Origin of the sequence: Marinomonas piezotolerans, assembly GCF_003362755.1 — a bacterium.
Taxonomy (GTDB): Bacteria; Pseudomonadota; Gammaproteobacteria; order Pseudomonadales; family Marinomonadaceae; genus Marinomonas; species Marinomonas piezotolerans.
This window is the reverse complement of the sequence record NZ_QKRA01000011.1, coordinates 1-57,671: the sequence shown is the minus strand read 5'-3', so window position 1 is coordinate 57,671 and position 57,671 is coordinate 1. Positions and strand designations below refer to the sequence as shown.

General features: G+C 45.5%; 56 protein-coding genes and 1 other RNA gene (1 of these 57 running past the window's edge). 45 read left to right on the top strand and 12 right to left on the bottom strand.

Annotated features, from left to right (window positions below; genetic code table 11):
• Positions 1-119 carry the 5' portion of an HDOD domain-containing protein gene (locus DN730_RS16865; RefSeq protein WP_115469317.1) on the bottom strand. The gene continues 1,366 nt to the left of window position 1, outside the view, so 119 of the gene's 1,485 nt are visible here — the first part of the coding sequence; its start codon is at positions 117-119; its stop codon lies beyond the left edge, outside the window.
• 130 nt (positions 120-249) lie between these two features.
• Here DN730_RS16865 and motA point away from each other — a divergent pair, with 130 nt between their 5' ends.
• Positions 250-1,104, top strand: a complete 855-nt coding sequence (motA, locus tag DN730_RS16860) for a flagellar motor stator protein MotA (RefSeq protein WP_115469316.1) — start codon at positions 250-252, stop codon at positions 1,102-1,104.
• Positions 1,105-1,112: 8 nt separating this feature from the next.
• Positions 1,113-2,015 carry a flagellar motor protein MotB gene (locus DN730_RS16855; RefSeq protein WP_115469315.1) on the top strand — a complete coding sequence of 301 codons (903 nt, stop codon included), beginning with the start codon at positions 1,113-1,115 and terminating at the stop codon, positions 2,013-2,015.
• Here the strand turns inward: DN730_RS16855 and rsgA are convergent.
• Entirely contained in the window at positions 2,012-3,046 is a 1,035-nt protein-coding gene (rsgA, locus tag DN730_RS16850) for a small ribosomal subunit biogenesis GTPase RsgA (RefSeq protein WP_115469314.1), read from the bottom strand. The genes DN730_RS16855 and rsgA overlap by 4 nt on opposite strands.
• A gap of 72 nt (positions 3,047-3,118) precedes the next feature.
• Between rsgA and orn the strand changes: the two genes are divergently transcribed.
• Positions 3,119-3,664 carry an oligoribonuclease gene (gene orn / locus DN730_RS16845; protein WP_115469313.1) on the top strand — a complete coding sequence of 182 codons (546 nt, stop codon included), beginning with the start codon at positions 3,119-3,121 and terminating at the stop codon, positions 3,662-3,664.
• A gap of 15 nt (positions 3,665-3,679) precedes the next feature.
• On the opposite strand, the gene DN730_RS16840 is transcribed toward orn, so the two are convergent.
• A complete protein-coding gene (locus DN730_RS16840) occupies positions 3,680-4,429 on the bottom strand; it encodes a sulfite exporter TauE/SafE family protein (protein ID WP_115469312.1) in 750 nt (249 codons plus the stop codon).
• A gap of 29 nt (positions 4,430-4,458) precedes the next feature.
• On the opposite strand from DN730_RS16840, the gene DN730_RS16835 reads away from it, so the two are divergent.
• The 12 genes from DN730_RS16835 to DN730_RS16780 all read left to right on the top strand — a co-directional run bounded on the left by DN730_RS16835 (position 4,459) and on the right by DN730_RS16780 (position 17,424).
• Positions 4,459-5,940 carry an NAD(P)H-hydrate dehydratase gene (locus tag DN730_RS16835; protein WP_158541232.1) on the top strand — a complete coding sequence of 494 codons (1,482 nt, stop codon included), beginning with the start codon at positions 4,459-4,461 and terminating at the stop codon, positions 5,938-5,940.
• 39 nt (positions 5,941-5,979) lie between these two features.
• Positions 5,980-6,447, top strand: a complete 468-nt coding sequence (gene tsaE / locus DN730_RS16830) for a tRNA (adenosine(37)-N6)-threonylcarbamoyltransferase complex ATPase subunit type 1 TsaE (RefSeq protein WP_115469310.1) — start codon at positions 5,980-5,982, stop codon at positions 6,445-6,447.
• A gap of 106 nt (positions 6,448-6,553) precedes the next feature.
• The gene (locus DN730_RS16825; protein ID WP_115469309.1) at positions 6,554-7,879 is read left to right on the top strand and encodes an N-acetylmuramoyl-L-alanine amidase; all 1,326 of its coding nucleotides are present in this window, start codon (positions 6,554-6,556) and stop codon (positions 7,877-7,879) included.
• Between the two features lie 25 nt (positions 7,880-7,904).
• On the top strand, positions 7,905-9,842 hold the full coding sequence (gene mutL, locus DN730_RS16820) for a DNA mismatch repair endonuclease MutL (RefSeq protein ID WP_115469308.1): 1,938 nt from the start codon (positions 7,905-7,907) through the stop codon (positions 9,840-9,842).
• A 2-nt stretch (positions 9,843-9,844) separates the two neighbouring features.
• Complete coding sequence (gene miaA, locus DN730_RS16815; protein WP_158541233.1) at positions 9,845-10,777, top strand: tRNA (adenosine(37)-N6)-dimethylallyltransferase MiaA; 933 nt, start codon at positions 9,845-9,847, stop codon at positions 10,775-10,777.
• Positions 10,778-10,865: 88 nt separating this feature from the next.
• Entirely contained in the window at positions 10,866-11,111 is a 246-nt protein-coding gene (gene hfq / locus DN730_RS16810; RefSeq protein ID WP_067097470.1) for an RNA chaperone Hfq, read from the top strand.
• 38 nt (positions 11,112-11,149) lie between these two features.
• Positions 11,150-12,439 carry a ribosome rescue GTPase HflX gene (gene hflX / locus DN730_RS16805; RefSeq protein WP_115469306.1) on the top strand — a complete coding sequence of 430 codons (1,290 nt, stop codon included), beginning with the start codon at positions 11,150-11,152 and terminating at the stop codon, positions 12,437-12,439.
• 38 nt (positions 12,440-12,477) lie between these two features.
• A complete protein-coding gene (gene hflK / locus DN730_RS16800) occupies positions 12,478-13,713 on the top strand; it encodes an FtsH protease activity modulator HflK (RefSeq protein WP_115469305.1) in 1,236 nt (411 codons plus the stop codon).
• Positions 13,713-14,579 (top strand): protease modulator HflC, encoded by an 867-nt coding sequence (gene hflC / locus DN730_RS16795; RefSeq protein ID WP_115469304.1) that lies wholly within the window; start codon positions 13,713-13,715, stop codon positions 14,577-14,579. Before hflK ends, hflC begins: the two co-directional genes overlap by 1 nt.
• A 117-nt stretch (positions 14,580-14,696) precedes the next feature.
• Positions 14,697-14,894, top strand: a complete 198-nt coding sequence (locus tag DN730_RS16790) for a DUF2065 domain-containing protein (protein ID WP_115469303.1) — start codon at positions 14,697-14,699, stop codon at positions 14,892-14,894.
• A gap of 14 nt (positions 14,895-14,908) precedes the next feature.
• On the top strand, positions 14,909-16,081 hold the full coding sequence (locus DN730_RS16785) for an ATP phosphoribosyltransferase regulatory subunit (protein WP_115469302.1): 1,173 nt from the start codon (positions 14,909-14,911) through the stop codon (positions 16,079-16,081).
• 44 nt (positions 16,082-16,125) lie between these two features.
• On the top strand, positions 16,126-17,424 hold the full coding sequence (locus DN730_RS16780; protein WP_115469301.1) for an adenylosuccinate synthase: 1,299 nt from the start codon (positions 16,126-16,128) through the stop codon (positions 17,422-17,424).
• An 80-nt stretch (positions 17,425-17,504) separates the two neighbouring features.
• Here the strand turns inward: DN730_RS16780 and DN730_RS16775 are convergent, their stop codons facing one another.
• Positions 17,505-18,503, bottom strand: coding sequence for a GGDEF domain-containing protein (locus DN730_RS16775; protein ID WP_115469300.1), 999 nt, complete (start codon positions 18,501-18,503; stop codon positions 17,505-17,507).
• Between the two features lie 166 nt (positions 18,504-18,669).
• Here DN730_RS16775 and yegD point away from each other — a divergent pair, with 166 nt between their 5' ends.
• Positions 18,670-20,031 (top strand): molecular chaperone, encoded by a 1,362-nt coding sequence (gene yegD, locus DN730_RS16770; protein ID WP_115469329.1) that lies wholly within the window; start codon positions 18,670-18,672, stop codon positions 20,029-20,031.
• Here the strand turns inward: yegD and DN730_RS16765 are convergent.
• From DN730_RS16765 to DN730_RS16740, 6 genes are all read right to left on the bottom strand, one after another.
• On the bottom strand, positions 20,024-20,437 hold the full coding sequence (locus tag DN730_RS16765) for a DUF2069 domain-containing protein (RefSeq protein ID WP_115469299.1): 414 nt from the start codon (positions 20,435-20,437) through the stop codon (positions 20,024-20,026). The two genes, yegD and DN730_RS16765, sit on opposite strands and share 8 nt — an antisense overlap.
• Before the next feature lie 84 nt (positions 20,438-20,521).
• On the bottom strand, positions 20,522-21,121 hold the full coding sequence (gene wrbA, locus DN730_RS16760) for an NAD(P)H:quinone oxidoreductase (protein WP_115469298.1): 600 nt from the start codon (positions 21,119-21,121) through the stop codon (positions 20,522-20,524).
• Positions 21,121-21,465, bottom strand: coding sequence for an arsenate reductase (glutaredoxin) (gene arsC, locus DN730_RS16755; RefSeq protein WP_115469297.1), 345 nt, complete (start codon positions 21,463-21,465; stop codon positions 21,121-21,123). Before arsC ends, wrbA begins: the two co-directional genes overlap by 1 nt.
• Positions 21,466-21,474: 9 nt before the next feature.
• Positions 21,475-22,122 (bottom strand): acyloxyacyl hydrolase, encoded by a 648-nt coding sequence (locus DN730_RS16750; protein ID WP_115469296.1) that lies wholly within the window; start codon positions 22,120-22,122, stop codon positions 21,475-21,477.
• On the bottom strand, positions 22,073-23,800 hold the full coding sequence (locus DN730_RS16745; protein ID WP_115469295.1) for a proline--tRNA ligase: 1,728 nt from the start codon (positions 23,798-23,800) through the stop codon (positions 22,073-22,075). The genes DN730_RS16750 and DN730_RS16745 overlap by 50 nt, the downstream gene beginning before the upstream one ends.
• A 33-nt stretch (positions 23,801-23,833) precedes the next feature.
• A complete protein-coding gene (locus tag DN730_RS16740) occupies positions 23,834-24,703 on the bottom strand; it encodes an SMP-30/gluconolactonase/LRE family protein (RefSeq protein WP_115469294.1) in 870 nt (289 codons plus the stop codon).
• Between the two features lie 85 nt (positions 24,704-24,788).
• Between DN730_RS16740 and DN730_RS16735 the strand changes: the two genes are divergently transcribed.
• From DN730_RS16735 to mutT, 25 genes are all read left to right on the top strand, one after another.
• Positions 24,789-25,205, top strand: coding sequence for an HIT domain-containing protein (locus DN730_RS16735; protein WP_115469293.1), 417 nt, complete (start codon positions 24,789-24,791; stop codon positions 25,203-25,205).
• 90 nt (positions 25,206-25,295) lie between these two features.
• A complete protein-coding gene (locus DN730_RS16730) occupies positions 25,296-26,957 on the top strand; it encodes a DUF2786 domain-containing protein (protein WP_115469292.1) in 1,662 nt (553 codons plus the stop codon).
• Between the two features lie 175 nt (positions 26,958-27,132).
• The gene (locus tag DN730_RS16725) at positions 27,133-28,650 is read left to right on the top strand and encodes a fumarate hydratase (RefSeq protein WP_115469291.1); all 1,518 of its coding nucleotides are present in this window, start codon (positions 27,133-27,135) and stop codon (positions 28,648-28,650) included.
• Between the two features lie 185 nt (positions 28,651-28,835).
• Entirely contained in the window at positions 28,836-29,531 is a 696-nt protein-coding gene (locus DN730_RS16720) for a response regulator transcription factor (protein WP_115469290.1), read from the top strand.
• A gap of 24 nt (positions 29,532-29,555) precedes the next feature.
• The gene (locus DN730_RS16715) at positions 29,556-30,875 is read left to right on the top strand and encodes a HAMP domain-containing sensor histidine kinase (RefSeq protein WP_115469328.1); all 1,320 of its coding nucleotides are present in this window, start codon (positions 29,556-29,558) and stop codon (positions 30,873-30,875) included.
• Between the two features lie 55 nt (positions 30,876-30,930).
• Positions 30,931-31,278, top strand: an RNA gene (rnpB, locus tag DN730_RS16710) — RNase P RNA component class A.
• 182 nt (positions 31,279-31,460) lie between these two features.
• A complete protein-coding gene (mraZ, locus tag DN730_RS16705) occupies positions 31,461-31,916 on the top strand; it encodes a division/cell wall cluster transcriptional repressor MraZ (protein WP_115469327.1) in 456 nt (151 codons plus the stop codon).
• On the top strand, positions 31,913-32,851 hold the full coding sequence (gene rsmH / locus DN730_RS16700) for a 16S rRNA (cytosine(1402)-N(4))-methyltransferase RsmH (RefSeq protein ID WP_115469289.1): 939 nt from the start codon (positions 31,913-31,915) through the stop codon (positions 32,849-32,851). The genes mraZ and rsmH overlap by 4 nt, the downstream gene beginning before the upstream one ends.
• Positions 32,844-33,122, top strand: coding sequence for a cell division protein FtsL (gene ftsL, locus DN730_RS16695; RefSeq protein ID WP_245958002.1), 279 nt, complete (start codon positions 32,844-32,846; stop codon positions 33,120-33,122). The genes rsmH and ftsL overlap by 8 nt, the downstream gene beginning before the upstream one ends.
• Before the next feature lie 2 nt (positions 33,123-33,124).
• A complete protein-coding gene (locus DN730_RS16690; protein WP_425452780.1) occupies positions 33,125-34,900 on the top strand; it encodes a peptidoglycan D,D-transpeptidase FtsI family protein in 1,776 nt (591 codons plus the stop codon).
• Positions 34,901-34,903: 3 nt separating this feature from the next.
• A complete protein-coding gene (locus tag DN730_RS16685; RefSeq protein WP_115469286.1) occupies positions 34,904-36,361 on the top strand; it encodes a UDP-N-acetylmuramoyl-L-alanyl-D-glutamate--2,6-diaminopimelate ligase in 1,458 nt (485 codons plus the stop codon).
• Complete coding sequence (locus DN730_RS16680; protein WP_115469285.1) at positions 36,351-37,715, top strand: UDP-N-acetylmuramoyl-tripeptide--D-alanyl-D-alanine ligase; 1,365 nt, start codon at positions 36,351-36,353, stop codon at positions 37,713-37,715. The genes DN730_RS16685 and DN730_RS16680 overlap by 11 nt, the downstream gene beginning before the upstream one ends.
• 14 nt (positions 37,716-37,729) lie before the next feature.
• Positions 37,730-38,812, top strand: a complete 1,083-nt coding sequence (mraY, locus tag DN730_RS16675; RefSeq protein ID WP_115469284.1) for a phospho-N-acetylmuramoyl-pentapeptide-transferase — start codon at positions 37,730-37,732, stop codon at positions 38,810-38,812.
• Between the two features lie 4 nt (positions 38,813-38,816).
• On the top strand, positions 38,817-40,166 hold the full coding sequence (murD, locus tag DN730_RS16670) for a UDP-N-acetylmuramoyl-L-alanine--D-glutamate ligase (protein ID WP_115469283.1): 1,350 nt from the start codon (positions 38,817-38,819) through the stop codon (positions 40,164-40,166).
• Positions 40,163-41,374 (top strand): putative lipid II flippase FtsW, encoded by a 1,212-nt coding sequence (gene ftsW / locus DN730_RS16665; protein WP_115469282.1) that lies wholly within the window; start codon positions 40,163-40,165, stop codon positions 41,372-41,374. Before murD ends, ftsW begins: the two co-directional genes overlap by 4 nt.
• A complete protein-coding gene (gene murG, locus DN730_RS16660; RefSeq protein WP_115469281.1) occupies positions 41,367-42,443 on the top strand; it encodes an undecaprenyldiphospho-muramoylpentapeptide beta-N-acetylglucosaminyltransferase in 1,077 nt (358 codons plus the stop codon). Before ftsW ends, murG begins: the two co-directional genes overlap by 8 nt.
• On the top strand, positions 42,436-43,857 hold the full coding sequence (murC, locus tag DN730_RS16655; RefSeq protein ID WP_115469280.1) for a UDP-N-acetylmuramate--L-alanine ligase: 1,422 nt from the start codon (positions 42,436-42,438) through the stop codon (positions 43,855-43,857). Before murG ends, murC begins: the two co-directional genes overlap by 8 nt.
• A gap of 1 nt (position 43,858) precedes the next feature.
• Entirely contained in the window at positions 43,859-44,812 is a 954-nt protein-coding gene (locus DN730_RS16650) for a D-alanine--D-alanine ligase (protein WP_115469279.1), read from the top strand.
• Positions 44,796-45,509, top strand: a complete 714-nt coding sequence (locus DN730_RS16645) for a cell division protein FtsQ/DivIB (protein ID WP_245958001.1) — start codon at positions 44,796-44,798, stop codon at positions 45,507-45,509. The genes DN730_RS16650 and DN730_RS16645 overlap by 17 nt, the downstream gene beginning before the upstream one ends.
• A gap of 66 nt (positions 45,510-45,575) precedes the next feature.
• The gene (ftsA, locus tag DN730_RS16640; protein ID WP_115469278.1) at positions 45,576-46,853 is read left to right on the top strand and encodes a cell division protein FtsA; all 1,278 of its coding nucleotides are present in this window, start codon (positions 45,576-45,578) and stop codon (positions 46,851-46,853) included.
• Positions 46,854-46,897: 44 nt separating this feature from the next.
• Positions 46,898-48,151: a cell division protein FtsZ gene (gene ftsZ / locus DN730_RS16635; RefSeq protein ID WP_115469325.1), complete on the top strand. Its 1,254-nt coding sequence runs from the start codon at positions 46,898-46,900 to the stop codon at positions 48,149-48,151.
• A gap of 103 nt (positions 48,152-48,254) precedes the next feature.
• Complete coding sequence (gene lpxC, locus DN730_RS16630; RefSeq protein WP_115469277.1) at positions 48,255-49,169, top strand: UDP-3-O-acyl-N-acetylglucosamine deacetylase; 915 nt, start codon at positions 48,255-48,257, stop codon at positions 49,167-49,169.
• A gap of 132 nt (positions 49,170-49,301) precedes the next feature.
• Positions 49,302-51,971: a preprotein translocase subunit SecA gene (gene secA / locus DN730_RS16625; protein WP_115469276.1), complete on the top strand. Its 2,670-nt coding sequence runs from the start codon at positions 49,302-49,304 to the stop codon at positions 51,969-51,971.
• Positions 51,972-51,988: 17 nt separating this feature from the next.
• Positions 51,989-53,215 (top strand): bifunctional glutamate N-acetyltransferase/amino-acid acetyltransferase ArgJ, encoded by a 1,227-nt coding sequence (gene argJ, locus DN730_RS16620; protein WP_115469275.1) that lies wholly within the window; start codon positions 51,989-51,991, stop codon positions 53,213-53,215.
• Positions 53,215-53,607: an 8-oxo-dGTP diphosphatase MutT gene (gene mutT / locus DN730_RS16615; protein ID WP_115469274.1), complete on the top strand. Its 393-nt coding sequence runs from the start codon at positions 53,215-53,217 to the stop codon at positions 53,605-53,607. Before argJ ends, mutT begins: the two co-directional genes overlap by 1 nt.
• Before the next feature lie 30 nt (positions 53,608-53,637).
• Here mutT and DN730_RS16610 read toward each other — a convergent pair whose 3' ends face one another.
• The gene (locus DN730_RS16610; protein ID WP_115469273.1) at positions 53,638-54,435 is read right to left on the bottom strand and encodes a response regulator transcription factor; all 798 of its coding nucleotides are present in this window, start codon (positions 54,433-54,435) and stop codon (positions 53,638-53,640) included.
• 91 nt (positions 54,436-54,526) lie between these two features.
• On the opposite strand from DN730_RS16610, the gene DN730_RS16605 reads away from it, so the two are divergent.
• From DN730_RS16605 to DN730_RS16590, 4 genes are all read left to right on the top strand, one after another.
• Complete coding sequence (locus DN730_RS16605; RefSeq protein WP_115469272.1) at positions 54,527-54,805, top strand: peptidylprolyl isomerase; 279 nt, start codon at positions 54,527-54,529, stop codon at positions 54,803-54,805.
• Positions 54,806-54,825: 20 nt separating this feature from the next.
• The gene (locus DN730_RS16600; RefSeq protein ID WP_115469271.1) at positions 54,826-55,248 is read left to right on the top strand and encodes a protein tyrosine phosphatase family protein; all 423 of its coding nucleotides are present in this window, start codon (positions 54,826-54,828) and stop codon (positions 55,246-55,248) included.
• 130 nt (positions 55,249-55,378) lie between these two features.
• Entirely contained in the window at positions 55,379-55,990 is a 612-nt protein-coding gene (locus tag DN730_RS16595) for a helix-turn-helix domain-containing protein (RefSeq protein WP_115469270.1), read from the top strand.
• A gap of 34 nt (positions 55,991-56,024) precedes the next feature.
• Complete coding sequence (locus tag DN730_RS16590; RefSeq protein ID WP_115469269.1) at positions 56,025-57,374, top strand: class II 3-deoxy-7-phosphoheptulonate synthase; 1,350 nt, start codon at positions 56,025-56,027, stop codon at positions 57,372-57,374.
• Between the two features lie 55 nt (positions 57,375-57,429).
• On the opposite strand, the gene DN730_RS16585 is transcribed toward DN730_RS16590, so the two are convergent.
• A partial coding sequence (locus DN730_RS16585; RefSeq protein ID WP_147290593.1) for an integrase core domain-containing protein occupies positions 57,430-57,671 on the bottom strand: 242 nt, incomplete at its 5' end.

Below are 57,671 nucleotides of genomic sequence, written 5' to 3'. Positions count from 1 at the left end.
TCATCAGGCGACTTTATCTGCTTCTTAAGCTTGGCTATGTTGTCAGAGCTAGCTGGAAGCTTCCGATCTTGCAGATAAAGTAGCCATTCGGTTAGGCCAGAGGGTGACTTGTTCTTCATAGCTCGTTACATTTAAGGCTCAGGCAATGTTAAGTTATTAATGCACATAAATTAATAAACGTGCATGATTGGTTTAATCATACTTTATATTATTGGGTGAGCATACACCGTCGAAAAATAGGATTGCATTATGTTTGTTTTAGCTGGAATGCTAGTCGTAATAGTCAGTGTGGTGACTGGCTATATTGCTTCCCACGGTGAAATGTTGGCGCTGTGGCAACCCTTTGAAGTTTTGATCATTGTTGGTTCGGCTTTAGGGGCATTTTTTATTGCCAATCCACTTTCTCTGCAAATACAAACTGCTAAGCTGTTACCCCAAATTATTGTAGGTAGTCGACACAACACTGCGTTTCAGGTGCAGTTGTTAGGATGTGTTTATTCTATCTTTCAGCGCAGCCGCCAAGAGGGGTTGTTGGCGATAGAACAGGATATTGAAGCACCTTTCGAAAGTGATTTATTTAGCCGGTTTCCCGATGTGTTAAGGGATCATGCTTTGGTAGAATTTTTTACTGACAACTACCGTGTATACACCATGACGGGGCTGCCCGTGCACGAATTTGAAGCCATGATGGATGCCGAATTAGAGCTGATACAGGAAGAGCTCGTGGCACCAAGCCACGCGGTCAATCGAGTCGCGGAAGGGTTGCCAGGCTTTGGTATCGTAGCCGCCGTGCTAGGGATTGTCATAACGATGGGAGCCATCGGAGGCCCTATGGATGAGATTGGAACGCATGTTGCCGCCGCACTCGTCGGAACCTTCCTAGGGATTTTCTTTGCATACGGGTTTGTAGGGCCAGTTTCGGCACATCTGGAGCGCTTGGGAGAACAAGAGTTTCAATCCTATTTGTGTCTCAAAGCCTGCCTTAATGCCATGGCGGCGGGGCACCCGCCGACGGTCTGCGCTGAGGCAGGACGTAAAATGTTACCTCTACACATGAGACCTAGCTTCATAGAGTTAAGTGAGCTTGTGAAGCAGTATCGCTAGGGGGCAATGTGAAGCAGAATGACCTAATTATTCGCCGAGTAAAGAAAGTTAAGAAGGGTGGTCATCATGGTGGCGCCTGGAAAATAGCGTTGGCTGATTTTGCGTTAGCGATGATGGCGTTTTTTTTGGTGTTGTGGATTATTAATGTCGCCTCCCCTGAAGAGTTAGCTGCGATTGAAGGCTATTTCAATGATCCGGCTGGCATGTCTACAGCGGGTTATAGCAATAAGCCCATAGATTTAGGCGGTAGTCCTGCTATGAGCGCTGAGCAAAAGTTGGATTTAGATTTGCCCGAGCCTGGTAGTACCCCAGATATGACGGATGAGCAGGAAAAGCGTGAAGGTAATAACGGTGAAGAGCTTGAGAAAATGAATGCGATGTTGGAGGAAGAACTCCAAAATATTGAGTTCTTCCAGTCTGAAGATAACAATATGCGTATCGAAATCACGCCGGAAGGCGTCAGGATCACATTGATTGATGACCCTGATAAGCCTATGTTCGAACTTGGTAGTTCACGGCTGGTCCCAGATATGGAGGCAACACTCCTATCAATGGCCTCGGTGTTTGGTAGAACTGATCGCCCTATTGTCATTACGGGTCATACGGATTCTGCCGCCTATGCTGGCGGCCTGTTTATAGATAATTGGGATTTGTCGAGTGCTCGAGCAAACTCAGCAAAAGATGCACTTTTAGAAGGCGGCCTAAGCGCGCGTAGAATAGCGCAAGTGATAGGGTTAGCTGATACTGTGCCATACAATCGGTGGGAGCCGACGAGCCCCGAGAACCGAAGAGTAACCATAACATTGTTAACCGATGAGGCGTACCGGCGCTTGCTGTCTCAGAATCGCCGTCGTTTCGGCGGAGAGCAAGCCGAGTTATCTCCCGATCTTGCGCCCAGTGATGTGTTTTAGAATGCGTCATTATCTCTTATAGATTGACGAATACGTAAGTAGCTTTCGAATCGGTGAGGTGTGATATCGCCATCTTCTAAAGCCGCTCTGATAGCGCATCCTGGCTCTTGTTCGTGCGAACAGTCTCGAAATTTGCAGTATCCTAGATGGGGGCGAAACTCGACAAAGCCTTCTAATAACTCATCTTCACTAATGTGCCATAAACCAAATTCTCGTATCCCTGGTGAGTCAATTAAGTCTCCCCCAATTGGCATATGGAATAAGCGAGCGGTTGTAGTGGTATGAGTGCCTTTTTTTCGTTTCTGAGACAGCTCCCCAACACTGATGTCGACGCCAGGAAGTAGTGTGCTGATAAGCGAAGATTTCCCCACACCCGATTGGCCAACGAAGACGCTGATTTTATCCTGAAGAAATTCATCCAACTCGGACATCATCTGTTCGTTTTTTGTCGAGGTGCGGATCACTCGGTAACCCAAGTCGCTATAAGTTTGCAATAGCGCGTTCAATTGAGCCTCATTTGATTGATCGATCAAATCGCATTTGTTAAGGAGAATGACCGGAGGTATATCTACGGTTTCAGCAGCGACTAAATAACGATCAATGAGGTTAGCATGAGGGACTGGCTCCGCAGCAATAACAACGACAATAGCATCGATATTGGCCGCGACAGGTTTTAAGCGACCGTGCATGTCCGGTCGCTGCAATAAGGTTTCACGGTCACCCCGAGCCACGACAACCCCGCCATCATTGTGTTTCGGGCGCCATACCACTTTATCCCCGGTAACAAGTTGCCCTAAGTTTGCCCGCATGTTACAGCGCGTATTCAAGCCCACAAAAGGCTCTTGCGTGCCTTCAACTTCTACTTGAGTGCCAAAATGAGAGATGATAATGCCTTCTGTCTCGGGGCCAAGATCTGATGACTGCAGCGTTTCTTCCGCTTTTTCAGCACGTTTATGGGTGCGTTCCATACGCTCTTTATGAATGCGCTCGATACGCCATGCTTGTTGTTTCGTAAGCTTTCGTTTAGACATGCTTCTTGGTGGGTCGTTAATTTAAACGCATAGAGTATAATGGCTAGCATATAAAATACAGGATAGAGTGTTATGAGTTACAGCGAAGACAATCTCATTTGGATTGACCTTGAAATGACGGGGCTTGAGCCAGATACCGATACGATCATTGAGATCGCTACCATCGTCACTGATAAAGACCTAAATGTCTTAGGGGAAGGTCCGAATTTAGCGATTCATCAAGAAAAAAATGTCATGGATGCGATGGATGAGTGGTGTACGCAGCATCATGGTGCCTCAGGCTTAACTGATCGTGTGATTAACTCTAATATTTCGATGTCCGAAGCAGAGCGGCAAACGATTGCTTTTCTAGAGCAATTTGTTCCTGCTGGTAAGTCGCCGATATGTGGTAACAGCGTTGGTCAGGATCGCCGCTTTTTGTACAAGTATATGCCAGCGCTTGAAGCTTATTTTCATTACCGCTATTTAGATGTGAGTACGATTAAAGAGCTGGCAAGACGTTGGAAGCCTGAGGCGATGGAAGGGTTTGAGAAAAAGGGCGCGCATTTAGCTTTGGATGATATTGTCGAGTCTATTGAAGAGCTAAAGCATTACCGTAAAACAATGTTTGGTCTATAGCTATTATAGCGGCGGTTAATATAGTGCGCTTCCGCCGTCCCAAATGAGTTTTGCTCCAGTGATGAACAAGAAAATATAAAGTATTTTGAAAAACAGCTTTGGATCAACTTTGTAGTGCATCCACGCACCCAGTTGAACGCCTATAAAAGCGACCGGAATAAATAGAAATGACTGCCAGAGTACGGCTGTATTGAATTGCCCTAGAAAAGCATAAGGAATGATTTTTACATAATTGATGGCGGTAAAAATAAAGGCTGCCGATGCAACATAGGCCGTTTTATCTAGGTTTAGGCGTAATAAGTAGACGCTGATCGGTGGACCGCCTGCGTGGGCGATGAAGCTGGTAAAGCCGCCTAATGCGCACCAAAAGTTTGAAGCTGCTACGCCTAGGGGATTGCTTTTTCGTTGTTTATATTTGGCATGCCATGCATTGAGTGTAAACCCAATGGCGACACTCCCGACTAATAGCTTGAGTAATGCTTCTGACACCCATGATGCGATGAGTGAAGCAATAACAACACCGACTATCGCAGCAGGGATGCTTGATTGAACGGCTTTTATGTCCCATTTCCGCCAAAATTTTTGGATGGTAAACAGATCCATTATACAGAGGATTGGTAGCATGATTGCAGCAGCAGTTATGGGTGAAGTTGTGAGTGATATTAGCGGGACAGCGATAATTCCAAATGCACCAGAAAAACCGCCTTTTGAAATACCTGTTATCAATACTGCGGCGCCTATGAGCAAGCTGTGTGACAGATCCATGATATATGCCTTTAGGGTCGGGAGACGCCATGATTAATTCAATTCCAACTAGGTATCTTACGCCTTTATTCGATATCGCTGCAATTCGACGAAGAGAGCAAGCAAGCTTTGCGGCTGAAGGGAATAGTTTCGCAATGATGCAGCGTGCAGGGGCTGCGTTGTATCAACATATATTACGTCGCTTCCCGAAGTTGACACATTTAGATGTCGTTATAGGTGGAGGAAATAATGGGGGAGATGGTTTTATCGTCGCAGCATTAGCCGCGCAAGATGGTTTGGTTGTCTCTATTTTCGATGTTTCTGAAACACCCAGATCAGGCGATGCAGCACGTGCAGAACAGGCCGCCCTTAATTATGACCAAGTCGCCCTATTAAAAGGGGTGGATGAGCTGAGTACGGTCAGCCGGACAGTGATTGTAGATGCTGTTACGGGGATAGGTTTTAAGCCTCCGTTGTCGGCAAAATATAAGCAAGCAGTCGATACAATGAATCACTGTCGCCATGAAGGGGCTTGGATTGTTAGTGTTGATACGCCTAGTGGACTGAATGCCTGCAGTGGAATAGGGAGTCCAGTTGTACACGCAGATTTGGTGGTCAGTTTTATCGCAGACAAAATAGGCCACTATTTACTGGACGGTAGTGTTGCTTGTCATGATATTGTCATCGAGACGCTGCAAGCTGTGGACGCGCCTGATCAGGCGCTGGCATACTTTGTTGATCCGTCCGCCCTTGAAAAGTATTTACCCTGCTCACGATTACCTAATTCTCATAAGGGAACTTATGGACACGTTGCGGTCATAGGTGGAGACGCAGGGTTTGGTGGGGCGGCGATTATGGCAAGTGAAGCCTCAGCCAAGTCTGGAGCTGGGACGGTAAGTCTATTCACTCATGAAAGGCATCTAAGTGCTTCGTTAGTACGTAACCCTAATGTAATGTGCTTGTGTGATAAGGATGGGGCGCTAACACAGGCACTTAGAGGGCAGCAACCTGTCGTTGTTATCGGGCCAGGGTTAGGTAAATCCGCTTGGTCAAGTGAAGCCTGGAATCAGTTTTCAAATCAGGATGTGTCTGCCGTTATCGATGCGGATGGTCTTTATTGGTTGATGAAAAAACCGATAAAGCGCTCTCGAATGGTGTTGACGCCACACCCTGGTGAAGCGGCTAGATTGATGGGGTGGACTGTATCGGAGGTTCTATCCGACCTTGTTTCTGCGGCAAAGAGGATTGCTGAGCGTTACTTGTCTGTAGTGATACTCAAAGGCGCAACAAGTGTTGTAGCTTCTCCGTCTGGTCAAGTGATGATCGTGGGTCAGCCATGCCCAGGGTTGGCGAAGGGGGGCTCAGGCGATATTTTGAGCGGCATAGTCGGTAGCTGTTTGGCGTATTATACCGACCCGTTCGAAGCGGCAGTGATAGCAGCCGCATGGCATAACAAAGCTGGCAAAGCTTGTGAAAAACAGGTGGGGGCCATTGCAATGCAGCCTTACCAATTATTGGATTATTTGGAATGATTTTGCGCACACCGGTGTGTGTAGAGAAGTGAGAAATTAATGATAGAGAAAGAGATATTCGGCGAAGAAGCGATGGAGCTTTTTGGGGAGAAATTAGCGGGGGCGCTTAAACAGGGCGGAGTCGTGTACTTGGACGGCAATTTAGGTATGGGTAAAACGACGCTCGTTCGTGGTCTGTTACGTGGTTTAGGCTATATTGGGCCTGTAAAAAGTCCAACCTATACGATAGTAGAGCCATACGAATTAGATGGCGGGGAAGTGTACCACTTTGATTTATATCGTATTAGTGATGCAGAAGAGCTTGAGTACATGGGGATTCGTGATTATTTCCGTGACGATGTGTTATGCCTCGTAGAATGGGCGGAAATGGGAAAAGGTGTTTTGCCTGAACCGGATATAATTGTCCATTTAGATCTTGTGCGTTCTGGCCGAGCTGTCAGCATAGAATCAAAAACGGCATATGGTGATGTTGCAATCAATGGCATTATTGAGCAGCTTGCGAGCTAAAATATAAAGGAGGTTTGCGCCTCCTTTTTTGCCTCTTATTACGGTTTCGTTGAGATCCCCCGCCCCAACAGTTATAGTGTGGTCATATACTAGCTAGCTGTCTGATATGTATAAAAAAATCTTTTCTGTTTATTGTTTGTTGCCTGTTCTTTTGTTGATCTTTAGCGCATTTGTTAATGCTGCTGAAGTGAAGGATATTCGTGTTGCTCAGCAATCAGGTGTTACGCGTTTAGTGTTTGAGCTGAATGCTGAAGCTCAGCATCGTATGTTTACGCTTAGCAAACCTGATCGTGTAGTGCTGGATATTAGCGATTCTGACATATCCCAAGCAATCGTGAATAACCTTGCGGCACTTTCCTCAAGTGTTCTGTTACGGGTGCGCTATGCAAAGCGAGATAACGGCGTACGTTTTGTCTTAGATCTCAATCAACAAGTAAAGGCAAAGACAACAGAGCTTTCTGCTGCGGGGGATTATGGCCCACGTATAATGGTTGAACTGGAGTATGGAAAGCCAAAAACTGCGACGGTGGTAAAAAGTCTTGCCTCTATTTCTAATGCAAAGCGAGATGTCGTCGTGGTTATCGATCCTGGCCATGGTGGCAAGGATCCGGGAGCGTTGGGGCAATACAATGTTCGAGAAAAAGATATTGTCTTATCAATCGGTAAAGAGTTGGCTCGACGTCTAAATGCTTTGCAAGGTGTGAAGGCTGTGTTAACCAGGTCAACCGATGAATATTTGCAGCTTCGCGATCGATCTCGAATTGCTCGGGAGGCCAATGCAGATTTGCTTATCTCGATTCATGCTGATGCGTTTACTAAAGCTTCGGCTCGTGGAGCCTCTGTTTGGGCGCTGTCTCTTGGCGGAAAAACATCAGAAATGGGGCGCTGGTTAGCTCAACAGGAACAATCTGCTGATTTAGTTGGGGGTATATCGCTGGACGATAAGGATCAACTGCTGGCAGAAGTTTTGTTGGATATGTCAATGAACTCGACGATTCAAATGAGTTTAGATATCGGGGCGCAAGTGCTTAGTGAGATGAAAGGGGTAGCTGTGTTGCACAAAGATACCGTGCAGCAGGCGGGTTTTGTGGTTCTTAAGTCTCCTGACATTCCTTCGATATTGATTGAAACGGGATTCGTATCTAATAAAACTGAGGCAAAAAATCTCTCTAGTGGTACATATCGAAGACGTCTAGCCAATTCGATTGCAAAAGGGGTGGAAGATTTCTTTACCAAGAACCCTCCAGATGATTCTTATATTGCGTGGCGACAGAAACAAAAAAGTGGCTATACCTATACTGTTTCCAAGGGAGACACTCTATCCGAAATCGCCCGTAAAAATGGCGTCTCTCTCGGAGCACTACGCGCAGCCAATACTCTAAAAAATGACGTGATATGGGTAGGCCAAAAACTCTCGATACCAGCGAGCTAGTTCCCCAATGTATTGAAGGAATTTCATGTCTAGAATTAATTTACTTTCTCCACGGCTAGCTAACCAGATCGCGGCTGGGGAAGTCGTTGAACGTCCTGCTTCTGTGGTGAAAGAGCTTTTGGAAAATAGTTTAGACGCCGGAGCAACGCAACTTGATATCGATGTTGAGCAGGGCGGTGTTCGCGGAATAAAAATACGTGACAATGGTACGGGCATTGAGAAAGAAGACTTATCTTTAGCGCTCAGTCGACATGCAACCAGTAAAATAGTAACCCTAGATGATTTAGAGTCTGTTTGCACTCTAGGTTTCCGAGGCGAAGCTCTGGCCAGTATTAGTTCAGTATCTCGTTTGCATCTCACCTCGTTAGCAGCTGGGCAGCAGGCTGCTTGGCGTGTTGAAGCGGAGGGGAAGGATATGGTTACCTCGGTTAAACCCGCTTCTCACCCTCAAGGGACGACAATAGAAGCTCGAGATTTATTCTTTAATACGCCTGCCCGTCGCAAGTTTCTACGCACAGAAAAGACCGAATTTAACCATCTCGAAGAAGTTGTGAAGCGGCTGGCACTTAGTCGTTACGATGTTGGGTTTCGCTTAAATCATAATGGTAAACAGATTTATGATCTTCGACCTGTCGCGGATCAAATGCATGCGGAGCATCGCTTGGCGACACTGCTAGGCCGAAAATTTATAGAAAATGCATTGACCATAGATGTTGAAGCTGCAGGATTGCGCCTTTGGGGATGGATCGGGTTACCGACTTTTTCCCGATCGCAGGCAGATCTACAGTATTTTTTTGTGAATGGTCGCGTTGTTCGCGATAAGTTGGTGGCACACGCTGTCCGCCAAGCATATAGAGATGTTCTATACAATGGGCGTCATCCTACGTTCGTGCTTTATTTAGAGCTCGACCCTGCAACCGTAGATGTTAATGTGCATCCGACTAAGCATGAAGTTCGCTTTCGTGATGGGCGATTGGTACATGATTTCTTGTTCAGCCGTATTCACAAAGTGTTAGCGGATGTACGCCCCGAAGCGGGAGCATCAGGTAGTGCTGAAAACCCTATTCAGAAGTCTGAGTCGCAAATTCACCAGCAAGATAATTTACGTCTTGGTCATCCTCGCCAAGTAGATAGAGAAACAGCTTGGATGACAGCTGGGGATAAAGCAGTATCCCCCAATGATGTTAGAAACCAGATGACGGCTGTCTCTCAAATGGCTGAATACGCACGTGGCTTTAGTCGAGAGGAAATTAACCCTGAGACTGGTGAAATTACGGTAGTGCCTGGTGGTGATGCGGTTAATCATGAAGAATATGGCCAAAAGCCAACTGAGACTCAAGGCGCATTAGCATCTGAACCGTCGCCGGCACATTCGACTACCCCTCCACTTGGTTATGCGGTGGCGCAGATTCACGGGATTTATATATTGTCTGAAACAGACCAAGGTATGATTATTGTGGATATGCATGCCGCGCACGAGCGCATTGTATATGAGCGAATGAAAGCGGCTTTCTATTCTAAGAGTGTTGCTGCTCAGCCACTACTCGTGCCAATTAACGTAGCGGTTTCTCAAGCAGAAGCGGATTTAATTGAAGATAATGTTGCTGTGTTTAGCCAGTTTGGGTTTACTTTGGAGAGATCAGGACCTGAAAGCGTGATGGTTCGGGAAGTGCCAGTCATTTTAATTGATGGAGACATCGAGAGCTTAGTGCGCGATGTTGTCAGTGATTTATCTGTGAATGGGGCGACTGATTTGCTGCAAGCTAGAGCAAACGAACTGATGGCAACAATGGCCTGTCACGGTGCGATAAGAGCAAACAGGAAGCTAACGATCACAGAAATGAATAGCTTGTTAAGGGATATGGAGATCACTGAGCGCAGTGGTCAATGTAACCATGGAAGGCCAACTTGGACGCAGCTCTCAATGTCCGATTTGGATAAATTATTTTTACGAGGCCGTTAATGATAAATAAGCCAAAAGTTGTGTGTTTAATGGGACCTACTGCTTCGGGCAAGACTGGGCTTGCTGTAGAAATGGCTGCTAATCATGACTTTGAAATAGTGAGTGTTGATTCCGCGCTGATCTATAAGGGCATGGATATTGGTACAGCTAAGCCTGAAGCCGATGTTTTAGCAAAAGCTCCGCATCGTCTTATCGACATCATTGACCCAATTGAAAGTTATTCAGCCGCAGATTTTTTGTCAGACGCCAAGCGCGAAATAAATGATATTCTGTCCAAAGGAAAGACTCCTTTGTTGGTGGGCGGAACCATGATGTATTTTAATGCGCTGCAGAAAGGACTTGCGGCTATGCCTTCTGCCGATATTGAAATGCGTGCTCAGCTAGATGAGCAGGTACGCCAGTATGGTTTGATTAGTTTGTATGATGAGCTAATGCGTGTTGACCCAGAGTCTGCTAAGCGCATAGGCGATAATGACCCTCAGCGTTTGCAAAGAGCTGTAGAGGTCTATCGATTAACGGGTAAGTCAATGACTCAATGGTGGGCCGAACAGACAGCCCAAGAGCTGCCGTATGATCTAGTGAATATTGCGGTGATGCCAGAAGACAGATCTACATTGCATAAACGTATAGAGCAGCGCTTCAATATTATGATGGATGAGGGGTTCCTTGCTGAAGTTGAAGCGCTTTATGCTCGTGGCGATTTAACGATCAATATGCCCTCAGTTCGGTGTGTAGGTTATCGACAGCTATGGCAGTATTTGGAAGGGTTGGACACGCTTGATGATGCTATTTATAAAGGCGTGGTAGCAACGCGTCAACTTGCTAAACGACAGCTTACTTGGCTAAGAGGTTGGGATGAATTAGCTGTTTTTAATAGCCTTGATCGTGATCTTTTCGCCCAAACCTTGAAATACGTGCAAAGCAGGATTATATAAGGGGAAATCAATAAAGAATTAGTGTATTATCTAGCGTATTGTTTTGCCAATATTTTAATTATATGTTTGCTTGCTTAAGGAGAGTCCGATGTCAAAAGGGCAGTCACTACAAGACCCTTACCTAAATGTACTTCGCAAAGAAAGAGTGCCTGTATCTATCTTTCTTGTGAATGGTATAAAACTTCAAGGACAGATCGAGTCTTTTGATCAGTTTGTGATTTTGTTAAAAAACACTGTTAGTCAGATGGTTTACAAACACGCAATCTCGACCGTTGTCCCATCTCGTACTATTCGTTTGCCGTCCCCTGATCAGGCGGAAGACGCTGCAGAATAAATTTGTCCTATTTATAGGACAAATAGAGGTTATATAACTTGTTTTTCGAACGCCCTGAAAGTGGTGAAATTGCTGTGCTGGTTCATATTGATTTTCATGATCAAGATGAAAATCACGGACCAGAAGAGTTCGTAGAGCTCGCTATATCTGCTGGTGCAGACCCTGTTGCGATTGTGACTGGGTCGCGCCATAAGCCGGATTCAAAATTCTTTGTCGGTACAGGCAAACTTGATGAGATCAAGGACATTGTGGTTCGTGAAGAAGCGCAAGTTGTTCTTTTCGATCATGCCTTATCTCCCTCCCAAGAGCGTAATTTAGAGAGTATGTTGAATTGTCGAGTGCTTGATCGCACTGGGCTTATTTTGGATATTTTTGCTCAGCGGGCACGTACACATGAAGGTAAACTCCAAGTAGAGCTCGCGCAGCTTCAGCATATGTCGACGCGATTAGTGCGCGGGTGGACCCACCTTGAAAGACAGAAAGGTGGTATTGGTATGCGCGGTCCTGGTGAAACTCAATTAGAGACAGACCGACGCTTACTACGAGATAGGCTTAAGTCGATTCAGAAGCGATTGGCTAAAGTTAACTCTCAACGCGACCAAAGCCGCAGAGCGCGAGCGCGCTCAGATGTACCTACTGTGTCACTTGTTGGTTACACCAATGCTGGTAAATCTACGCTATTCAACCGTATAACTGGTGCTGAGGTTTATGCTGCGAATCAACTGTTTGCAACACTGGATCCAACTTTAAGACGGTTGGACCTAGAGCAGGTTGGTACGGTTGTATTGGCTGATACAGTTGGCTTTATCAGAAAGTTACCTCACCGTTTGGTGAAAGCTTTTCAGGCAACATTGAAAGAGTCGGCGGAAGCAGATTTGTTGTTGCATATTGTTGATGCTGCGGATATAAATCGCGATGACAATATTGAGTCTGTAGAGACGGTTTTACAAGAAATCGGTGCGGATGAGCTTCCTACGCTTAAAGTATTCAACAAAATTGATGCCCTCGAAACTGGCGAACCTCGTATAGATCGAGATGAGCATGGGAACCCTGTTCGTGTATGGGTGTCTGCTCGTGATGGGGTTGGCATTGAATTACTTGAGCAAGCCATTGCAGAACTTCTCTCAGAAGATATTGTCAATGATACGATTGTCGTCCCAAATGACCAAGGTCGCTTTAGGGCGATGTTGTTTGAGCAGGGTGGCGTCAAGGAAGAGCATTATGATGAGCTTGGGCAATCTATATTAGCGTTGCGTTTGCCACGTAAAGATTACTTGCAAATTCTTGCTAAAGTTGGGATGACTGAAGAACAGATTCAGGCAGCCTGAATACCGGATTATTCATTATAAGAAAGTGGAGATGTAGTATGGCCTGGAATGAACCGGGTAATAACGACAACGACCCTTGGAACACGGATAAAAACCGTAACAGCAACGGGGGGCGTGACCAAGAGCCAAATAACGATCCCTGGGGTCGCCAAGGCGGTGGCAAAGATCAGGCGCCACCAGACTTGGATGAAGCGTTTAACAAGCTAATGGGCATGTTAGGTGTTAAGAAAAAACGCTCATCTGGCGGTGGTTCCGGATCTAACGGTGGCCCAAGTTTTGGTGGGAAGTTTAGCGGTGGCTTGATTGGTATCATTTTAGTTGGTTTAGCGGCGTTATGGGCGGCCACAGGTATCTATCAGGTAGATCAGCAGGAACGAGGCGTTGTCTTGCGGTTGGGTAAATACAGTGAGACCGTAATGCCTGGTTTGCACTGGAACCCGCCTATGATTGACTCTGTCACGAAAGTGAATGTCACCAAAGTTCGTTCGCATGATCACAAGGCGCTGATGTTAACGGTTGATGAGGCGATTGTAGAGGTTGGTGTTTCAGTACAATACTCTGTAGATAACCCTCGTGACTTTGTACTCAACGTACGTGCGCCGGAAGAGTCTCTTTCTCAAGCCGTGGAGAGTTCGCTTCGTCATGTAGTGGGCACCACGGTAATGGATCAGATATTGACGGAAGGTCGTGAAGTGTTAGCGTCTGAAGTTAAAGAGCGCCTTCAGTCTTATGTCAATGATTATGGTACGGGGCTTTTGATTTCCAAGGTAAACGTTGAGAATACTCAAGCGCCGAATCAAGTGCAGGAAGCATTTGATGATGTAATTAAAGCGAAAGAAGATGAGCAGCGTGTTCGAAACGAAGCCGAATCGTATGCAAATGGTATCATTCCGGAAGCTCGTGGTCGTGCTCAGCGTATTCGTGAAGAGGCTGAAGCATATCGTTCTGAAATTGTTGCTCGGGCTCAAGGTCAAGCTGATCGTTTTGAACGCTTATACCAAGAATATGCAAAAGCGCCTGAGGTGACGAGGAAGCGTCTATATATAGAGACAATCGAGTCTATATATAAAGATGTGAATAAAGTGGTCATAGATGCAGACGGCAACAACAGCATGATGTATTTGCCACTTGATCAACTTATGAAGCAGCGAGCATCTGGGGCGGAACTCAGTAGATTAGATTCTACTTCTATTAGCTCTCTAACAGATCAAGTGATTGAAGAGATTCGTAGTCGTCAGAGTTCAACAGCGATTAACCGTCAAGGGAGAAATTAATGAAAAACCTATCTTTCTCAATTATTTTTCTTCTATTGGTAATCGTGTTGGTCGGCTCTCAAACACTCTATGTTGTCAAAGAGACAGAGCGAGCAGTCGTACTTAAATTTGGTGAAATCGTTGAAGATAATGTCCAGCCGGGTCTGCATTTTAAAATTCCTGTGATGAATGAGGTGAAAACCTTTGATGCGCGAATTTTGACTATGGATTCACGTCCTCAGCGTTACCTAACGCTTGAGAAAAAAGCCGTTATCGTTGACTCATACGTTAAATGGAAAATTGCAGACGTCGCGCGTTTCTATCAAGCAACCTCTGGTGACGAATTTGTTGCAAACCGAGTGCTATCTTCTCGAGTGGATACTGGGCTGCGTAATCAATTTGGTGAGCGAACCATGCACGAGGTCGTGTCAGGTGAGCGTGAAGAGTTAATGACAGAGTTGCGCGACGGTTTAGATACTGTGGCCAAGCGTGAATTGGGTATTACTATTGTTGATATTCGTGTCAAACGAATTGATTTACCGCCAGATGTTAGTGAGTCTGTTTATCAGCGTATGCGTACTGAGCGGGAACGTGAAGCCAGAGAGCATCGTTCGAAAGGTTTGGAGCTTGCAGAAGGGATCCGTGCAGATGCCGATCGTCAACAGGTTGTACTTGAGGCAGAAGCTCAACGAGATGCTGAGATGATCCGTGGTGATGGTGATGCACAGGCTGCCGCAATTTATGCACAAGCCTACACGAAAGATCCAGAGTTCTATGAGTTTTATCGTAGTCTTCAAGCATATCGAGAGAGCTTTGCTGACAACGGTGATCTATTTGTGCTGAAACCAGATAGCGAGTTCTTTAAGTACTTTAAACAAGCAAATTAAGCTGTTTTTTTTGGCTGGCTTACATGGGTTTTGCCTGTAAGTCAGCCATTAAAACGTGCTAGAATCTCCAAAACCGGGTGACGCCCGGTTTTTTAATGGTCAAATTATAGAGAGTCTATGCAGGAATTGTTGCATTCGCTGCTGGTTGGCTTCAGTTTACTACTGATAGCCGAAGGCGTTTTGCCGTTTGTTCGCCCAAATTTATGGCGTGAGTTAATGGCGAGAGCGATCGCAAATTCAGATAAGAGTTTGCGAATGCTTGGGGCGGTGAGTATGTTTCTTGGGTTAACGCTCCTATTACTGGCCCGAAGCTAAGAGGATAATGTTTAATGACGCTAGCAGATCGCTGGTTGCTTCCAGACGGTGTAGACGAGGCTTTGCCAAAACAAGCGGCTAAAATCGAGCACCTGAGAAGAACGCTGCTTAATCTCCACGAAAATTGGGGTTATCAATTAGTCATACCCCCTCTATTAGAATACCTAGATTCCCTTCTTATCGGAGCAGGCTCCGACCTAGATCTTGAAACCTTTAAAGTGATTGATCAACTATCTGGTCGATTGATGGGTATTCGAGCGGACTTTACTTCACAGGTTGCCCGTATTGATGCGCATTGTCTCAAGCACGAGGGTGTTCAACGCTTAAGCTACTGTGGCAGTGTATTGCGCACAACGCCAGCAGGTCTTGATGGTACTCGCAGTCCGATTCAGCTTGGGGCAGAACTATATGGCCACAATAATATTGAAAGTGACTTAGAAGTTCTGTCTTTAATGCTAGAGACATTGACTGTGGCTGGTTTATCCAAGCTTGTTCTCGATGTTGGTCATATTGATGTTGTACGCGGAGTTATGGCGGCATCAGGTCTTACTGAAGAGCAAGAGCAGAAACTGGCTTCTTTGTATCGTGCTAAGGGGCTGCCTGAACTCGAGGCTTTTGTTGCATCACTCCAGATAGAAGAGCAAGCCAAGCAATGGTTATTGGCTCTCCCTCGTTTATGCGGTGGGGTAGAGGTTTTAGATAAAGCTGAGCAAGCCTTACGCGATGTCAGTGAGTCTGTGAATAAAGCGCTTTCTCAGATACGTGTTGTTGTTAATGCAGTATCAGCACGATTCAAATCGGTTGGCTTGCATTTTGACCTCTCTGATATGGAGTCTTACAGCTACCATACAGGGTTAGTATTCGCTGCGTATGTGCCCGGTTACGGTAATGCGGTGGCGCGCGGAGGACGATACGATTTCATAGGTGAAGTATTTGGGCGCTCTCGGCCAGCGACTGGGTTTAGTACAGATGTTAAAACGCTAGTTTCGTTAGCAGATGTTAGGTTGGAAGAGCATAAAAAAGTTTTGGCTCCAATAGCTTCATCGGAAGAGCTGTGGCAAGCCATTCAAGCACTTCGTGCAGACGGTTACATAGTTGTAGAGCAGCTTGAGCAAACTCCTGATATATCAGAATTTGATTTTCAGTTGTCGCCTGATGGGGATGGCTGGAAACTAGTTTCAATTTAATAATCGATTTTCTGTATAGAACAATCTTAAGCGAGACCATAAAAATGGGTAAGAACGTAGTTATTCTAGGCACTCAATGGGGTGACGAAGGTAAAGGTAAGGTCGTAGACCTGCTGACAGAAGAAGTTGCAGCTGTTGTGCGCTTTCAGGGTGGCCATAATGCAGGCCATACGTTAGTGATTGATGGTAAAAAGACAGTATTGCATTTGATTCCATCTGGCATTTTAAGAAAAGGTGTTCAGTGTGTCATTGGTAATGGTGTCGTGCTATCGCCTGCTGCACTTCTTAAAGAAGTTGAAGAGCTGCAAGAGCAGGGTATTCCTGCTGTTGAGCGTTTGAAGATAAGCCCTGCATGTCCTCTGATACTGCCTTACCATATTGCAATGGATCAGGCGCGTGAGATCGCGAAAGGCGATAAAAAAATTGGTACTACTGGCCGTGGAATTGGTCCTGCTTATGAAGATAAAGTGGCACGTCGAGCTATTCGTGTCGCAGATATTCTCGATAAAGAGCGCTTTGCGGACAAGTTAAAAGAAGTTCTTGTGTACTACAACTTCATGCTTGAAAACTTTTATAAAGTTGAGCCAGTATCGTACGAAGACGTTTACGCTGAAGGCCTAAAAATGGCTGAATTCCTGCGTCCAATGGTGACTGATACAATTGGTTTGCTGCATGACCTTCGTAAGTCTGGCGCAAACATTATGTTTGAAGGTGCTCAAGGTTCTTTACTTGACGTTGATCATGGTACCTACCCCTATGTGACGTCCTCTAATACCACTGCTGGTGGAGCACCGGCAGGAACAGGCTTTGGGCCATTGTATTTGGATTATGTGTTGGGGATTACTAAAGCATATACCACGCGTGTGGGTGCTGGACCGTTCCCAACTGAGCTTGACTGCGAAAATGGCCAACGCTTGGGTGAGCGTGGCCATGAGTTTGGTGCGACGACAGGTCGTCAGCGTCGTTGTGGCTGGTTTGACGCGATGGTATTGCGTCATGCTGTGCAGATTAACTCTATTTCGGGAATCTGTTTAACGAAACTTGATGTTTTGGATGGTTTTGAGACGATAAAAGTTTGTGTTGGCTACCAAGATGCAGAAGGCAACCCAGTTTCAGGTTCTTTGGTTGATGCAGAGGGATATGAGCAAGCCAAACCTGTTTATGAAGAGTTGCCAGGGTGGTCTGAATCGACGGTTGGTGCGCCTAGCTTTGACGCGCTGCCAGCTAATGCTCAAGCATACATTAAGTTCATTGAAGAGAAGATTGGTGTGCCAGTCGATATCGTTTCAACCGGGCCTGATCGTAACGAGACAATCGTATTGAGAGACCCTTTCAAAGCGTAAATGACGTTATTGTAAATAGAAAAAAGCCGAGGCATACGTAGTATATGCCTCGGCTTTTTTGTGGGTGAGTGGGGTTAACACTAGAACAGGTCAATATCTCCGGAATGAACTTGGCTGTCCACCGCTAACCCTTCCGATACAACATGGTCAAAAAAGGTCACTCTGTTTCTACCATTCTGTTTGCTGTAATAAAGTGCTTGATCTGCCTGGTCAATCAGTGTGATGTGGAAGATGTCTTCTTGAAACTGGCAAGCACCAATACTTACGCTGATAGCGTCTATTTTTGGTAATTGTATTTGCTGAACATTTTGCCTTAGTGTTTCTAGAAGGTCTTCGCATTCTTGTTTTGTACGGTGTTTCATTAACACGACAAACTCTTCTCCACCAAATCGAAACAATAGATCATCCATACGGAATGTATGCTGCATTACTCGAGATACGTGTATTAGGACTTCGTCGCCGTATAAGTGCCCATAATTATCATTAATGCTTTTAAAGTGATCTAAATCGATGATGGCAATCCAGTTAGATTGATCGTTTTGGCTAGAGTCATCTGTATTTTGGTTGTTGTGCAGCTTCACGATGGACTCTTCGAATGTCTTTCGATTCATCAGACCTGTGAGTTCATCCGTTTGAGCTTCTATAAGAAGAGAGCTGAAGTTGCTATAGATGCTCAACATTCCTTTGATTATATAGTTTTCAGATTTGCTTGGTTTCTTATCTAACGTAACAATCAAATATTGCGCGTGCTGTCTACTTTGTTTAAGAAGATGGATAGATAGGTGATGATCTTCGTACGCATCCACAAACTCCTCTAGGTGCCACGCATTCATATAGTCGATCGACTTTCTGACTTCCGGTGATAGCTCAATGTTACTGTGATTGAAAGTACATCGATCGCCACCAGTTAAGGTGATTTCCATTGTCGGCTCATCACGCTTATTAAGCGTAATGATAGAAGACTGCGCGGGGCTGAGTATATTGCGAATGCTCTTCAATAGACTGAAAGCGAGCAATTCCTTATCTCTCTGAGCTGTGAAGTTCTCAATATGATGCAGGATATTGTTGGAGATGCTCAAGCTTAGGTCCTCTTTTGCAAGCGCGATATAAAGAAAAGTAGGCGTGTAGTAAACGTTGGACGGATTATAAACCAGATCAGTAATATGGGGACAGTCTAAATGTATTGCTGGTTAAGCTAGGTCAGTGTTAAAGTCCCGCACTTTTGAAAGCTAGATGGGGGTTGGAGTGTATTGTGGATTTGATTACGGGACGTCCAACTGCGCATTGGGGATCATGTCGAATGGGGAGCCACGACTAGCGCAGCTTGAAGGTCATCACAAGTATTTGCCATCAGCGGTGTATGCGTTAAGCCGAGATCTGATTACGGAGAGTGTGGCGAAAGGGCTCTCGGATGAACAAAGGGCTGCTTATATAGCTTCCCGAAATGTTGTTTTATCAAGAGCTCAGCGTTTTCGCTCAGAGGAAGGGTACGAGTCGGGCGATCAAGTTTTGTTTTATGGGCGAGAGGCGTTTGAGGAGTACTATCAGTATCAAGATGAAGGATACTTTGTAAAGTCTCCCAAATCGTTTTTGGGGGGGGTAGGCCTTAGAGTCGAACACGTTCGCTTCTTTGAAGACATCGTTACAGTGATGATGCAGAATGTGAAGCAGCGGTCTGAAATGTCTCTTGGAGTGGAACTGACTCAAGCCGTTATTGGCAGACCCGTAAATTTTCAAGGAATAGATGCCGCGGAGAGTAATGCGCAGGCGTTAGAAATACTCACGGCATCTGCACAAAGAGCTGGTTTCCGTGATATTGAGTTTCAATATGAACCGATTGCTGCGGGCATCGATTTTGAGCGAAATCTAACCAAAGATAAAACGGTTTTAGTCGTGGATATTGGCGGAGGTACCAGCGATTGTGCCATGGTTAGAATGGGCCCAAGCTATCTTAATAAGTCAGATCGCACTAACGACTTTTTGGCTTATACAGGTGAGCGGGTGGGTGGAAATGACCTTGATATCCAGTTGGCCGGTCGTGAAATTATGCCTCTATTTGGGATGGGGGCTGAATTGAAAACAGGGTTGCCAATGCCGACCCAGATTTATTGGAACGCGGTTACCACGAATGATGTGGTTGCTCAAAGTGTGTTCAATAGTATGGAAACGAAAGTTCAAATGGAGCATCTTCGTATGGATATGATGGCGCCTGAATTGATGGATAGGTTTGCCTTGTTACGTGAGTTGAAGCAAAATTTTCACGTCGTCAAAAATGCGGAGGAGGCGAAGATTTCGCTTTCTGACAGTCTAAACTGTACCGTTGATCTAAGTTATATCGAATCAGGTTTAGGGGTGGATATAGATCGAGATCAATTTGCTTTAGCAGTCGAATCACCATTGCAAAAGATGATAAGACTGATGGAAAGTGCGATCTCTGAGTCAGGCGAGCGGCCAGATGTGATTTACATTACCGGTGGATCTGCAAAATCTCCCGTCGTTCAGTCTGCTATTCGGTCTAAAATAGGTGACATACCGGTTTTAGATGGCGATCACTTTGGCAGTGTTGCAAGCGGTCTCGCATCTTGGTCGGAGAGATTATTTAGGTAAGAGACTTAATTGGTAGTTCACTTAAACTTTTGTACCTTGCGTAGTGGAGAGCTAATAGAAAAAGTATGCAGGACAGCAAGGTTTCACTCATGCCAATTGGCCAGATAGATATTTGGGTCCAGTTTAATACACCTGCGATAAAGTACATTAGGCTAATGAAGCAAATTCCAATAGCGCCTTTCGCACTACGATTGAAATTTGCAAGTAAGGCGAGTGCGATGGGACTAAGTATTGTGCTGAGTAAAATGTAGGGATGAGCAAGCTCTATATCAGCATACACTAAATGCCACAGTGTGAGTGTTGTTGCTAAAGCGAGCAAGGTCAACGTTATGAGTATTCCATATTTTTGGCAATATGACTCATACTGCAGTTTTTCATGAGAGCTAATCGATAATTTCTTTGCCATAATCTGTACTTATAAAAAAATCCGATGCCTATGGTAATCTGGCGATCGGATTTTTTTGTTGATATAGGTCGCGTTTTGCACTCACTAAGTTTTTTTTAGGGTTGTTGCAAGCTCTGCAAGTCGTTGACCTTGTGCTTCGCAAAGCGACTTCTCGTCATCTGTTAAATCCGTTTCGCTTGTTTGAGAGGCCAAATGCGTAACACCATAAGGTGTGCCTCCAGCAGTCGTGCTTATGAGAGCTCTATTCTTGTATGGTAGTCCCACCCAAACCATTCCATGATGCATCAAAGGAATCATCATAGAATGCAGTGTCATTTCATGCCCACCATGCATCGTGCTTGCGCTAGCAAAGGCACAAGCTGGCTTATCAATCAACTGACCACTCATCCATAGCGGGCTTGATTGGTCGAGAAATAGCTTTACAGGGGCCGCCATGCTGCCGAAATAAGAGGGTGAACCAATGGCGAGGCCATCACATTCTGCTAGCTCTTCTATTTCGCAAAATGGGTAGCCTTCTTCTGGTATCGCGTCTCTAGTTTGCTCACTATTAAACGACGCGTCAGGGAGTTGCCGCACGATTACATCAGTATTGGCGATACGTTGAGCGCCGCGCGCTATGTGTTTCGCCATTGCTGCTACGGAACCGTGGCGACTATAAAATACGATTAGTATTTTAATCGGCATTAGAAAAGCTCAAGCACGGATTCAGGTGGACGACCTATTCTTGCTTTGCCTTCATGTACGACAATAGGGCGCTCAATCAGCTTTGGATTTTCAATCATGGCATCCAATAATGTGTTTTCGTCCGCTACCTCGCTTAGATTTAAAGATTTGTATAGATCCTCTTTGGTTCGCATTAACTCGCGTGCTGAGGACATATCCAACATTCCTAAAAGGTTTTGTAATTCTGACTTTGTGGGAGGTGTTTGTAGATAGAGAATTATCTCGGGCGTAATACTGTGCTCTTCAAGTAGTTGTAAGGTTTGTCTTGATTTTGAACAGCGCGGATTGTGATAAATAGTCGTCATCGTGACCTCTTAGTACGTATATCCAATTGATAAATGAGTAAAATTGACGCCATTGTTATCGTCGTAGATGTTGTTGTTTGAATAATGCTGGAAGTGGACAGATGCTTCCCAGTTGTGTTGTTCTCCGAAGCGCCAGCCGAGACCTAAGTAGTTATTAAATTGAAGTGGCCCGCCAAATTTACGGCCTGCAAGTTCATTGTTACTGAATAGCGAAAGGCCGACGCCTGTATCGATAAAACTAACAAATGGAATGCCTCCCTCCCAGCGAAACACGGGTAATAGATCCACTACGTTATTGGTGGCAGATGAGCTTTTATCTAACCCGCTTTGCCATTTGGAATAGCCTACTTGTAACGACGGGGTGATTGTCAGTTTAGAGCCGAATGAGCGAGAGTTGTCTGCATACCATCTGGCAGAGTAGCGAGCAAAATATATGTCATTGCCAGTCCCTAGCTCCAATAACATCGAATCCGCGCCTAGCGCGTTCGTGAGTGCGGTGGCGACAATAGATGCACCCATGGCGGTGCGCCAAATGGTTGCGTCTTCAGCATATACGGCTTGAGTACTGAGTGTACTCAAGCCAATTACGGTAAGCGCTAAGGGTGGCTTAAGCCATTTTTTCCATAATGAATGAAACGGCCAGACCTTGCTTAACATCTTCACCTTCTCCTGTTTTACGATCTTTGTACTCTAGCGTACCGTTGGCAAGACCTTTGTCACCAACAACAAATCGATGAGGAATGCCTAGAAGTTCACAATCCGCGAATTTCACACCAGGGCGCTCTTTTCGATCATCAAGAATGACATCAACGCCTTTTGCTTGCAGCTCGTTGTAGAGTGTTTCGCAGGCATCGCGTACGGCTTCTGATTTATCGTAGTTCATAGCAATGATTGCAATGCTAAAGGGGGCAATTGATTCTGGCCAAATGATGCCGCGCTCATCAAAGTTTTGCTCGATTGCAGCGGCAACAATACGTGACACGCCGATGCCGTAGCACCCCATCCACATGGTTTGCGCCTTGCCATTTTCATCGAGTACAGTGGCTTTCATCGATTCTGAGTAGGTCTGTCCTAGCTGAAAGATATGGCCAACCTCAATGCCTCGTTTAATAACGATGTTGCCTGAGCCATCTGGAGAAGGGTCTCCTTCGACGACATTTCGGATATCTGCCGTCTCAAACTCTGCACAATCACGGGCCCAGTTTAGTCCAGTGAAGTGATAGTCGTCTTTGTTTGCGCCGGCACAAAAATCAGAAAGAACGGCTGCAGATCGGTCAACCACGACACGCACGCCCGCTTCTTTCAATCCTTTTGGACCAATTGAGCCAGGCTGACAGCCTACTTTTGCGATGATGTCAGCTTCCGACGCAAATTCGAACGGTACAACTGCTCCGGGAATCTTCTCAACTTTTATTTCATTTATCGAGTGATCGCCACGCAGAACCAGTGCAATGATAGACGGGGTGTCATTCTCATCAGTGGCTTTTATTAGCATGGTCTTTATGGTTTTTTCGACCGGAAGGTTTAAGAACTCCGCAACAGCTGCAATGGTTTTGCAGTTCGGTGTGTAAACTTCTTTGAGCTCTTCCGTTGGTGCATCAGCGGTTTGCTTCAAACTAACCGCTTCAGCAAGTTCTACATTTGCCGCGAAGTCTGAAGAGTCACTAAATGCGATATCGTCTTCACCAGAATCTGCAAGTACATGAAACTCATGGGAGTAAGCACCGCCAATGGAGCCAGTATCTGCTTGAACTGCTCGATAATCTAATCCGATACGATCAAACGTGTTGCAGTAGGCTTGATGCATTACATCGTATGTTTGTTGCAGAGATTCTTGAGATACGTGAAAAGAGTAAGCATCTTTCATAACAAACTCGCGAGAGCGCATCACTCCAAATCGAGGACGTACTTCATCGCGGAACTTTGTTTGGATTTGGAACATATTTAGCGGCAGTTGCTTATAGCTCGTTAGCTCGTTACGAGCAAGATCAGTAATGACCTCTTCATGAGTAGGGCCAACACAGTAGTCACGATCATGGCGATCTTTTAAACGCAACAGCTCAGGCCCGTATTTCTGCCAGCGGCCTGTTTCTTGCCATAGTTCTGCGGGGTGAATTCCTGGCATCATGACTTCAAGAGAGCCAGCCTTTTGCATTTCTTCGCGGACAATGTTTTCAACTTTTCGAAATACCTTAATGCCAGTGGGTAGCCAAGTATAAAGCCCTTTCGATACTTGGCGGATCATCCCTGCTCGGATCATGAGTTGGTGACTGGTTACGACTGCATCTGATGGAGCATCGCGTAACGTTGAAAATAAGTAGTTGCTTGCGCGCATAGTAAGTTTGTCTTTCAGTGTTTGAATATTGATTTAACCCGCAAAGCGGAATTCTATTTGGCCTTCAGAGCTTGTGTCTAAGGCAAAAATCCCCCCAGCTTGAGGGAATGTCTGTAATTCTTGTTCCGTATGTGCTCCGCGACACGTTGATACAAACAGAGTCTTCATATCTTCTCCACCGAATGCAACCATAGTTGGATATATGGCAGGCACAGGGAACTCCGCAAGAATGTCTCCATTGGGGCTTATTTTAACAATGCGTTGGCCTTGGTAAAGAGCGGACCAGTAATTTCCCACGGTATCAACTGCAGCGCCGTCTGGGCGGCCGTTGCCGCGGGGGAATTCAATGAAGACTCGTTTATTGGACGCTTGGCCTGTCGTGCTATCGTAGTCAAACTTGTAAACAACGTGGTTTGGTGTATCCGAGTAATACATGGTTGTGTGATCAGGCGAGAATGCCAAACCATTAGATGTCCAAGCTGCTTGGTCTAATATACGGCATGAGTCCTTAGAGAACTGATATAAGCCAGCTAGAAAAGCGTCTTTTGGGGCGTACATTGTTCCTGCTAGAAAGCGGCCTTTTGGGTCGCAACGGCCATCATTGAAGCGCGTGGTAGCTTGATCGTAATCTGCGGACCAGTATGGAATTAGGGGGGCATTAAAATCCGCGAAGGTATAGACTCCTGACCTAAAGGCAGCAATGAAGCCGCCTTTACTTATCAGCGAAAAGCAGCCAATTTCCTCACTAAAAGTGCGCACTGTATGTGTTTCAGTTGGGAGGTGATAAGCGTGTAATTCGAATGAGTCGATATCAACAAAATACAGGGTTTGAGTTTGCTCATCCCAGCGAGGGCATTCTGCTAGTTTGGCCTGCGCGTCAAGGACACAACGCATTTCCGTCATGGGGACTCCAAGTCGTTGGGAACAATTAAAATTAGAGTGCTATAGTGCTCATGTAGCGCAACAATGTAAATAGGAACGCAGTGACATGTTTGAATTAGATCCAGTTTTAGAAAGGGATTCGATTTATGTGGGGGATTTCTCCTTGTGCCAGTTGAGGTTGATTAATAACGCCTTAGCGCCTTGGTTTATACTCGTGCCAAAAAGATCAGGTATTGAAGAGATTCACCATTTACAACCGGCAGATCAAATGCAACTCATGGCAGAAAGTTGCCAGCTAGCGGAAACCATTCAGGATGTTTTTGCCCCTGATAAACTAAATGTCGCGGCAATCGGAAATAAGGTTCGTCAGCTTCACCTTCATCATGTCGCTCGTAATGAGGGTGATGACTGCTGGCCAGAGCCGGTTTGGGGGAGGATCCAAGTGCAAACCTATGAAAATTCTGAGTTGGCTAGGATTTTGCTTCAGGTAAGGGGATTGTTAGCAGACGATCTTACATTTTAAGCGGCGAGTTGGTCCACAGGGTTGTGGTTAGTACTGGTTGGGCGCGTTGAGTATTTAGAGCAATGTCGAAAGAGCAGAGGCGGCGTAATAATGAGTCTTAGACGAAGAAAAAAAGCGATTGGGAAAGTCGTAAAGCTACTAAATCTGGCAACTTCTACGAATTCGAGTGAGTCCAGTATGGCGTTTCGTCATGCTGAGTCGATAATCTTGCAGCATGGGTTGAACCAAGGTGATATTCCCATGTACCAGTTATGTGACCGAACAACGCTGTTTAAAGTCAGTTGGAGTGGTCCTCCTCGCCATGCTAAAGCACCAAAAACTAATCAAGATTCTAGTTCTGTTTCTCAGCGCCGTTTTTCAGAGAAGCCGATTGATCCAGACAAAGCCTATGCCAATGCGAAGACCATCCTTGATGATGGTTACGAGTTTGAACAAGATGAAAGTGTATCAGAAGAAGTTTTAGGCGAAACGGAGCAGGTTGCTCCGTCTTTTGATGACTTTGATGTCGAAATGTCGGCTTCCAAAAGTGCGACAGTGAATGATGATCATGTAACGATGACTGAGGAGCCTGAAGAGGTTTCCATTAACACGGGTGAGTTTGAAGAGATGAATGACGCTGTTGAGTCTGATGCGGTGAGTGATCAGGATGATAAGAGTGAAGAGCGCTTTGCAACTCACGATAACGTGATTGATGCCTCAAGTGCGTTCCGTCCATCGGGCGAATCCTTTAAGGAAACTTTACGCAACCAATATTCGTCGAGTAACCCTGATGTGCCATTTGAAGATGACAGTTATTGGTCTAAAGTGCATGAAAAGTTGTTGGACTTTGACGAGTCAGCCATTCAAGCACAAATCGATGGGTTGGAAAGTCAATTGACACTTGCCCAAGAGGCATTGAAGTCACGACGTAGTCAACGTGCTTCCATTGAGCAAGAAGAGCAGCGTGAACGCTCCGAAAGAGCCCGAATTGAGCAGAGTTTTGAAGAGGCAATAGAACGCGCATTTCAAGCAAGAGCAAGAGCTTATGAGGCTTGGGAGGCCCAGCGATCTGAGTTGAGAATTCGCTCCCTGCGGGCAGAGCAGGATGCGCAGCAAGGCTTTGAAGAGTTGAGTGCTCAGTTAGTTAGTCATAAGGAGCAGTACGCTTATCATATTCAATTAAAAGAAGACTACCGTGCTGCGAAAATTATGCATGAGTTGCGACATCATCTTGCTTTAGCTGCGAAAGGACATGATCACTCGAAAGACTCTTATGCCAAAGTCATTGCTATTATGTCCGAAAGTGAGTTGAGTTTAAGAGACCTTGAGTTTTCTGATATCCGTAACAAGAGCTTATTTATTCGACTGTTAGAGCGAGAAAGTGCATTGATCTCGGATGTGCATGAGCGTGAGACGTATACAGAAGAGATGCTCGATAAGTTCCTGATGATGAGCCGTAACAGTGTTGAACCTACTCCATCCGAGAACCCTGTAGAGCGTGTTCAGAGAATGCTGAAAAGCATTGAGGGCGTAAGTCACTTTGAAAGCCAGAAGGTGATTGAGCAGGTACTTAGGCTCATGGCTTCTCATCAAATAAGTGTTCGGGATCTGGATTACGGATGTATTAATAAGTACTCGGTTTTTGTTTGCTTAATTAACTGGGAGGCAGAGCAGATTCCGTCTTTGAGTGAGCGAGAGCATTTTACCTCGTCAACATTAGAAGAATATGTGCAATATTCGGTGCGTAACCCGCGTTCTTCTCAAAAAGCATAGGCTAGCAATTCGACTAAAAGACCCCTTGCACTGAGGGGTCTTTTAGTTTTTTAGTATCATTTCTATGAATGGTTGCTATATCTGCTGAAAATTTTAGTTAAACCTTTTAATGCTGTGACGCTTCTTTTACCATTCTTCTTCCTTATAAAAGCATAATACTCAGCAGGAGAGTCGCATGAGCATTATTAAAGAAGATGACCTGATTTCCAGCGTCGCCGATGCACTTCAGTTTATCTCTTACTACCACCCTTTAGATTTTGTTAAAGCCGTCCACGAAGCCTACGAGCGTGAGGAGAGTCAAGCAGCAAAAGATGCTATGGCACAGATCCTTATCAACTCTCGTATGTGCGCCGAAGGTAAGCGCCCAATCTGTCAAGATACTGGGATAGTAACGGTATTTGTTAAAGTGGGCATGAATGTTCAATGGGAAAGTGAATTGAGCGTTACAGACATGATTAATGAAGGTGTGCGCCGTGCATACCTCCATCCAGATAATGTGTTGCGCGCCTCTATCCTAGACGACCCTGCTGGTGCTCGTAAGAATACTAAAGACAATACTCCTGCTGTGATTCATATGGAGGTTGTTCCTGGAGATACCGTTGAGGTTCATGTTGCTGCAAAAGGTGGTGGCTCAGAGAACAAATCTAAGATGGCGATGCTAAATCCATCTGATTCAATCGTTGAATGGGTTAAGAAAACCGTTCCTACAATGGGGGCGGGCTGGTGTCCACCGGGTATGTTGGGTATTGGTATCGGCGGCACGGCTGAAAAGGCCATGTTAATGGCTAAAGAGTCGTTGATGGAGCCGATTGATATTCATGAGTTAAAAGCTCGCGGGCCTCAGAATCGTGCAGAAGAGTTGCGTTTAGAAATCTTCGAAGCGGTGAATAATCTAGGGATCGGTGCGCAGGGGCTTGGTGGTTTGACGACCGTTCTTGATGTGAAGATTATGGATTATCCAACGCACGCTGCGTCATTGCCGGTCGCAATGATTCCAAACTGTGCGGCGACGCGCCACGCACATTTTACGCTTGATGGAACAGGGCCAGCCGATCTTGTGCCGCCTTCATTGGATGATTGGCCAGATATCACATGGGAAGTCGGTGACAGCGTTCGCCGTGTTAATCTAGATGAGATTACTCCTGAGATGGTCAAAGATTGGAAGCCAGGTGAAACCATTTTGCTAAACGGTAAGATGTTGACAGGGCGTGATGCTGCACATAAGAAAATGGTTGAAATGATCGCCAACGGTGAAGAGTTGCCGGTTGATCTTAAAGGACGATTCATTTATTACGTTGGGCCTGTTGACCCAGTCAAAGATGAGGCGGTTGGTCCTGCAGGTCCCACTACGTCTACACGGATGGATAAATTCACTCATACCATGCTAGAGAAAACTGGCTTATTAGGGATGATCGGTAAGGCTGAGCGTGGGCCTGTTGCTATCGAAGCTATCAAGGAATTTGGAGCTGTCTACCTGATGGCAGTAGGTGGTGCTGCGTACCTTGTATCGAAAGCGATTAAAAAAGCTGACGTTGTTGCGTTTCCAGAAATGGGGATGGAAGCTATCTATGAATTTGATGTTGTAGATATGCCGGTTACCGTTGCGGTTGATTCAGCGGGTACGTCGGTACATCTAACGGGCCCTGCTGAATGGAAAGCTCGCATCGAAGAGCAAGTCATTGAAGTGAAATAGCGGCGCTTACGCGAAATAACAAAATGCCTTTGCAGTAACCCTGCAAAGGCATTTTTTCGTTTTAGGGTGGCAATACGTCAGACCGATAGTAAAAAGTGTCAGTTGTTTGAAAAGAGGGATTTAATTATCCGCTTACTACCATATGATGATTTAGTCAAACGACTTTACATTTGAAAGGGTTGGTTATGGTTAAGATGCTTTTAGCAGACGACGATGCGCGTCTATCTGATTTAGTGAAAGAATATTTTGATGGTGAAGGCTATGAAGTAACTCATGCTTGGAATGGTCAAGAAGCACTAGACTTTATAGAGCAGGATCGTCCTGATATTGTGATATTGGATGTGATGATGCCTGTCCTCGATGGTTTTGAAACACTTAAGCAGATCCGCAACAAAAGCTCTATTCCTGTCATAATGTTGACAGCGAAAGGGGATGATATTGACCGTATACTCGGTCTAGAGATGGGGGCAGATGATTACTTATCTAAACCATTTAACCCTAGAGAGTTGTTAGCCAGGATTAAGGCTATTTTGCGTCGCTCTTCTCAGGAAAAAGAAGATGACCCTATGGCCGATTTGGAGCTGTCTGATATTTTGCTTCGCCGACGAGATAGGACGGTTTACCTTCATGAAGAGGCGATTGAACTAACGACATCGGAATACGCGCTGTTAGAGTGTATGATGCTTGTGCCGGGTCAAGTGATGACAAAACAGGAGTTATCCGAGAAGGCGCTTGGTCGTAAATTGACGATGTATGACCGAAGCTTAGATATGCATATCAGTAATTTGAGGAAAAAGGTCGGTAGTTTTGAAAATGGTGAGCCGCGTATTAAGACTGTTCGTGGTGTAGGTTATATTTTTGTAGATGGAGCGGAAAACTAAAATTTGAACTGGCTGCCTGATTATATGAAAAATACGTTTCTGCGCGTTTTCTTAGTCGTCCTTTTCTCTAATATGATTGTTGTGGCGATTGGCTTAGGCGTTGTGGATTTTGTTGAAGGACGTAACGAAGTTTCAGCTGATGTGCTCGGTGATGTTGGTGTGACGCTGGTTTCTGTCTATGAGACAAAAGGTGCTGATGCCTTAATGACGCAGGCGCAAAAATTTGAAAAGGAATTAGGCGGCAGTCTTTATATATATCAGGAAAACGGAAAGCCTTTGCTTCGTTCTCTACCGAAGAATTTTAAAGATAGCTCGAATATGGGGTCACCGCTGGATGATGCGGGTAAGTCGCCATCTGCGGATTTTAGAAGTAGTCAGTTTATTCAAGTTGTCGGGTCAAAGAATACTCAGTACTTATTGGTGTTTCGGCCGAACCCTAAGTCTGACTTTGTCAGTCCGTGGGGGATAGTGCTTTTATCGATTCTTGGATTGCTAATCTCTAGTGCAATATTGGCGTACTGGTTATTAGGGCCATTACTTAAACTGCAAAAAATTACTCGCCTTTTTGGTCAGGGGGAAATGAGTGCTAGGGTTGATTCGCGTCTAGTTCGACGTAAAGATGCGATCGGTAATTTGGCGCGAGAATTTAATGAAATGGCTGAGCGGTTAGAAACATTGCTGAGTTCTAAAGAGCGATTATTGCGTGATGTGTCTCACGAGTTACGAACCCCGTTAGCGCGAATCGAAGTGGCGCTCACAATCGCTGAGGATAAGCATGGTCAAGCGAACCAACAAAACTATTTAGATCGAATTCGTAATGAGCTGCATGAGCTAGATGAGTTAATCGGGCAAGTATTGACCTTGTCTCGGCTCGAAGCAGCATCACTTGAAAAGCGACAAATAGACGTTCAGCCATGGCTGGATGAGATTGTGGCTGATGTGCAGTTTGAATCACAGCTTCGAGGTACTTCTATCACTCGAGTGGGCAATGTACCTTCACATTTTAATGGTGATGAGGTTCAGTTGCGCCACGCCGTCGAAAATGTACTCCGAAATGCCTGTTTCTACGCAGGGGACGGAGGCGTGGTGGTGGTCGAGTCGTCTGTGATTAATGGTCGAGCGATTATCTCGATCAAGGATAATGGTCCAGGCGTGCCCGACGAAATGCTCGATAAAATATTTCATGCATTTTTCCGATCTTCGTCTGCACGAGAGGCGAACAGCGGTGGTTTCGGTGTCGGGTTAACGATTGCTAAGCGTATAGTTCATGCACACCAAGGCGAGATTCAGGCTCAAAACCGCGCAGAGGGGGGGTTAGAGGTGTCTTTCTGTTTGCCGCTCTAGAGCATGGTGATTTTTCTCTTGCAATTGTGTATGCAAGCTGTAGTATCCCCACCCGCAAGTTGGTCAGGCAGTCGCCGCCCATTTTATGGGGGGAGGAAAGTCCGGGCTTCGCAGGGTAAAGTGCCAGGTAACGCCTGGGGGGCGTGAGCCTACGGAAAGTGCAGCAGAAAATATACCGCCTAAGCAGTTTACTGCCGGTAAGGTTGAAATGGTGCGGTAAGAGCGCACCGCGCGACTGGTAACAGCTCGTGGCATGGTAAACCCCACTTGAAGCAAGACCAAATAGGAACTCTTTGGCGTGACCCGCGCTGAGTTCGGGTAGGTTGCTAAAGACGTACAGTGATGTACGTATTAGATGAATGACTGTCCACGACAGAACCCGGCTTATCGACCAACTTGCTTTACTTCCTTCTTTTGCTACCTCTACCACTTCTGAAATACTCCTAAATATTAAAGAAACCCAAAAATACGTGTGCCCAAAGTGTAATTTCTTTCTTTGGAATCAGTTTTTTTGGGTTTTTTTTTACCATTTTGAAGATTTAGTGTTAAATTGTGGGGTGAAGTGTCGATAAGTGGGTAATGAGCGTGTTCAGAGGAATTCATCAGGTAAGCGTAGATGCTAAGGGGCGTATGTCTCTTCCGGCACGCTTACGTGATGAGTTTCTTCAATATGATGAATCCAGTGTTGTAGTAACGATTGATCCTGTGTCTCGATGTTTGCTGCTTTATCCTGTTCAGGAATGGGAACAGATTCAGCAAAAGCTCGATAAGCTGCCTTCATTTCAACCACAGGCGAGGCGCTTGCAACGGTTGTTGGTTGGGCATGCTACAGATTTGGATCTTGATGGTGCGGGGCGGATATTGTTGCCAGCACCGTTGAGAGAGTTTGCCAAAATTACTCGAAAGTCTACTTTGCTTGGGCAGGGTAAAAAGCTGGAAATATGGGGCCAAGAAGAGTGGGATGCTCAGCGCGAAGCATACTTGTCGGAAACAACGTTAGAAAATTTAGAACTTGATAGCATGATGGACATATCTCTATGACAGATAGCACCTCAGAACATATCAGTGTAATGCTGAACGAGTCGGTCGACATGCTGGTAACAGATGAAGCCGGCTATTACGTCGATGGAACGTTTGGGCGTGGAGGGCACACACGTCTCGTGTTATCGCGTTTATCACAAGGAAAGATGTTGGGCTTTGATAAAGACCCAGTAGCAATTAGCTACGGTAAGGCGCTTGAAGAGGAAGACGAGCGTTTTACGATTGTACAAGATAGTTTTGCCAACATGGCTGATCACCTTCCGGATGCATTGGGGGTCGAGAAGGTTGATGGGATTATGATGGATTTAGGCGTCTCATCTCCTCAACTAGATGATGCCTCGCGTGGGTTTAGCTTTATGAACGATGGCCCTTTAGACATGCGAATGAATCCAGATGCTGGAGTCAGCGCAGCGCAGTGGATCGCGAGTGCGCCCGAGAAAGAGATCGCCGACGTTATGTACCAATATGGTGAAGAGCGGTTCTCGCGGCGTATTGCCAAGGCCATTGTGAAGTATCGCTCCGATACTCCCATTACAACAACCAAGCAGCTTGCCAAAATAGTCGCTGAAGCCCACCCAGCTTGGGAGAAGGGCAAAAACCCGGCGACACGTGCGTTTCAGGGTATACGCATATACATCAATAACGAACTGGGAGACCTTGAAGAAGGGTTGGTCGCGGCAGCTAATGCATTGAAAGTCGGTGGGCGTTTAGTGGTGATTAGCTTTCACTCTCTTGAAGATCGAATTGTAAAACAGTTTATGAAGAAGATGTGTAAAGGCCCCGATTTACCTCGCCACCTGCCTATTCAGAATACGCATTTAAATATCCATTTTAAAACAGTTGGAAAGGCGCTCAAGCCATCTAAAAATGAAGTGGATGATAATGTCCGTTCTCGCAGTGCAGTTTTGCGTGTCATGGAGAGGGTTAGTGAGTAATCAAGGCCCAAAGCAGATCGCTTTCTTGATCGCGTTATTGATAACCGGTGTCTCCGCGATCGTGTTAGTGGTTCAGGTATACGAGTTCCGTAAAGACTTTGCGTACTTGCAGAAGCTTAAAAAAGATGAGGTCAATTATGATGTCGTTTGGGGGCAGCTGCTTTTGGAACAAAGCACCCTAACTCAGCCTAGCCGCTTAGAGCAAGCGGCTATCAAGACGCTAAATATGCATGCACCCAGTCAAGATGAATTGGTAATAGTGAAGCCATGAGTATGAATGAAAGTCATAATCACCCCACAAAATGGCGCCTGTATTTGGTGTATATGATTGCGCTCGGACTATTTTCTGTCGCTGCTGGCAGGCTGTTCTATTTGACGGTTCTTGATAAGGAGTTTCTCCAGAACCAAGGGGAAATGCGTGCAGTTAGAACGGAGTCCATTCCGGCTACCCGTGGCATGATCTTAGATAGAAATGGCGAGCCTCTTGCAGTGAGTACTCCCACATGGACAGTCATTGCCAACCCACGTGCGTTGTGGGCTCTGGAATCGTCGCCAAGCAATCTTGGCAAGCCTCTTAAAGAACAGAAAACACCAGAAAAAGAGATTGGTCGCTTGGCTGAAGCGATGGGGGTGGGGCGCACTTGGTTGATGGAGCGGTTTGAAGCGAATCGAGATAAAGGGTTTATCTATCTAAAACGGCAAATACCGCCTCATGAAGCTGAATCCATTATAAATGCCAATGTGGTTGGCGTAAGTAAAATAAAAGAATATAAGCGTTTCTACCCAGCGGGTGAGGTTGCCGCCCAAGTGGTTGGCTTTACAAATATCGATGACAAGGGGCAAGAAGGCATTGAGTTAGCGTACGATAACGCGCTACAAGGTAAGCCAGGTGAGCTTTCTTACATGAAAGACTTGAAAGGCAATATCATCAGTGTTTTGGGGCAAGAAATTCCTGAGCAAGCAGGCGAGAATATTGAGCTCAGTATTGATATGCGTTTGCAGTATTTGGCGTATCGTGAATTGAAAGCTGCTGTGACCGAGCAGCGCGCCGCATCTGCTTCTGCCGTCATCCTGGATGTGCGCACGGGAGAGATATTAGCGATGGTTAATCAACCTTCCTATAACCCTAATGATCGCTCTGAGTTAGAATACGATCAGCTACGTAATCGTGCTGTAATCGATTTGTTTGAGCCCGGGTCGACAATGAAGCCTTTTTCCGTCACCGCTGCGCTGCGTTCGGGACAATACACAACGGAATCTATCATTGATACCGCACCAGGTTATATTCGTTTTGGGCGTTATACCATTCGAGATCTCGGGAACTATGGCAAGATTAATCTTCAAAAACTTTTAATAAAATCCAGTAACGTAGCGACATCGAAGATCGCCTTATCCTTGCCTCAGGATACAATCTGGAACATGTTTTATGAGTTAGGAATTGGCACTCCTGTTGGGATTGGATTTCCAGGAGAGGCGACAGGTGTGCTACCAATGCATCCTAAATGGCACCCTTCAGAGATTGCTACTCTTTCTTATGGTTACGGCTTGTCTGTTTCTACACTACAGCTGGCCCAAGCTTACATGGTTTTGGCGAACAACGGTTATAAAGTGCCTGTCACTATTTTTAAACAGGATTTGCCGCCGGAAGGGGAGCAAGTTGTGCCTGCCAATATAGCTCGTGATGTCGTTGCAATGTTGCAGCAGGTGGTCGTGCAAGGCTCAGGTAAAAAAGCTCAGATTCCTGGCTATAACGTAGCGGGCAAGACGGGTACCGTTCATAAGGTTGGTGCTTCTGGCTATGAATACGATCAATACATTTCGCTCTTTGCTGGCGTAGCGCCAGCTACAGATCCTAGGCTGGCTATGGTTGTGATGGTGAATGATCCAAAAGGCCAAGACTATTATGGCGGTGAGGTATCTGCGCCTGTGTTTTCGCGGGTGATGGAGGGGGCGTTGACCACATTAAATGTACCTCCTGATCGCCCAGAGGGGCTGCGGGAAGTTCGTCTTGAAACGAAAACTCCGTATCGTGTTGTGCAGAGTAACTAGCAGATGTTTACTCAAGAGCAATTATTTAATTGGCTTGGGATAGTTTGCCCAAGCACTTCAAGTCATTATACGTATCGGTCCTTAGAGACCGATTCTCGTTTGGTGGATGAGCGAACAGTGTTTATCGCACTCTCCGGTGTTTCCTCAAACGGTTGGGATTATTTAGACCGAGTTGAAGCTGCAGGGTGCTCGATAGCATTGGTTCCTCGTGGTATCCATGTTAAATCGTCTCGTATGCTAATTGTTGAAATAGACAATTTAGAGAATGCGCTTGCTCAGCTGGTGCGCGAAATTTATGGGCCAGCTCCGAAGCATATTGTTGCTGTTACCGGAACGAATGGGAAATCGAGTACCTGTTATTATATTGCTCAGCTTGCAGATCAAATGGGCTACAAAAGCGGTATGATCGGCACATTTGGGATAGGGCCTTTGGGATCTCTTCGTGACGCAAAGCAAACTACACCTGATCTTCTTACACTTCATAAGCTCCTGTCCGAATTTGCTTCTCAAGGTATTGATTTTGTTGCATTTGAAGCATCGTCACATGCATTAGAACAAAGGCGATTAGTAGGGGTCCCTCTGACCACTGCAGTCTTTACTAACTTAACGCGTGATCACCTCGACTACCATCTTACGATGGAAAACTACGCGGCGGCTAAAGCTAAACTTTTCAATTTTCCGACACTTCACCGTGCTGTCATTTGTTTAGATTCAAGCTACGCTGTTTTTTTTGCAGAGCAAAGCATTGCACCATATTGGTTTTACTCTGACCATCAATCGAATGCCGAATTTAGTGTGTTGAGTGCTGAATATCAGCACGATAGTGTTTTTCTCACTTTGCGAGTGTTTGAGGAGAGTTATACATTGTCCTTGCCTTTACTGGGTAGGTTCAATATTCAGAATGCGCTTGCAGCATTGGCATCTGTCTGGGAATTGTCTCGTGATAAGGCGAAGTTGGTTAATGCGCTTTCTTTTTTACAAGGAGCGCCCGGCAGAATGCAGCCGATAAAAGTCAAAGGTGCTCCGCTTGTGCTCGTGGACTATGCTCACACGTCCGATGCCTTGGATGTAGCATTATCTGCTGTCCGTCAACATGTCGCTGGAAAACTGATTTGTGTATTTGGTTGTGGTGGTGATCGAGACAGAGGTAAGCGACCTCTTATGCTGAGTGTTGCTCAAAAAATCTCAGATGAAGTTTGGCTCACATCAGATAATCCACGAACAGAGGATCCAGTTGCCATTATTGACGAAATACTTGCAGCGAAGACTGAAAGCAGTGTGTTGAATGTAGAAGTACGACGAGAGATCGCAATTCAGAAAGCTATTGAGTGCGCTGATGTGGATGACATTGTGTTAATTGCTGGTAAAGGGCACGAAACCTATCAAGAGGTTAACGGTGTTCGTCACCACTTTGATGATTCGGAGGAAGCGTTTAAAGCGCTTGAAGCTTATGTTGGGTAATTTGCAATTATCAGATATCGCTAAAGCATCTGGCGGCCGTTTGGTAGGTGAGGATATTGTTGTGTCAGGTGTTTCTACTGACACAAGAGAAAATCTAGAAGGGTGTTTGTTTGTTGCACTTACAGGTGCCAGTTTTGATGGGCATTCGTTTATAACGACTGCGTTCAATGCTGGAGCTAAAGCTGTGTTGGTGGCTGAATCCTCTGATTGCGAACATGAGCCAAGAATCGAAGTGAAAGACACGACGCGGGCATATGGAGTCATTGGGCGTCTAATACGAAATCGTTTTACTTACCCAGTTGTGGCGATCACTGGCAGTAACGGTAAAACCAGCGTTAAAGATTGGCTGGCGCAAGTGTTGGAGCAAAATCGAAGCGTATTGAAAACGCAAAGTAATTTGAATAATCAAATTGGAGTGCCTAAGACGTTGTTGTCGCTGGAGCATCAACATCAATGTGCTGTGGTCGAAGCAGGCACTAGTTTTCCCGGTGAAATAGAACTTCTGGGAAGTGCGATTCATGCGGATATCGTTATATTGACGAATGCTAGTGGCAGTCATTTAGAGGGTTTTGGGTCCATTAAGGGAATTGCTGTAGAAAAGGGAAAGCTGATTGAAACGGCTCGCCCTAATGCGACAGTGATTCTTAATGCGGACGATGATTCTTATGATTATTGGTGTGGCTTACTGAAGGGGCGTTCTTTGCGCTCTTTTTCGTTGGTTAATCCTAATGCGACCATTTTTGCTCGTAATATTGAGCAGTCTGCTATTGGCTCAAAAACTGAACTGGTATTTGAAGAAGAAGTTTACGAATTAATGCTAGACCGCCCGGGGCGTCACCATGTTGTGAATGCGATGGCAGTAGCATTGGCTTTGATTGCTTTAGGTATGCCATTTTCAGAGGTGGTGTCGGAATTGTCTCACCCTGCACAAGTCCCAGGGCGGATGGAGCAAATTGTAACAAAAAGTAAAGCTCTAATGATTAATGATTGTTACAATGCCAGTCCAAAATCTGTTGAGGCCGCGATGGATGTCACGGCACTGTTTCACGATAAGGTTAAGTGGGTGGTGCTCGGGGCGTTAGGAGAGCTAGGGGATCAGGAAGTATCTGTTCATCAAGGGCTTGGAGCCTATGCGGCAAATGTAGGTGTTGATCAGTTTATTTCGATCGGGCCGATTGCTCAGCTTGCTGCTCAAGAGTTCGCTAAACGTATCAATAGCGCTAGTGCTCATTATTGTGTGACAAAAGAAGAAGCCATTGCACTGTTAGCGGCGCTGGATTCGAATAACGTTATTTTGGTCAAGGGGTCGCGCTCTGCCAAAATGGAAGACATTGTTAACGCCTTAAAAAACTAGGAATTTATAAATCCATGTTACTGCTCCTGACGACGTACTTAAGTAAGTATCTCACCTTTTTTTCTGTGTTTAATTATCTATCTTTACGAGCAATCTTAGGGGTCTTAACTGCGCTGTTTATTTCATTGCTGGTGGGCGGTAAGGTCATTCGTTTATTGCAGCGGTTACAAATAGGTCAAGCTGTCCGCGACGACGGGCCTCAGTCTCATTTAAGTAAAGCGGGCACTCCGACAATGGGTGGCGTTCTAATCATATTCTCCATTACAGTAAGCACGTTACTTTGGGGAGATTTAACCAATCAATATGTTTGGGTTACGTTACTGACGTTGGTGTCGTTTGGAGCGATTGGGTGGGTCGATGATTATCGCAAGGTAGTAGAGAAAAACTCCAAAGGGTTGCCTGCTAAATGGAAGTATTTCTGGCAAAGTGTTTTCGGTTTGTCCGCCGCCTTCTACCTCTACTTTGCAGCATCTACACCTGCTGAAACGGAATTAATTGTACCGCTCTTTAAAGATATTGCCATTCCGTTAGGGATCTTCTTTGTCGTGCTGACCTACTTCGTCATAGTGGGAACGAGTAATGCGGTTAACTTAACTGATGGTTTGGATGGTTTGGCAATCCTTCCCACGGTTCTAGTAGGGGGGGCGCTTGGTCTCTTTGCCTATCTGACCGGTAATATAAAATTTGCAGAATATTTGCTCATCCCTTATGTGCACGGGACAGGTGAGTTGATCGTCTTTTGCTCCGCGCTAGTGGGGGCTGGGCTTGGTTTTTTATGGTTTAACACGTACCCAGCACAAGTCTTTATGGGCGATGTTGGGGCTCTTGCCTTAGGCGCAGCATTAGGTGTCATCGCAGTAATCGTACGGCAAGAACTGGTGTTGTTTATTATGGGCGGGGTTTTTGTAATGGAGACGGTTTCAGTCATTCTTCAGGTCGCCTCCTATAAATTGACTAAGCGTCGTATCTTTCGTATGGCTCCAATACATCACCACTTTGAGTTAAAAGGGTGGGCGGAACCGAAAGTGATTGTGCGCTTTTGGATCATCACTGTTTGTTTGGTGCTGATCGGTATTGCGACCCTTAAAGTGAGATAAATAAATGTCATTGATTTCTTCTGATCGTATTCGCGCTGTCGTTGGATTAGGGTTGACTGGGCTCTCAACTGCCAGATTTCTATCTAGTAAAGGATTGGATTTTTTTGTTGTGGATTCCCGAGAAAACCCTCCTGGCCTAGATGAAGTTCGGAAGATTTGTCCTGCTGAGCGTGTTTATACTGGGTCGCTGGATGTGTTAGCTACTCTAGGTGTAACCGAATTATTTGTTAGCCCTGGTATTGCCTTATCGACACCCGTGTTGCAGCAACTAGCGGATAATGGTGTCGTGATGCGCGGCGACATTGACCTATTTCATGATTATGCCAATGCGCCTGTCATTGCGATTACGGGATCTAACGCAAAAAGCACGGTAACTACCTTGGTCAATGAGTTGCTACTGGCGCTGGGTAAACGCTCGGTTGCAGGTGGTAATCTTGCGCCACCCGCATTAGATCTTATTGCCGAGGCAGTCGATTATTATGTGCTGGAGTTGTCAAGTTTTCAGCTTGAGACCACTCATGGTTTGGAGGCAGATGTCGCATGTTTGCTAAATGTCTCAGAAGATCATATGGATCGCTACGATAATTTGTATAGCTATCAGCGAGCTAAGCAACGTATTTATCGAGGCTGTAAAGCGGCTGTATGTAATAAACAAGATATTCTCACTGCCCCATTGTTGGCGCAAAATACGCCTGTTCGAGCATTTACTAAGGGTGTCCCTGATCTAAAAGAATTTGGTTTATTGAAAGACAGTGATGGGACTTGGTTATGTAGAGGTGTTGAAAGGCTATTTAATGCCAAAGAGATAAAACTTAAGGGTGAGCACAACTATGCCAATGTGTTGGCGGCATTATCAATTCTCGATGTTTTAGGACTTGATGTCAGTGACCATCGTGTGAAAACGGTTTTGTCTGGTTTTTCTGGTCTTGCACACCGTTGCGAAACGTTACGGGAAATCGCTGGTGTTACGTATATTAATGATTCTAAAGGGACCAACGTAGGGGCGACTTTGGCGGCGCTTGAAGGGCTTGGAGATAAGCAGCAAAAGAATATCCATCTAATTGCAGGGGGGCTAAGTAAAGGGGCGGATTTCACGCCGCTAGTGCCAGCCTTAGAAAAGTTTGTCAGTCATCTCTATGTGTTTGGTAAGGATGCTGTACGTATTCTCGACATTGTGCCAAGTCAGACGGCACACTCACAGCATCCTGATTTAGAGAGTATATTGGCTCTAGTGAAGCGTAACGCGAAGCAAGGTGATGTAGTGTTGTTTTCCCCTTCTTGTGCAAGCTTTGATATGTACAAAAGCTTCGAGCATCGAGGTGAGCACTTTCGCGAGTTGGTCGATCAATTATGAATTTACGTCGCTTCTTCGACCCCATCCCGTTGCATGAGTGTCGGCAGGTTGATGGGTTTTTCCTAGCATCGGTCGCCTGCGTCGTAATGCTAGGCCTAGTGATGGTGTCGAGTGCTTCGATTTTTCTTTCGGAAACCAATTATGGGCACCCCTATTATTTCATGGTGCGCCAGACCGTGTACTTGATCATCGGGATCGTATTTGGCTATTTCATGATGTCTATATCGACCGAGCGGCTTCAAGAATACAGTGTGTGGCTAATGGCCTTTTCATTAGTTCTGCTGGTTATGGTTTTGATGCCTGGTATTGGGAAAACGGTAAACGGCAGTCGTCGGTGGATTAACTTGGTAGTGTTTAACCTCCAGGCCTCTGAGGTTGCTAAAGTGTGTATGGTGGTTTATGTATCAGGTTACTTAGTTCGACGTGCCGATCGGGTTCGGGAAAAACTAATGGGATCTGGTATGCCGATGGTTGTCTCTTTCCTCTTTCTCGCCTGCTTACTGTTAGAGCCAGATTTTGGTGCGTCAGTTGTGCTTGTTGGTACTGTGATTGCGCTGCTTTTTATAGCTGGTGCCCCGATTTATCAGTTTATAGGGTTGGTGTTTGCTGTCGTCGCGGCATTAGGTTTGGTTGCGATTTCGGAGAGCTATCGAATTAAGCGACTAATGAACTTTGTCGATCCCTGGGCCGACCCTTTCAACGATGGATACCAGTTATCTCAGGCTTTAATCGCTTATGGTCGAGGAGAATGGTTTGGACTTGGATTAGGAAATAGCGTTCAAAAACTAGCCTATTTGCCTGAGGCGCATACTGACTTCGTATTTTCGATTTGGGTAGAAGAGACGGGAATGGTCGGCGGGCTCCTTTTATTGTTGGTGTTCGCAGTATTGACTACTCGAGCGTTTAAAATTGGGCAGAATGCTATGCGTCTTGGGCGCCTGTTTCAAGGGTATATGAGTTTTGGTTTTGCGATTCTTATACTCGCTCAGGTAATTATTAATGTGGGGGTGAATACTGGCTTTTTGCCTACCAAAGGCTTAACGCTCCCTCTTATTAGTTATGGTGGAAGTAGTTTGATCATCACGTTGTCGAGCCTATTCGTTATTGCTCGGGTGGATATTGAAAATCGAAGAATAATGAATGGGCAGAACAGCCAATTGGAAACCTCAACCTCTGATACTCGGTATGAGGAGGTGAAGGGTGTCTAAGGCCAAAAAAGTGATGTTGATGGCTGGCGGAACAGGGGGGCATATCTATCCGGCGCTTGCATGTGCTGAGAGGTTTGCCGACCTTGGTGTGGATGTCGAGTGGATTGGTTCTGCGGGTGGCATGGAGGAGCGAATTGTTCGAGAGCACGATATCCTGTTGCATACGCTTTCAATTAAGGGTGTCAGAGGTAAAGGCACGCTTGGTTTGGTGTTGGCTCCTTGGCGTATAGCTCATTCGATTGGTCAAGCGATAGCCGTTATGCGCAAAGCAAAACCAGATTTGGTATTAGGGATGGGCGGTTTTGTTGCTGGGCCGGGAGGGGTGGCTGCGAAGTTGTTGGGAATTCCGGTGGTAGTGCATGAACAAAATGCGGTCAGTGGTACGACAAACCGATTGCTCAGTAACATTGCCAAACTAAAGCTTCAGGCCTTCGACGGGGCTTTGCAAAATGGTATGACGGTGGGTAATCCTGTCAGAAACTCAATTTTACAGCAGATCGCACGTCAGCCTCGAGAGCAAGGCGCTCGCCCGCTGCGTTTATTGGTCCTTGGTGGAAGCTTGGGAGCAAAAGCTATAAACGACATCGTGCCTGATTTACTGATGAATTGGAAAGGTGAGAATCGGCTCGATGTGTGGCATCAGACAGGTGCTCGTAATATAGAAACTGTTGAAGAGAGATATCGTGCGCTTGGGGTGGAAGCTCGTGTAGATGCTTACATCGACAATATGAATCAAGCGTACTACTGGGCTGATATTGTGTTGTGTCGCGCGGGCGCTATGACGGTTAGTGAACTGGCGATAGCAGGGCTGCCATCAATACTGGTACCGTTTCCATTTGCGATTGATGATCATCAAACAAAAAACGCTCTGGCTTTACAGAAAGTGGGGGGAGCGTTTCTTATTCCACAGAAAGACCTAACCGTCGAGGGGCTTTCTAAAGTTTTAATGGCTTGTGTCACAGAGCAAGACAAATTGAAAGAAATGGCAAGACGAGCTAAAGAAGTGGCTCGTCCAGACGCGACTCAAACAGTCGTCGCTCAATGTATAAGGTTAATGAAAAATGATTGAAGCTAAATTTCAATACGATATTCCAACCATGCGCCGTATTCAGAACATCCATTTCATTGGAGTAGGTGGTGTGGGTATGTCAGGCATTGCAGAGGTATTGAATAATCAAGGCTACTGCGTCTCTGGGTCTGACCTTAAGAGCTCAACGGTGACAGAGCGTTTGGCTGGCTTAGGTATTGAAATATTTATTGGTCATAGAGAGTCTAACGTAAAAAATGCACACGTGATCGTTGTTTCGAGTGCAGTTAATGACGCTAATCCAGAAATTAAATGGGCGAAGGAACACCGAGTTCCTGTTGTTCGTAGGGCCGAAATGCTTGCTGAATTGATGCGGTATCGACATGGTATAGCGGTTGCTGGCACTCATGGTAAAACGACTACTACCAGCTTGATGGCTTCTATTCTTGCAGCGACAGATGAAACACCTACCTTTGTTATCGGAGGAAGGTTAACGAGTGCCGGTGCCAATGCTCAGTTGGGGAGTAGTAAGTATCTTGTCGCCGAGGCAGATGAGAGTGACGCGTCTTTTTTACACTTACAGCCTCAAACCGTCATTATTACAAATATTGATGAAGATCATATGGATACTTACAAAGGTGACTTTGAAGAAGTTAAGCGTACGTTTGTAGAGTTTATTCATAATCTTCCTTTCTACGGATTAGCTGTACTATGTGTAGACGATGAGCAGGTCAGGTCGATCATGCCTCAATTGAGTCGCCCAGTGCTGACTTATGGTATCGACCATGAAGCGGATTTCTATGCGACAAATATCACTCAAAAAGGTCGTCATTGCGAATTTTTGGCCCATCTACCTGAAGGGCAACCGATGCGAGTACGGTTGCCAATGCCAGGACGACACAATGTACTTAATGCTCTCGCGACGATTGCGGTTGCGGTTGACTTAGGTATCGCACCCGAAGCCATTCAAGCAGGTTTGATGGGGTTTGAAGGAGTTGGCCGTCGTTTCCAAGAGCAGGGAGATTTGCGGCTTCCTGGCGGCGGAAGTGTCATGTTTGTAGACGATTACGGCCATCATCCGAGTGAGGTCAAAGCAACCATTAAAGCTATTAGAGATGGTTGGCCTGAAAAGCGCTTGGTGATGGTTTATCAGCCTCATCGTTATTCGAGAACTCGGGACCTGTATGAGGACTTTGTAAAAGTACTGTCAGAGGTCGACGTGCTGCTTTTATTGGATGTTTATGCAGCAGGTGAGGATGCGATCAATGGTGCCGACAGTAAATCAATGTGTGGCAGTATTCGCCAACGCGGAGCTATTGATCCAGTCCACGTCAGTAGTGAAGATGATCTTCACTCAATATTGGCCAATGTCTTACGCGAGGATGATTTGTTGATCACTCAAGGCGCTGGTGATATCGGCGCGATCTCGAAAAGACTTGCGGCGGAGGGGATCTAAATTGGGTTCACTAAAGCAGAAAAAAATCGCTGTCATATACGGCGGCCGATCAGCCGAGCGAGAGGTATCCCTAGAAAGTGGAGGTCGTGTCGTCCAAGCATTGCTTAATAAAGGGTATCAGGTAACGCCTGTTGACCTTTACGGTGATGGTGCTCATATCAATGCGGTTCAACAATTGATCGATATAGAGTTTGACTTCGCATTTATAGCGTTACATGGAGGTGAAGGTGAAGACGGTCATATACAGGCACTACTTGAGCTTCTCGGTAAGCCTTACACAGGGAGCCGCCCGTTAGCCTCTGGATTTGCCATGGATAAAGCGCTCACCAAGAAATTTTGGCAGGGTATCGGTATCGCTACGCCTAACTATCTCTGTTTTACCAACGAGCCTGATGTTGAAAAAATTCATGCAGAAATGACTTATCCATTGATCATAAAGCCTTCTCGCGAGGGATCAACGATAGGGATTAGTAAAGTTAATGGACAAGAAGAGTTAATGACGGCGTTAAGGGATGCGAAGCGTTACGATTCTGATATCTTGGTCGAAGAGTATGTGTCGGGCCCTGAGTACACAGTTTCGATTGTTGGTGATCTTGCATACGCACCGATTGCTTTGAAGCCATCTGCTGAGCATGCCTTGTACGACTACGATGCTAAGTATTTAGCGGATGATACGCAGTATATATTGCCTTGTGGGTTGTCCAAGGAAAAAGAAGATCAGCTTAAAACGCTCGCACTTGAGGCTTATCGCTCATTGAATTGTCAGGGGTGGGGGCGTGTCGATATTATGATGACCGCTACAGGCGAATTTACCGTGTTAGAGGTAAATACCTCACCGGGTATGACGTCCCATAGTTTGGTGCCAATGGCAGCGGCATTTGAAGGCATCGGTTATGACGATTTAGTTGAAAAAATTGCGTTACTCGCGTGGAACCAACATGAGGCACAACAGTAACCTAATGCGCACAGCTGCATTGCTCGGAGCTATTCTGTTAATAATTCTTGGTCTCGCCCAAGGTGACTCGGATGCATTAGGTGATGACCAGCCAATGTTTGATGTCCGCAAAGTGGAGATCGCTGGTGAGTTAAAGTATTCCGATCCCAACGCACTCCAGCAATATTACGACCAGTTGTTAGGGAGCGGGCTATTTGATGATTCTATGGGGAATTTGACAAACTTCGTGACACGACCACCATGGATAGAATCGGCAAAGGTTAGGCGCGTATGGCCGCATACGATTAGGGTGAGTGTCGTGGAGCATCGGCCGTTGGCATATTGGAATGCGGGGCAGATTATTACCGCTGAAGGGCAGATTATAACGCCGCGAAGATTACCAGATTTGCCGTTAACAAAATTAATGGGGCCACGTGATACAGAGTCAGTGGTGCTTGATCAATTTAGTTTGATTAGCCAAATGCTATCGACCTCTTCTTTGCGGGTAGCAAAGTTAGAGTTAGAGGATCGTGGTGCTTGGAACATTCAGTTTTCCAATGGCATCCGTGTCGCGCTTGGTAGGACTGATATTTTAGACCGATTAGGTCGCTTCGTGGCGGTGTATAAAAGTGATTTATCGGGTAGAATAGAAAGAATTTCATCTGTGGATGCGCGGTATCCGCACGGTGTTGCAGTTAAATGGAAGTTGCAAGAGTAAAAGTTGGTCTGATTGTTGCTTTTTTGATCAGATAAATATTTGCAGTATATAGGCTTAGGATATTTCATGATTGTTGGATTGGACGTTGGCACATCTAAAATTACCTGCATTGTCGGGGAGTTAGGTGTTGACGGTGACATTGAAATCGTTGGGATCGGTACCCATGCAGCCAAGGGTATGAAGCGTGGCGTGGTCATCAACATTGAGTCTACAGTTCAGTCGATTCAGCGTGCCGTAGAAGAAGCTGAGTTGATGGCTGGATGTAACATCCATTCAGTGTATGTAAGTGTCGCAGGCAGTCATATACGAAGCCAAAATTCTCATGGGATTGTTGCCATAAAAGATGGCGAGGTTCAAACCGAAGATATTGAACGAGTAATAGATGCTGCTCAAGCCGTTCCTATTTCTTCTGATCAGCGTTTGCTTCATGTATTGCCGCAAGAGTTTCATATTGATTCTCAAGAAGGAATACGTGATCCATTGGGTATGTCTGGGGTTCGGTTGGAAGCCAACGTTCATCTGATTTCTGGTGCAGCAAATGCCGTTATGAACGTTGAAAAGTGTATTCGACGTTGTGGTTTAGGGGTTGATGGCGTTGTTTTGTCGCAGCTTGCTTCCAGTCACGTATGTTTAAGTGAGGACGAGAAAGACCTTGGGGTCTGCATCGTTGACATTGGTGCTGGTACATCAGATCTGGCCGTTTGGATTGATGGGGCGCTGCATCATACTGCTGTTGTGCCTGTTGCTGGTGATCAGGTGACTAATGATATTTCCATGGCGTTAAGAACACCTACTGTTCATGCAGAGGAAATCAAAGTTAAATACGCTTGCGCGATGTCGAGTCGAGCATCGTCTGACCAGATTATTGAAGTGCCCAGCGTGGGTGACAGACAGCCGAGATCGATATCTCGTCACGCATTGGCTGAAGTTGTTGAAGCGCGCTATGAAGAAATTTACAAAATGGTACGAGATGAGTTGAGTCGTAGCGGTTTTGCCGAGCGAATTCCTGCTGGTATCGTTATAACAGGGGGCACATCGCTAATGGAAGGGGCAGAAGCGCTAGCGGAGCGCATCTTTGATATGCCTGTTCGATTAGCGGCTCCAGTGCAAACTAAAGGGATTAGCGAAGTCGTCGATAATCCTAGTTACGCAACAAGTGTTGGTTTGCTTATGCATGCAGGGAAGGATTTGCCTGTGCCTGAGGCTCCTTCCTCTACCGCGCAGGTAAAAAAGGCGCCAAAGAAAAAGTTTCTGCCCGATGTGGCACCCAGTGAGGCCAAGCCTGCTTTCAGTCCAGCGAAGGCGTGGCACAAAGTAAAAGATTGGTTTCAGAGTTATATTTAAGTCTGAAATGACAGCAGAATTACAGGAGCATGTATCCCATGTCTATGAACGTATTTGATTTAGCCGAAGAAAACTTATCTGAAAATGCTGTCATCAAAGTAGTTGGTGTCGGTGGTGGTGGCGGTAACGCTGTTAAACACATGCTTGAGAGCAATCTTGATGGTGTGGAGTTTATCTGTGCTAACACTGATTCAAAAGCTTTGATTGGCCTAGATACAGGCATCACGCTTCAGTTAGGGACAACCGTAACTAAGGGGCTCGGGGCGGGAGCGAATCCTAACGTGGGGCGCGATTCTGCACTGGAAGACCAAGAAAAGATCACCGAGCTTTTAACCGGCGCAGATATGGTTTTTATCACTGCTGGCATGGGCGGCGGTACAGGAACTGGGGCAGCGCCAGTTATCGCAAAAGTGGCGCGAGAGTTAGGAATTCTAACGGTGGCAGTTGTTACCAAGCCGTTTCCATTTGAAGGGCGTCGCCGAGCTAAAGTTGCTGAAGAAGGTATAAAAGAGTTACGTGACAACGTTGACTCGTTGATTACAGTCCCAAATGAAAGATTATTGCCAGTCCTAGGTAAGAACATTTCATTGCTGAAAGCGTTTGGCGAGGCTAATAATGTATTGCTGAATGCTGTTCAAGGTATTACTGACTTGATCATGCGTCCCGGCCTAATCAACGTTGACTTCGCAGATGTCCAAACTGTCATGAAAGAAATGGGCATGGCTATGATGGGGTCTGGGTACGCTACAGGTGAAGAGCGTGCGCGAATTGCAGCGGAAGCGGCTATCCATAATCCATTGTTGGAAGATATCAACCTAAAAGGCGCCCGTGGTGTCTTGGTGAATATCACGGCTAACGATGAAGTGGGGTTATCAGAATTCAGTGAGGTGGGTAACATCATTGAGGAATATGCTTCGGAAGACGCTACAGTTGTGATTGGTTGTGCTATTGATCCTAATGTTGGTGATGAAATGCGAGTGACAGTAGTGGCAACTGGCTTAGAGGGTAAAGGTTCTGCTCAGATGCAGTCCGCAGTGGGTTCTGGTGTGGTTGGCTCCTCTACGAATGAGTCGATAACGACACCTCGTCCTGATGTGGAAAGTCCTGTACAAGAGCGTGCTTCAGTGAATGTTGTGCAGCAGCAAGATCCAGTTAAGTCGCCTGTTGATACGTCTATTGCTAAAAAACCTTCTTCCTCTGAAAATGCTGACAGTGGTAACGCAACTGGATCCCAAAATGGGGAAGATAAACTGTCTTACTTGGATATACCTGCATTTTTGCGTCGTCAAGCGGATTAATTTGAGTAAAAAATACGCAGCTTGACGGTTCTGAATTGTATATAAAGGTGCGTGTTGGTATTATTAATTTATATTTTAACAGTCATCAAATTGTAGGAAAGTAATGGTACGTCAGCGCACTCTTAAGAACATCATTCGCGCTACCGGAGTAGGTTTGCACTCTGGCGAAAAAGTATATCTAACGCTTAAACCAGCACCTGTTAATACAGGCATTGTCTTTGTGCGTACCGATATTGAGCCTAATGTCGAGATCCACGGTGATGCTCGATCCGTTGGTTCGACAAATTTTGCTACAGCGTTATGCAATGGTGATGTAACTGTTAGCACAGTTGAGCACCTGATGTCTGCTATGGCAGGGCTTGGTGTTGATAACGCATATGTCGAAGTCAGCTCTAGTGAAGTGCCATTAATGGATGGTAGCGCAAGCCCTTTTGTGTTTCTGCTTCAGTCAGCTGGAATAGAAGAGCAAGACGCTGCAAAACGCTTTATTCGTATTAAGAAGCCTATTCGAGTAGAGGATGGCGACAAGTTTGCATCTCTCGAGCCTTTCTCAGGGTTCCGTCTCTCGTTTACTATCGATTTTCAGCATCCTGCGATCGATGAAGATGTGCAATTTACGTCCGTCGATTTTTCAACAACGACGTTTGTAAAAGAGATCAGCCGAGCACGTACATTTGGCTTTATGAAAGACCTTGAGTACTTCAAGAATAACAATTTAGCTCGCGGCGCTAACATGGAAAATGCAGTAGTGTTAGATGACTACCGCGTAATGAACGACGAAGGTTTGCGTTACCGTGATGAGCTTGTTAGACACAAGGTTTTGGATGCTATTGGTGACTTGTATTTATTGGGTCACAGCGTAATTGGTGAGTATAAAGCTTACAAATCTGGTCATGGCCTGAATAACAAGCTATTGCTTGAATTATTACAGAACCAAGACGCTTGGGAATATGTCACCTTTGAAGAAGATTCAGCTTTGAATCCTATTTCTTATGCGGAGTCAGCTGCGACAGCATAAAAAACGAGCAAGTCAATTAAAAAGCCAGACTTAGTCTGGCTTTTTTCGTTTTTGACACTTGATAACTCATGTTTTGTCGCAATCTACCATGTTAGACTCTGAATCACTAAAATTTTAAGTTGTGTAGAAAAAATGCTAGGAACAGTCATTAAAAAAATCGTCGGTACTAAGAATGACCGAGAAGTAAAGCGCTATAAGAAAGCAGTCACTCAAATCAACAAGTTAGAAGACAGCTTTAGTCAACTAGCTGATGATGAACTGATGGCGAAATCCAACAGTTTTCGGGAGCGTCTTGCTAAGGGTGAGTCTCTTGACTCTCTTTTGCCAGAAGCTTTTGCGACTGTGCGTGAAGCTAGTAAACGTGTTATGGGAATGCGCCATTTCGATGTGCAGATGATAGGCGGCATGGTCCTGCATGAGGGGCGCATTGCAGAGATGCGAACAGGTGAAGGTAAGACACTTGTTGCGACGTTGGCGGTTTACTTGAATGCATTGGCTGGTAAAGGTGTGCATGTTGTCACAGTGAACGATTACCTTGCCACACGTGATGCTAATTGGATGCGTCCTTTATATGAATATCTAGATATGAGTGTGGGTGTTGTGCATTCAGGTCAAGATCGAGACGCTAAGCGGGCTGCTTACCTTTCGGATATCACGTATGGCACCAATAATGAATTTGGTTTTGACTACTTACGAGACAATATGGTGTTCCGAATGGAAGACCGTATGCAGCGCGAACCTGCGTTTGCGGTTGTCGATGAAGTCGATTCTATTTTGATAGATGAGGCGCGAACACCTCTTATTATTTCAGGAGCGGTAGAAGATAGCTCTGAGCAGTATAAGAAGATAAACCTACTTGCTCCCTTGCTTGTAAAACAAGAAGAAGAGGGTGAAGAGGTTGGTCATTATACATATGACGAAGCACAGAAAAATGTAGAGTTAACGGAAGATGGGCATCAGTTTGTAGAGGCCTGGCTGGTTGAGCAAGGCATGCTCGAAGAAGGAGATAGCCTTTATGCTGCCGGTAACCTTCAGTTACTGCACCATGTGTACGCCTGTATGCGCGCGCACATTGTATTTCAGAAAAACATAGATTACGTCGTACAGGGCGGTCAAGTTGTGATTGTTGACGAGCACACAGGCCGAACTATGGCTGGGCGTCGCTGGTCAGAGGGGATTCACCAAGCAGTTGAGGCAAAGGAAGGGGTAGAAATACAGGCAGAAAGCCAAACCCTTGCTTCGACTACTTTTCAGAATTATTTCAGACTGTACGAAAAATTATCAGGTATGACGGGGACAGCCGATACCGAAGCGTTTGAATTTCAGCAAATCTATGGTCTAACGGTTGTTATTATACCGACCAATAATAAAGTTCAACGTAAAGATTATAATGACCTTATTTTTATGACGACGGCTGAGAAGTTCGAGGCGATCGTAAAAGATATTGAAGAGATCGTACAAGCAGGTCGCCCAGTTTTGGTGGGTACAGCTTCTATTGAGTACTCTGAATTGTTGTCTGAGTTTCTAGATAAGAAAAAAATTAAACATAATGTATTGAATGCTAAGCATCACGAACGCGAAGCTGAAATTATCGCTGAGGCGGGTAGCCCTGGTGCTGTTACCATTGCCACGAATATGGCAGGTCGAGGAACAGATATTGTTTTAGGTGGTAATTTACAAGTTCAAATAGCACAGCTAGGCGAAAATGCTACTCAAGCACAAATTGATGAACTAAAAGCCGAATGGGAAAAACGCCACGAAGCAGTATTGGCCGCTGGAGGGTTGCATATAATCGGTACTGAACGCCACGAGTCCCGCCGTATAGATAATCAATTACGCGGTCGTGCAGGTCGTCAAGGAGATGTAGGCTCTTCTCGTTTCTATCTATCTCTTGAAGATAACCTTATGCGTATCTTCATGTCCGACCGTATCAAGAAAATGATGCAAACGCTCGGTATGGAGAAAGGTGAGGCGATTGAGCATAAGATGGTCTCTAATGCGATAGAAAAGGCGCAGCGTAAAGTAGAAGGTCGTAACTTCGATATTCGTAAGCAACTGCTTGAGTATGATGATGTTGCCAATGACCAAAGGCAGGTCATTTATCAACAACGTTATGACATGATGAGTTCAGACGACTTGTCCTCAGCAGTGCAATCCATGCGAGAAGAGGTGGTTGCAGGAATGATCGATGAGTTTATTCCACCTCAAAGTATCTTCGATCAATGGGATTTAGAAGGTTTAGAAGAACGTATTAGAAATGAATTTGGACTAGAGATTCCCGTCAGAGCGTGGGTTGAAGAAGATAAAAAACTATACGAAGAACCTCTACGCGAAAAAATCTTGCAGTTCTTTATTGATGACTATGCAGCGAAAGAAGATATTGCAGGAGCTGCTGCTCTCCGAAACTTTGAAAAGCAGGTGCTACTGCAGGTGCTTGATACTTTGTGGAAAGAGCATCTTCAAACAATGGATATGTTGCGCCAAGGTATTCACCTTCGAGGCTACGCTCAAAAGAACCCGAAACAGGAATATAAGCGCGAGGCCTTCGAGCTATTTCAGAATCTCTTAGAACAGATTAAGTTTGAAGTTGTTCAAGTCGTAACACGAGTGAAAGTACAGTCGGCGGAAGAGGCTGAGAAAATCGAAGCAGCGCGCCGTGAACTGGAAGCTAAGACTCGTTTGACAACTAATGCGCCAGACTCAGAGGAGTCTGATAATGAAATGCCGAAAGTCGGTCGAAATGAGCCTTGTCCATGTGGGTCAGGTAAAAAGTATAAACAATGTCATGGTAGATTAGTTTAAGGATTGGAGTAGCCGTTATGGCCGTAGGGTTAAATGCATTTCCTGAGATACCCGAAATAAAGGGTGTTCGTTTTGCTGCGGTAGAAGCTGGAATAAAAAAAGCCAATAAGAAAGATTTGGTGGTCTTTGAGTTAAGCGAAGGTTCAAGCGTTGCTGGAGTTTTCACTCAGAACCAGTTTTGTGCGGCGCCAGTTCGAGTATGCCGTGAGCACTTAGCAAGTGATACGACAACGCCGAGATATCTGGTGATTAACACTGGTAACGCCAACGCAGGGACGGGCAAGTCAGGGTACGAAAAAGCAATCACGACGTGCGAGGCTGTCGCTTCTCAAGTCGGCGTACAGAAACACCAAGTTCTGCCATTTTCCACAGGCGTTATTGGTGAGCCATTACCTGTCGATAAGATATTGGCGGCATTGCCGAATGCGTTATCAAGCTTGAAGAGTATTGGTTGGAAAGATGCCGGACTTGGCATTATGACGACGGATACGCTACCTAAAGGTGCTTTCCGACAAGTCGAAGTGTTCGGAAAAATAGTGACCATTGGTGGTATTTCTAAAGGCGCGGGAATGATTCGCCCTAATATGGCGACTATGCTGGGTTATATTTTTACAGACGCGGCTGTCGATCAGAAAGTTTTAGCGTCTCTATTGAAGTCGACAACAAATCAAAGTTTTAATCGAATTACGATTGATAGTGACACCTCTACCAATGATTCATGTATTGCTGTCGCAACAGGCCTAGCTGAGAATGAGTCGATCTCTGATTTATCTTGCGGTGATGGACTTGTGTTCGCGGAGGCTTTTTTAGCCGTTATGCAAGAGCTTGCGCATGCAATTGTTCGGGACGGTGAGGGTGCTACAAAGTTTGTAACTGTCGAGGTCACGGGGGCGGCTCAGGTTAATGATGCAACGAAAACAGCATTTGAAATAGCGCATTCCCCACTTGTAAAAACTGCGTTGTTTGCTTCAGACCCTAATTGGGGGCGTATCCTTGCTGTAGTGGGTCGTGCGGGTGTTGAAGACCTTCAAGTTGATAAGGTTTCAATTAACATCAATGGTTGCGAGATAGTGAAAAACGGTGGCCGATCTTCTGATTACACAGAGGAAGCGGGCCAAGTAGCGATGGCTCCTTCAGAAATTCACATCCTGGTAGATCTCGGTGCGGGCGATTGTTCCGATACAGTGTGGACAACGGACTTCTCTCACGATTACGTTACGATTAATGCGGAGTACCGTACTTGATGGTGGTGAAAGTTGCCGCAGGTATTATCGTTCGAGATGATCTCGTGTTTGTAGCGTTGCGCTCGTCGGAACAGCACCAAGGGGACCTTTGGGAGTTTCCTGGCGGTAAATGTGAGGTGGACGAGGAGCCTGCTCATGCACTTGAAAGAGAGCTGTATGAAGAGTGTGGTATTGAGGTAAAGCAATGCACACCGTTTCAGGTCATACGCCATGATTATTCTGACAAATCGGTAGAACTTCATTTCTTTGAGGTATCGGATTTTGATGGAGAGCCACATGGAAAGGAGGGGCAGCCCGTGAAATGGGTGACTCGACCTGAACTGACTCAATTATGCTTTCCTGAAGCTAATGTCCCAATTGTTGAAGCATTAACCCAAAAAAGCAGCCTTTAGGCTGCTTTTTTGGGTTAATGCGATAGGTATTTAATCTAGGATATTATGTAGAAGACGCCTGAGTGTCTCTGGTTCGAATACTTTATCACAAATTGCGTCGACGCCTTCTTGAGTGACATTCGCAAGCTGAGGTTGATCCGCGTTCGAAGCAACCATGAGTATTGGGATATGCGCCAAATGGCCTGATGAACGGATTGTATTTGCCAATTCTTTGCCATCCATTTCAGGCATGTTGTAGTCTGTTATGACTAAATCATAATTACCGTCTTCTAAAAGTAACACGGCATCTGAGCCATTTACTGCGACATCAATATGAACTATACCCATTGATTCCAATACACGAGTGATGTGCTTTTGGGCTAGGGCACTGTCATCAACCAATAGAACCTGCATCGCGTGAGGGTCCAGTAACTCCAGTTCAATTTCTTGTTCAATAGCAAGGTCTAACGTAGCGTTAATAGCTCGTTGTAGATCTCTCATGCTAAAAGGCTTGGGTAAAATGGCAATTACGCCAGCTTGCCTTAGCGATTCTAATTGCTTTCTGTTACGTTCACTTGAAACCAACATAAAATTAATGTGTTCTGTTTCAGGGTGCTTTTTGATCAGTGTTATTAGTGTTTCGGCGGTGCCATCAGACAAGTACATAGCCGATACGACCAAGTCTGGTTCATGTTCTTTGATCGCGTAAATAGCCGATTTTACAGTGTCAGCGAAATATAAATGGCGAACGCCAGCACTTTCTAATGCGTTACGAATAATTTTTTGTTGTGTTGGTGAAGGCTCGACTAGGAGAAGTGAGAGCTCTTCCGGTGACGGCATTAGTTCCATGCTACCCTCGTATGTTAAAAAAGTTATACTAGCAGAATGTAACACAGGATTACCCAAGTGTATTTGTTAACTCGTGAATCTAGAGGTTTATATGGCAACCGCAAGCGCCTGTCACATTCTTGTGAAAACTAAGCAAGAGGCTGAACAGCTAAAAGAGAAGCTCAACAAAGGCGAAGATTTTCACCAATTAGCTAAAAAATACTCTAATTGCCCCTCAGGTAAAAAAGGCGGCGATTTGGGAGAATTTCGAAAAGGTGACATGGTCGCTCCGTTCGATAAAGCCGTTTTTAACGGGCCTTTATTAAACGTGCAAGGACCAATTAAAACAAAGTTTGGTTTTCATTTAATTAAAGTACTCTATCGTTCTTGATCATCTTAGGAGATCGCAATATGAATATTACAAATTTGGCTTTGAATTACAGTGTTGCGCCGCAACTTGACATTGCAGATATCGAAGCTTTGAAAGCCGCTGGTTACGATATGGTCATTAACAATCGTCCTGATGGTGAAACTGAAGATCAACCGACTAGCGAACAGGTACGAGCAGCCGTTGAGGCGGCTGGCTTAAAATACGTATATAACCCAGTGGATCTTAAGGCTCTTTCACATAAAGAAGTCGAGATACAAAGTGCGCAGATTTCGACTGATCAAAAGGTGTTCGCATTTTGTCGCACGGGAACTCGCTCGTCAGTTTTGTGGGTATTAGCGAATCAGGAAGATGAACAGACCTTCAATGAGTTGGTCGCATCTGTTCAACAAAAAGGGTTTGATTTGGGGCGGTGCATGCCCGCAATGGAACCTTTGAAAAAGTGAAGCCGTGATAGCTAATAAAAATGCCCGCAGTTGCGGGCATTTTTATTAGTAAAGTCGCTCATAGGCATATATCGTATAGGTCAAAGGAGTTTATTTTAGTAAACTTAGGAAGCGCATAGGAGAATCTTTAATGGTTAGTCGTCCTTCATTAGAAACTGCCACAGCTTCCGATCCAGATCAATTCGTAGAGCCTTTAGAACTAGGTAAGCGTGTTAAGGCGATCCGTTTAACTAAAGGTTGGACGCTTGAAGAGGTAAGTAAACGTACAGGAATCGCACGTTCTACGTTATCGAAAATTGAGAATGATCAGGTGTCTCCGAGTTTTGCGATTGTGCAGAAGCTCATCCACGGTTTGGAGATGGAGTTGCCGCAATTATTTGTGGAAACAAAGGAGCACTCCATTGCTGGTCGTAGAGACATTACTAAGGCGGGGCAAGGAGAGCCACACCCAACTGCGACATATGAACATGAGCTACTAGGCTTCTCGATCAGTCGTAAAAAAATGGTTCCGTTTAAAACCATTGTTAGGGCGCGTTCTTTTGATGAGTTCAAAGAGTGGGTTCGTCATGATGGTGAAGAATTTTTATTGGTACTGTCTGGTTCAGTCACCTTTTTCTCAGAGTTTTATGAGCCAGTAGAGCTCAGTGAGGGAGACAGTGTCTATTACGATGCCGCGATGGGGCATATTGTAGTGTCGACATCAGCAGTAGATGCTCAAATATTATGGGTTGTCGCTCGTTAAAACCTAGTAATAGGTATATACAGTAAGGGGAAATATGTCTAATTCTTGGGACGTTAATAGCTGGCGTCAGAAAACAGCTTTGCAACAACCTGAATACCCAGATAAAAAAGCACTTCAACGGGTAGAGGGTGTACTTGCGAATATGCCTCCGTTAGTTTTTGCAGGAGAAGCTCGTAAGCTGCGTGCTGATCTTGCTCAAGTCGCTAAAGGAAACGCGTTCTTGCTTCAAGGTGGCGATTGCGCGGAAAGCTTTGCTGAATTTAATGCTAAAAATATACGAGACACCTTTAAGGTTATGTTGCAAATGGCAGCAGTGATGACCTATGCGGGAAAATGTCCGGTCGTAAAAGTAGGGCGTATGGCGGGGCAATTTGCTAAGCCGAGATCGTCGGGTTCAGAAATCATAGACGGGATAGAATTGCCCAGTTATCGAGGCGATATCATAAACGGCATTGAATTTTCCGAGTCTGCACGGGTACCTGATCCTGAACGTTTAGTTAAAGTTTATCACCAGAGTGCTGCAACAATGAATCTGCTAAGGGCGTTTGCTCAAGGTGGCTTTGCCGATCTGCATCAAGTGCATAAATGGAACTTGGACTTTATCCAAACGAGCCCAATAGGTGAGCGTTATCATTCCATTGCAAACCGTATCGATGATGCGCTTCAGTTTATGGAAGCATGTGGTATCGGTGCAGGGGCATCTCAACTGCGCGAAACGGATTTTTACACTTCCCATGAAGCATTGCTGTTGCCTTATGAAGAAGCATTAACTCGCTGTGATAGCTTAACAGGTGAATGGTACGACTGCTCTGCACACATGCTATGGATTGGTGATCGGACACGCCAGCTAGATGGCGCTCATGTCGAATTTTTACGTGGCGTGAATAACCCTATTGGCGTCAAAGCGGGTCCGACTATGGATCCTGAAGATCTGGTTAAATTATGTGATGTTCTCAATCCGAACAATGATGAGGGACGCTTAAACATCATTGTAAGAATGGGGGCGGATAAAGTCGCAGAGGGTATGCCAAAACTGATTCAGGCCGTTGAGAAGGGAGGCAAAAAAGTCGTATGGAGCTGTGATCCTATGCATGGCAATACGATTAAAACGAATACAGGCTATAAAACACGTCGAGTTGATGATGTGCTTCGGGAAGTGCAGCAGTTTTTTGAAGTCCATCGTTCTGAAGGCACTTATCCAGGTGGGGTACATTTTGAAATGACGGGCCAAAATGTGACGGAGTGCGTAGGTGGCGCATTTCAAGTGACGGAAGCAGACCTAGCTGATCGTTATCACACTCATTGTGATCCTCGACTAAACGCAGATCAATCACTTGAACTAGCCTTCATGATTTCTGAGACATTGAAGAAAACAACAGTCTAATAGACTGAAAGGGTTCTATGACTAGTCCTGATATAGGTTGACACTTATTCAGACATTAAAACGCTCGATGAACCTCATCGGGCGTTTTGTATTTTAGGGCCATATGCGGCCGACTCTTATTATAGCTTTCTACCGACTCCGATATCATTAGCCGAGCTTCATTCAGGTCTTTCGGCTTCATGATTAAGTACTCATTTTTAATAATGCCATTGATCCTCTCAGCCAGCGCATTCTGGTAGCAATCGTAGCCATCCGTCATCGAGCACTGAACTCCATGCTTTTCATGGAGCTGTTGAT

Bases quoted from the DNA above. Each gene is read 5' to 3' on its own strand.
- DN730_RS16735 (WP_115469293.1), top strand. From the start codon at position 24,789: ATGTTTGAATTAGATCCAGTTTTAGAAAGGGATTCGATTTATGTGGGG.
- DN730_RS16645 (WP_245958001.1), top strand. From the start codon at position 44,796: ATGAGGCACAACAGTAACCTAATGCGCACAGCTGCATTGCTCGGAGCT.
- DN730_RS16605 (WP_115469272.1), top strand. From the start codon at position 54,527: ATGGCAACCGCAAGCGCCTGTCACATTCTTGTGAAAACTAAGCAAGAG.
- DN730_RS16730 (WP_115469292.1), top strand. From the start codon at position 25,296: ATGAGTCTTAGACGAAGAAAAAAAGCGATTGGGAAAGTCGTAAAGCTA.
- murD (WP_115469283.1), top strand. From the start codon at position 38,817: ATGTCATTGATTTCTTCTGATCGTATTCGCGCTGTCGTTGGATTAGGG.
- hflK (WP_115469305.1), top strand. From the start codon at position 12,478: ATGGCCTGGAATGAACCGGGTAATAACGACAACGACCCTTGGAACACG.
- DN730_RS16720 (WP_115469290.1), top strand. From the start codon at position 28,836: ATGGTTAAGATGCTTTTAGCAGACGACGATGCGCGTCTATCTGATTTA.
- mutL (WP_115469308.1), top strand. From the start codon at position 7,905: ATGTCTAGAATTAATTTACTTTCTCCACGGCTAGCTAACCAGATCGCG.
- DN730_RS16750 (WP_115469296.1), bottom strand. From the start codon at position 22,122: ATGTTAAGCAAGGTCTGGCCGTTTCATTCATTATGGAAAAAATGGCTT.
- argJ (WP_115469275.1), top strand. From the start codon at position 51,989: ATGGCCGTAGGGTTAAATGCATTTCCTGAGATACCCGAAATAAAGGGT.
- hfq (WP_067097470.1), top strand. From the start codon at position 10,866: ATGTCAAAAGGGCAGTCACTACAAGACCCTTACCTAAATGTACTTCGC.
- DN730_RS16725 (WP_115469291.1), top strand. From the start codon at position 27,133: ATGAGCATTATTAAAGAAGATGACCTGATTTCCAGCGTCGCCGATGCA.
- mraY (WP_115469284.1), top strand. From the start codon at position 37,730: ATGTTACTGCTCCTGACGACGTACTTAAGTAAGTATCTCACCTTTTTT.
- motA (WP_115469316.1), top strand. From the start codon at position 250: ATGTTTGTTTTAGCTGGAATGCTAGTCGTAATAGTCAGTGTGGTGACT.
- DN730_RS16840 (WP_115469312.1), bottom strand. From the start codon at position 4,429: ATGGATCTGTCACACAGCTTGCTCATAGGCGCCGCAGTATTGATAACA.
- ftsA (WP_115469278.1), top strand. From the start codon at position 45,576: ATGATTGTTGGATTGGACGTTGGCACATCTAAAATTACCTGCATTGTC.
- wrbA (WP_115469298.1), bottom strand. From the start codon at position 21,121: ATGCCGATTAAAATACTAATCGTATTTTATAGTCGCCACGGTTCCGTA.
- DN730_RS16780 (WP_115469301.1), top strand. From the start codon at position 16,126: ATGGGTAAGAACGTAGTTATTCTAGGCACTCAATGGGGTGACGAAGGT.
- ftsZ (WP_115469325.1), top strand. From the start codon at position 46,898: ATGAACGTATTTGATTTAGCCGAAGAAAACTTATCTGAAAATGCTGTC.
- mutT (WP_115469274.1), top strand. From the start codon at position 53,215: ATGGTGGTGAAAGTTGCCGCAGGTATTATCGTTCGAGATGATCTCGTG.
- hflC (WP_115469304.1), top strand. From the start codon at position 13,713: ATGAAAAACCTATCTTTCTCAATTATTTTTCTTCTATTGGTAATCGTG.
- ftsW (WP_115469282.1), top strand. From the start codon at position 40,163: ATGAATTTACGTCGCTTCTTCGACCCCATCCCGTTGCATGAGTGTCGG.
- tsaE (WP_115469310.1), top strand. From the start codon at position 5,980: ATGATAGAGAAAGAGATATTCGGCGAAGAAGCGATGGAGCTTTTTGGG.
- secA (WP_115469276.1), top strand. From the start codon at position 49,302: ATGCTAGGAACAGTCATTAAAAAAATCGTCGGTACTAAGAATGACCGA.
- DN730_RS16765 (WP_115469299.1), bottom strand. From the start codon at position 20,437: ATGGCAAAGAAATTATCGATTAGCTCTCATGAAAAACTGCAGTATGAG.
- DN730_RS16825 (WP_115469309.1), top strand. From the start codon at position 6,554: ATGTATAAAAAAATCTTTTCTGTTTATTGTTTGTTGCCTGTTCTTTTG.
- DN730_RS16835 (WP_158541232.1), top strand. From the start codon at position 4,459: ATGATTAATTCAATTCCAACTAGGTATCTTACGCCTTTATTCGATATC.
- DN730_RS16590 (WP_115469269.1), top strand. From the start codon at position 56,025: ATGTCTAATTCTTGGGACGTTAATAGCTGGCGTCAGAAAACAGCTTTG.
- DN730_RS16690 (WP_425452780.1), top strand. From the start codon at position 33,125: ATGAATGAAAGTCATAATCACCCCACAAAATGGCGCCTGTATTTGGTG.
- rsgA (WP_115469314.1), bottom strand. From the start codon at position 3,046: ATGTCTAAACGAAAGCTTACGAAACAACAAGCATGGCGTATCGAGCGC.
- DN730_RS16610 (WP_115469273.1), bottom strand. From the start codon at position 54,435: ATGGAACTAATGCCGTCACCGGAAGAGCTCTCACTTCTCCTAGTCGAG.
- DN730_RS16680 (WP_115469285.1), top strand. From the start codon at position 36,351: ATGTTGGGTAATTTGCAATTATCAGATATCGCTAAAGCATCTGGCGGC.
- lpxC (WP_115469277.1), top strand. From the start codon at position 48,255: ATGGTACGTCAGCGCACTCTTAAGAACATCATTCGCGCTACCGGAGTA.
- DN730_RS16745 (WP_115469295.1), bottom strand. From the start codon at position 23,800: ATGCGCGCAAGCAACTACTTATTTTCAACGTTACGCGATGCTCCATCA.
- arsC (WP_115469297.1), bottom strand. From the start codon at position 21,465: ATGACGACTATTTATCACAATCCGCGCTGTTCAAAATCAAGACAAACC.
- DN730_RS16785 (WP_115469302.1), top strand. From the start codon at position 14,909: ATGACGCTAGCAGATCGCTGGTTGCTTCCAGACGGTGTAGACGAGGCT.
- DN730_RS16685 (WP_115469286.1), top strand. From the start codon at position 34,904: ATGTTTACTCAAGAGCAATTATTTAATTGGCTTGGGATAGTTTGCCCA.
- orn (WP_115469313.1), top strand. From the start codon at position 3,119: ATGAGTTACAGCGAAGACAATCTCATTTGGATTGACCTTGAAATGACG.
- DN730_RS16790 (WP_115469303.1), top strand. From the start codon at position 14,697: ATGCAGGAATTGTTGCATTCGCTGCTGGTTGGCTTCAGTTTACTACTG.
- DN730_RS16600 (WP_115469271.1), top strand. From the start codon at position 54,826: ATGAATATTACAAATTTGGCTTTGAATTACAGTGTTGCGCCGCAACTT.
- DN730_RS16715 (WP_115469328.1), top strand. From the start codon at position 29,556: ATGAAAAATACGTTTCTGCGCGTTTTCTTAGTCGTCCTTTTCTCTAAT.
- murC (WP_115469280.1), top strand. From the start codon at position 42,436: ATGATTGAAGCTAAATTTCAATACGATATTCCAACCATGCGCCGTATT.
- rsmH (WP_115469289.1), top strand. From the start codon at position 31,913: ATGACAGATAGCACCTCAGAACATATCAGTGTAATGCTGAACGAGTCG.
- DN730_RS16595 (WP_115469270.1), top strand. From the start codon at position 55,379: ATGGTTAGTCGTCCTTCATTAGAAACTGCCACAGCTTCCGATCCAGAT.
- DN730_RS16740 (WP_115469294.1), bottom strand. From the start codon at position 24,703: ATGACGGAAATGCGTTGTGTCCTTGACGCGCAGGCCAAACTAGCAGAA.